Here is a 56,669-nt window from a genome sequence, read left to right as displayed (position 1 = left end):
CGACCTGGGCCGACGCATCGTCAAGCTGGTCGACATGCTCGAGGATCTGGACGATGTGCAGAATGTTTACACCAATGCCGGCTTCAATGATGCCATCCTCGACGAGCTGCACGATGCGTAGATCTCCCATGACGAAGGGGCTTGCATGCTGATCCTGGGCATCGATCCCGGATCGCGGATCACCGGCTATGGGGTGCTGGACGTGACCACGCCCAAGCCGCAGCACGTGGCCAGCGGTTGCATCCGCACCCGCGGCGACGACTTGGCCCAGCGCCTGGCCCAGGTCTACGCCGGCATCAGCGAGTTGATCGGCCTGCACGGTCCGGGCGAGTTCGCCATCGAGCAGGTGTTCATGTCGAAGAACGCCGACTCGGCACTCAAGCTCGGCCAGGCGCGCGGCACCGCCATCGTCTGCGCCGCCAATCACGGCCTGCCGGTCAGCGAGTACGGGCCGCGCCAGATCAAGCAGGCGGTGACCGGCGGCGGCGGCGCCGACAAGGCCCAGGTACAGCACATGGTGACGGCCATCCTGGGGCTGTCCGGCACGCCCCAGGCCGATGCCGCCGATGCCCTGGCCATCGCCCTGACGCATGCTCACGCGCGGCTCGGGCTGATACGCGAGGGCAGTTACGGCGGCGGCCGGCGGCGCGCCAAAGGGGCATCATGGCGGGATTTTCGCCCCGAGTGATGTCGCTTTTCGGCGACGCCGAAAAGGTTGTCGAACGCCGTTTCACGGGCTGGCATGGCGTCGGGGGGACCAGTATAGTGAGCCCAACGCGCCGCGGATTCATCTTCAAGGACAGTGACATACCATGATCGGACGCTTGCGAGGCACCCTGGTGGACAAGCAGCCCCCCTGGCTGATGGTGGACGTGGCTGGCGTCGGCTATGAGCTGGAGGCGTCCATGACCACCCTGGTGGCGTTGCCCGGGCTCGGAGAGGAGGTGTCGCTGCATACGCACCTCACCGTACGCGACGATGCCCACCTGCTCTACGGCTTCGCTCGCGAGCAGGAACGTGCGCTGTTCCGCGCCCTGATCAAGGTCAACGGCGTTGGCCCCAAGCTGGCCCTGGCCATTCTCTCGGGGATGGACGAGGACGCCTTCATCCGCTGCGTGATGGACGACGACGTCAAGTCGCTGACGCGCCTGCCCGGGGTGGGCAAGAAGACCGCAGAGCGTCTGATCGTCGAGATGCGTGATCGCTTCCCCCACTGGGAAGGCGAGGGCGTCACCCTGCCCGGCGAGGGGCAGTCGGCGGCCCCCGCGGCGCGCGAGGATCCGCTGGCCGAGGCCGAGGCGGCGCTGGTCAGTCTCGGCTACAAGCCCGCCGAGGCGGCGCGGATGCTCGGCGGCCTCGAGGAAGAGGGCAGCACCGAGGCGATCATCAAGGCGGCGCTCGCCCGCCGCATGGCGAGCTGACCCATGCGTGACTCGCAGCGTTTCATCCTGATGCCGGCGGAGGGGCCCCATGCTGGAGACTGATCGCCTGATCGGCGCCGACAGCCGCGACGGCGAAGGCCCACTGGACCACGCCATCCGGCCCAAGCACCTCGACGACTATATCGGCCAACCCCGCGTCCGCGAGCAGCTTGAGATCTTCATCCACGCCGCCCGCGGTCGCGAGGAGAGCCTCGATCACACCCTGGTGTTCGGCCCGCCGGGGCTGGGCAAGACGACGCTTGCCAACATCATCGCCACCGAAATGGGCGTAGGACTTAAGTCCACGTCGGGGCCGGTACTCGAGCGCGCCGGCGACCTCGCCGCGATGCTTACCAACCTGCAGCCCGGCGACGTGCTGTTCATCGACGAGATCCATCGCCTCTCGCCGGTGGTGGAAGAGATCCTCTATCCCGCCATGGAGGATTTCCAGCTCGACATCGTGATCGGCGAGGGTCCGGCGGCGCGCTCGATCAAGCTCGACCTGCCGCCGTTCACCCTGGTCGGCGCGACTACCCGGGCGGGTCTTCTGACCTCGCCGCTGCGCGATCGCTTCGGTATCGTCCAGCGCCTTGAGTTCTACTCGATCGAGGAACTCAGCGAGATCGTCGCCCGCTCGGCGCGGCTGCTGGGCGTGGCCGCCGACGACGGCGGCGCCCGCGAAGTCGCGCGGCGCTCCCGAGGCACCCCGAGGATCGCCAACCGCCTGCTGCGCCGGGTGCGTGACTACGCCGAGGTGCGAGGCAGTGGCGACATCGACGCCGAGATCGCCGACCGGGCGCTCAACATGCTCCACGTCGATCACCATGGCCTGGATCACATGGACCGCCGGCTGCTGCTGGCGATGATCGAGAAGTTCGACGGTGGGCCGGTGGGCGTCGACTCGCTGGCCGCGGCGATCGGCGAGGAGCGCGACACTATCGAGGACGTCATCGAGCCCTACCTGATCCAGCAGGGGCTGATGATGCGTACCGCCCGAGGGCGAGTGGTGACCCGCCAGGCCTGGCAGCATTTCGGCCTGGCGCCGGACGACCGCGCCCCGGCGCCTTCCCAAGACTGACTCCGACGAGACGACGAGGATTCCCGTGAACGACGCCATGTCCATTCCCCACCTGATCATGAACGCCAGCGGCGTGGTGCAGGCGGTGATGCTGCTGCTGCTGCTGGGCTCGCTGCTGTCCTGGGTGGTGATTTTCCAGCGCAGCTTCGTGATGCGCCGGGCGCGCAAGGCCCACCGCGACTTCGAGGACCGCTTCTGGTCAGGGGTCGACCTCAACGAGCTGTATCGCGAAACGCCCGCCGAGCAGGAGACCCAGGGCGCCGAGCATATCTTTCGTGCCGGCTTTCGCGAGTTCAATCGCCTGATGCCCAAGACGCGGAGCCCCCAGGCGATCCTCGACGGCGTGCAGCGCAGCATGCGCGTGGCCTGGTCCCGCGAGGAAGATCGCCTCAACCTGCACCTGGTGTTCCTGGCCACCGTGGCATCATCGAGCCCCTATATCGGGCTGTTCGGCACGGTCTGGGGCATCATGGGCTCCTTCCAGTCGCTGTCCATGGCCCAGCAGGCGACCCTGGCCACGGTGGCGCCGTGGATCGCAGAAGCGCTGATCGCCACCGCCATGGGCCTGTTCGCCGCTATTCCCGCGGTGATCTTCTACAACCGGCTGTCGGCCGAATCGTCGCGCATGCTCGGCAAGTACGAGGACTTCGCCGAGGAGTTCCACTCCATCCTGCACCGTAACCTGCAAGGGCGCGGCGACGCCGCTGCCGGCTGAGGAGGGCGACGCCATGCACGGACCCTTCAATCGCATGGGCCGGCGCAAGCCGATGAACGAGATCAACGTCGTGCCCTTCATCGACGTCATGCTGGTGCTGCTGGTGATCTTCATGATCACCGCGCCGATGCTGACCCAGGGCGTCAAGGTGGATCTCCCCCAGGTGACCTCCGAGCCCATCGAGGACTCGGAGGATCGCGATCCGATCGTCGTCTCGGTGGATCGTGACGGCCAGATCTTCGTCAGCCTGAGCGGCGACGAGACGGCCGTCGATCTCGACCAGCTCGGCGAGCGGGTGCGGATCCTGCTCGAGCGCGAGCCGGGCACCCGCGTACTGGTTCGCGGCGATCGCAACGTCGCCTACGGCCAGATCGTGACCCTGATGAGCACCCTGCAGACATCGGGCGTGGCCAACGTCGGGCTGATCTCCGAACCACCCCCCGGGGAGGCCTGAGGAGCGCGCATGGCCAGATACCATCGTCGCGTCGGCTATGGGCTGCCGCTGATCCTCGCCATTGGCCTGCACCTGGGGTTATTGGTGATCAGCGTCATCCGCTTTCCGACCGCCGAGCGCGAGCCGCCGAACCAGGCTATCGTCCAGGCCACGCTGGTGCGCGCCGAGACCGCCACCGATCAGGCGCAGCAGGCACAGCAGCAGCGGGCCAGGGCCGCGGCCGAAGCGGAGCGCCAACGCGAGGAGGCGCAGGCCGCCCAGGCGGAAGCCGAGCAACAAGCCGAGGCCGAACGCCAGCGTCAGGCCGAGGAGGCGGCCAAGGCCGAGGACCGTGAACAGGCTCGCCAGGCCGCCGAGCAGGCCGCGGCCGAGGCCCAGAGGCGCGAGGAAGAAGCGGCCCGCCAGCAAGCCGAACGCCAAGAGGCGGAGCGCCAGCGTCAGGAGGAAGCGGCTCGCCGCGAACGCGAGGCCGAGCAGCGACGCCAGCAGGAGGCCGAGGCCGAACGCCAGCGCCAGGCCGAGGAAGAGGCGCGCAAGCAGCGCGAAGCCGAGGCGCAGAAGCGTCGCGAGCAAGAGGCAGAAGCCGAACGCCAGCGCCAGGCCGAGGAAGAAGCCCGCAAGCAGCGCGAAGCCGAGGAGCAGAAGCGTCGCGAGCAAGAGGCAGAAGCCGAACGCCAGCGTCAGGCCGAGGAAGCGGCCCGCAAGCAGCGCGAGGCCGAAGAACAGCGGCGCAAGGAAGAAGCCGCTCGTCGCGCCGCCGAAGCCGCGCAGAATAGTCTCGACCAGGCGATCGCCGGCGAATCCGAGTCCGTGGCCAATGCTCGCCAGGCCGAGCAGGCGGCCAACGGCTTCATCAACCTGGTGCGCCAGGCCGTGGAGCAATCCTGGGTGATTCCGCCCAACGTCCCGGACGGCGCCGCCGCCGAGATCGCCGTCCGCCTGGGCCCCTCCGGGGAGCTATTCGCCGCGAGCGTGGGTCGTAGCAGTGGCAACAGCGCCTTCGACCGCTCGGCCCTGGAGGCCGTGGAAACCGCCGCACCCTTTGCCGAGCTGCGTGAGCTGCCCGCTGCGGTGCAACGCCAGTACCGTGAGTTCAACCTCAGATTCCGACCGGGGGACATTCGCTGATGAGAGCCTTGATGACCACCTGGCTGGCGACCGTGCTGCTGCTTTGCACGTCGCTTGCCCAGGCCGACCTGACCATCGACATCACGCGTGGCAACGAGCGCGCCACACCCATCGCCGTGGTGCCCTTCGCCGATGACGGCCAGTCGCTACCGCAGGACGTGGCACAGATCATTTCCGATGACCTGGAGCGTAGCGGCTATTTCGCGCCCCTGGATCGTGAGGCGATGTTCGCCAAGCCGAGCAGCGGCGACGACGTCAGCTTCGGCGACTGGCAAGCCCTCGACACCCGCTATCTGGTGGTCGGCCGCGTCAGCCGCACCGGCGGCGGCGTCGAGATCCAGTACGAGCTGATGAACGTCAGCGGCGAATCGCGGATGCTTGGTGAGGTGATCACCGCCGGTCAGGATCAGATGCGCGCCGCCGCTCATCGCATCAGCGACCAGATCTTCGAGGAGATCACCGGCATTCGCGGTGCCTTCTCCACTCGCATCGCCTACGTCACTTCCCAGGGCGTCGGCGATGCCACCGCCTACCAGCTGTTCATTGCCGATGCGGACGGCCGCAATAGCCAGCAGGTGCTGAGCTCCGACCAGCCGATCATGTCGCCGGCCTGGTCGCCGGACGGTGGCAAGCTTGCCTACGTTTCCTTCGAGTCCGGTCGACCGGGCATCTATGTCCAGGAAGTCGCGAGCGGTCGCCGGGCACGCCTCACCTCCTTCGAGGGGCTCAACAGTGCACCGGCCTGGTCGCCGGATGGTCGGCGCCTGGCCATGGCGCTGTCCAAGGATGGCCAGCCGGACATCTACGTCATGGATATCGGCTCGCAGAACCTGCAGCGCATCACCAACAGCCCCAGCATCGAGACCGAACCGGCCTGGGCGCCGGACGGCAACAGCCTGATCTACACCTCGGATCGCAGCGGCGGCCCGCAGGTCTATCGCCAGACGTTGGGTGGCTCGCCCGAGCGCATCACCTTCACCGGCAACTATAATGCCCGGGCACGCTTCGCCCCGGACGGCGAGTCCATCTTCCTGATCCATGGCGGGGCCAACGGCTACCGGGTGGCCAAGCAGGATCTGGAGAGCGGACGGCTGGTGGAGCTCGGCGATGCCGGCCAGGCCGAATCACCCAGTGTCGCGCCTAATGGCACCATGGTAATCTTCGCCACCCAACAGGGCGGTAATGGCGTACTGGGGGCCGTCTCCGCGGATGGACGGGCATCGTTCCGGCTGCCCGCCGCCCAGGGCGATGTGCGCGAGCCCGCCTGGTCCCCGTTTCTGAACTGAACGTATCCCGCAAGGAAAGGAGTCGAATGATGCAATTCAAGCCTTATGCCCGCACCCTGGCCGTCGCCATGTCTCTGGCCGTGATGGCCGGCTGTTCCAGCACCGGCGGCACCCAGGAGGGCAGCATGGACGGCACTGCCGGCAGCGGCGGCGTGGGTACCGGCACCGCCGGTAGCGGCCAGGTCAGCGGCAGCGGACTCGGCGAGGGCGCCGGCCAGATGGCCGGCTCGCGTATCCCCGAGGTCCGCACCATCTACTTCGCCTACGACAGCGATGCGATCCGCCCCGAGTTCCAGTCAGTACTCGAGTCCCATGCCAACTTCCTGCGCAGCAATCCCAGTGCCAGCGTGGTGCTCCAGGGCCACACCGACGAACGCGGTACCCGCGAGTACAACCTGGCGCTCGGCGAGCGTCGTGCCGGGGCCGTGGAGCGGTTCCTGAGCGTTGAGGGCGTTTCGCCTTCCCAGGTGGAAGTGGTCAGCTATGGCGAGGAACGTCCGGCGGCCCGTGGCAGCAACGAGGAAGCCTATGCCCAGAATCGCCGGGTGGTCTTCGCCTACTGAGCACGGGCCACGCACGGCAACACGATAGCGAAGGGAGGACGCGATGAGACCTCGTCTCAAAGCCTGGTACACCGCGGGGGCGCTTAGCCTGCTGGCGGCCCCGGTGCTGGCCCAGCAGCCTGTGGTGGAGGATCTCTCCCCCGGCTCGGGCCGCAGCAGTTTCTATGACCAGACCGCCACCCGCGAGGAGGCGGGGGGCAGCCTGGTGCTGTTCAACCAGGTGCAGCGCAATCAGGAAGAGATGCGCCAGCTGCGCGGGCAGGTCGAGGAACTGCGCTACCAGCTCGAGCAGCTGAAGCGCCAGACTCGGCAGCAGTACATGGACCTCGAGGACCGTTTGGCGGCGGGGCCTGCGCCTGGCGGGCAAGACAGCCAGCCGGCGCTTGACGAGGGGTCCTCCCCGAGTGACGAGGCCTCGTCGCCGAGCCAGGGCGGGGGAGCATCCGGCGCTTCGGATGCGGGTGCCCGCGCCGACTACCAGGCGGCGTTCGCCAAGGTGCAGGCCCGTGAGTTCGAGGCGGCGACCCAGGCCTTCGAAGCCTTCGTCTCGGAACACCCGAACACCCAGCTGACCGCCAACGCCTATTACTGGCTCGGCGAGCTGCATTCGGCGGGGTCCGACCTGGAGGCGGCCGAGGGCGCCTTCCGTCGTGTCCTGGATGACTTCCCCGACAGCAACAAGGTGCCCGACGCGCTCTACAAGCTGGGTCTGCTCAAGGCCCGCCAGGGTGAGCCGGATGCCAGTCGCGAGCTGCTCGAGCGGGTGCGCGAGGAGTATCCCGACAGCAGCGCCGCCAGCCTGGCCAGCGACTTCCTGCGCCAGGCGGGCAACTGACGCGGAGCTTTGCCATGACCATCTGCAAGATCGACTATCAGGCACCCGCCGACCTGCTGGCCGGTCGGGTGATACTGGTCACCGGTGCCGGCGACGGCATCGGTCGCGCCGCTGCCCTGAGCTACGCTCGCCACGGCGCGACGGTGATCCTGCTGGGGCGTACCATCGCCAAGTTGGAGGCCGTCTACGACGCCATCGAGGCCGAGGGACTGCCGCAGCCGGCGATATTCCCGCTCAACTTCGAGGGCGCGACGGTCAAGGACTTCCACGACATGGCCGAGACGCTCGACAAGGAGTTCGGCCGGCTCGACGGCATTCTGCACAACGCCGGGCTGCTGGGGCGCATCACGCCTTTCGCGCAGTACAACCCCGAGCTCTGGGAACAGGTGATGCAGGTCAACATCAACGGCCCGATCTGGATGACCCAGGCGCTGCTGCCGCTGCTGGAGGCCTCGCCGGATGCCTCGGTGATCTTCACGTCTTCCTCGGTGGGGCGCCGCGGGCGTGCCTACTGGGGCGCCTATTCGGTGTCGAAGTTCGCCACCGAGGGGTTCATGGAGGTGCTGGCCGATGAGGTGGAGCACCTCGGCACGCTGCGCATCAACAGCCTGAACCCGGGCGGCACCCGCACCGCCATGCGCAAGTCCGCCTATCCGGCGGAGGACCCCGAGGCGCTGCGCACGCCGGAGGAGATCATGCCCACCTACCTGTGGCTGATGGGCCCCGATAGCCAGGGGCACAGCGGCGAGCGGTTCGACGCCCAGCCGCCCAAACAGTGATCGCCGGCAGCCGGACGTAGCACGGGCCTCCCTCCGGGGAGGCCCGTTTTCTTGGGTGCTTCGCTCCCTGGCGTGAATCCCATTGTGGGAGCACATGCTCCGGCGCTGCGGCACCGCTGCACGATGGCTTGATGCCTCGCGGCACCGCTTTCGCCGATGCGTCGGAACGGATCTGAAGATCGTTCCCACGACAAGCGCCCCTCGGCGAGTCAGAGCCACCAGGCAGGTTTTCGTGGGAGCGCAGATTTTCTGCGCGAATGGCGCCGCAGGCGCCCGGGATATCTACGGCGGTGCCACTACCGCCGCCGATGCGCCGGGCTGGATCTGAAGATCGCTCCTGCGAAAAGTCCTGCTACCTTGCCAGGCAGAGCCGTGCAGTGGTGTCGCCGTGGCGGGACATCAACGCTTGGGATGAACCGGCGAGAGGGCATGGGTCAACGCCTCGGCGGTTTCGAACCACAGGTCCGCCGGCCAGTGGCGGAAGTCGTCTTCCTCGGCGATATACCCGTAGCCCACCGCTATCGCCGGCATGCCGGCGGCCCTGGCGGCTTGCATGTCGCGCAGGTGATCACCGACGTACCAGCAGTCGGCGGCAACCAACCCCAGACGTCTTGCCGCCTCGAACAACGGTGCCGGGTCGGGCTTCTTGACCGGCAGGTCGTCGGCGCACAGCAACACTCCCGGCGTCAGGCCCAACGCCTCCACCAGCGGGGCGGCATAGGCGCGGGGCTTGTTGGTGACGATGCCCCAGGGACGCCCGCTCCCATGCCAGTCGTCGAGCAGGCGGTCCAGCGGCGGGAAGACCCGGCTTTCCACGGCCACCGCCTCGCCGTACGCGGACAGCAGGAAGCTGCGGGCGTCGTCATGGTCGTGGTGGTCGCGTTCCAGGCCCAGCGCCAGGGTCACCAGGGCACTGCCGCCGTTGGAGACCTGGGCACGAATCATCGGGTAGGGCAGGGGAGTGAGACCGTGATGGGCGCGCAGGGCGTTGGTGGCCCGGGCCAGGTCCGGTGCAGTATCCACCAGGGTGCCGTCGAGATCGAAGAGCAGCGCCTCGGGGGGCGGCAGATCGCGACTCACGATGCCTCCCGCTGGCAGTGCATCAGGTAATTGACCGACACGTCGGTGGCGGATAGCCGATAGCGGCGGGTCAGCGGCTGGTAGGTCAGGCCGTTCTGCTCACGCACTTCCAGGCCGGCTTCGCGACACCAGGCGGCGAGCTCCGAGGGGCGGATGAACTTGGCGTAGTCGTGGGTGCCACGAGGCAGCATGCGCAACAGGTACTCGGCGCCGAGCACGGCCAGGGCATAGGCCTTGGGGTTGCGGTTGAGCGTCGAGAAGAACACCTGGCCGCCGGGTTTGACGAGCTGCGCGCAGGCGCGGATCACCGAGGCCGGATCGGGCACGTGCTCGAGCATCTCCAGGCAGGTGACGATATCGAACTCGCCGGGATGGGCCGCGGCCAGTTCCTCGACGCTGATCTGCCGATAGTCCACGCTGACGCCGCTTTCCTCGGCGTGAAGCCTGGCGACCGCCAGCGGCGCCTCGCCCAGATCGATGCCGGTGACGTCCGCGCCGCGATGGGCCATGGCTTCGGCGAGGATGCCGCCACCGCAGCCGACATCGAGTACGCGATGGCCGGCCAGGCCCGAGCGAGCATCGATGAAGTCGAGTCGCAGCGGATTGATCTCGTGCAGCGGCTTGAACTCGCCGTCGGGGTCCCACCAGCGATGCGCCAGGGCCTCGAACTTGGCGATCTCCGCTGGATCGACGTTGCCCGCCGGGGACTCGCTTGCCGTCATCTGTCCTCTCCCTAGGTGTCGCCGCCCTGCCACTGTGGCAGCTTGGGTCTGGTTCGGTATCATGCCATTCTACTCGTTCCCGGGGCGCCGGCCCATGCCCGCTCCCCGGGAATCAATACGACAGACAGGAACCGCATCATGATTCGCAAGGCCGTTCTTCCCGTCGCCGGTTTCGGCACTCGCTGCCTGCCTGCCTCCAAGGCGATTCCCAAGGAAATGATCACCATCGTCGATCGGCCGGTGATCCAGTATGTGGTGCAGGAAGCCGTTGCCGCCGGTATCCGCGATATCGTGCTGGTGACCCACGGCAGCAAGAGCGCGATCGAGAACCACTTCGACAAGCACTTCGAGCTCGAGGCCAGCCTCGAGGCAAAGGGCAAGCATGAGCTGCTCGAGGAGCTGCGTTCGATCGTCCCCGAGGACGTCAATATCATCAGCGTGCGCCAGTCTGAACCCCTGGGCCTCGGCCATGCGGTGCTCTGCGCCCGGCCGGTGATCGGCGACGACGAACCCTTTGCCGTGCTGCTTCCCGATGTGCTGGTCGACGACACCGGCCTCGAGCGCAATGACCTGGCCGGCATGATCGAGGCCTACGAGACCACCGGCCATAGCCAGCTGATGGTCGAGGAGGTGCCTCACGAACTGGTCTACAAGTACGGCATCGTCGCCCCCGAGGGTGAGCCGCCGGCCGCCGGCCAGGCCGGCCCCCTGGCCGGGCTGGTCGAGAAACCGGCGGTGGACGACGCGCCCTCCGACCTGGCGGTGATCGGTCGCTATGCGCTGCCCGGGCGTATTTTCCCGCTGCTCGCCGAGACGCCGCCCGGCGCCGGCAACGAGATCCAGCTCACCGACGCCATCGAGACCCTGCGCCGCGAGGCCGGCGTCGACGCCTGGCGGATGCGCGGGCGGACGTATGACTGCGGCCACCAGCTCGGCTACCTGGAGGCGATTCTCGCCTATGGCCGCCGCCATGCCCGCTATGGGCAAGGATTCCGCGAGCTGCTTGCCCGCTACGCCGGCGAGGAGTGACCGATGCGCGTACTGGTCCATGGCAGTGAGCTGGCCGCAGCCACCGCAGCGGCGGCCCTGGCCTGGGTGGGCCACCGAGTCGTGTGGTGGCCCCATGGCAGCGCCGACTGGCCGACGCTGGCCAAGAGCGGCTGGCTGACCAGCGAGCCGCAGCTGATGGCGCGGCTCGAGGAGGGCAGGGAGCACGGTCATCTGAGGATACTGGGCCCCGAGGAGCGTCCGGATGACGAACGCTTCGAGGTGCTGTGGCTGGCCCTGTCGCCGGAGCAGCGGGAAGCCGGACGGGCTACCGTGGCCGAGCTGTCGTCATTGCTGACGGCGGATGCCGTGCTGGTCAACAACTCGACCTTCCCGGTCGGCGAGACGGATCGCCTGGCGGCCTGCCTGGGAAACGGTCGATTCGCCGTGGCCCTGGCCGACCTGCTCGAGGAAGGTCGGGCCTGGGAGGCCTTCACCAGGCCCTCCCGTTGGCTGTTGGGCTGCGACGAGCGCGACGCCGAGCGACGAGTGCGCGAGCTGCTGCGGGCCTTCAACCGGCGCCGTGAGGTATTCCAGCGCATGCCGCGTCGCGCCGCCGAGCTGAGCAAGCTGGCCATCAATGGCATGCTGGCGACCCGCATCAGCTACATGAACGAGATCGCCGGCCTGGCCGATACGCTCGGCGTGGACGTGGAGCACGTTCGCGAGGGCATGGGCGCCGATACCCGCATCGGCTACGAATACCTCTATCCCGGCTGCGGCTTCGGGGGCCCCAGCTTCTCCCGCGACCTGATGCGGCTGGCCGATGTCCAGTCGGCCAGTGGCCGACATTCGGCGCTGCTCGATCAGGTGCTGGACATCAACGAGCACAAGAAGGAAACGCTGTTCCGCAAGCTATGGGCCCATTACCACGGTCGTCTCGAGGGCCTGACCGTGGCGATCTGGGGGGCGGCCTTCAAGCCGGGCACCGCGCGCATCGATCATGCGCCGGTACTGACCCTGCTGCGAGCCCTGTGGGCTCAGGGCGTTCGTGTTCGCTTGCATGATCCCGCTGCGGTGGGGGCGCTGCGCGAGCGTCTCGGCGAGCATCCGCTGCTCGAGCTGTTCGATGACGATCCCGAGGACGTCCTGGACGGCGCCGATGCGCTGATGCTGGTCACCGAGTGGAAGGCCTACTGGAATCCGGACTGGCCGACGCTGGTCGGGCGCCTGAAGGGCAAGCTGCTGCTGGACGGTCGCAATATCTATGATCCCGACCACGTCGCCGACATGGGGCTGCACTATCGGGGCATAGGGCGCCGCGCCGATCCTTGACGGAAAGTGGCTGCCGCCCTTCGTGGGAGCTCTGCTTGCAGAGCGATCCGCCGCGAAGCGGCGGCAGTCGTATTTACGATGGGATGATGCCCCGAGCTACCGCTTTCGCGATCTGAAGATCGCTCCCACGAAGGGCACCCCCAATCCATGCCGAGTGGTTTCACGCTGATCGGCGATGAATAAAACAAAACGGCCCCGCCATAAGGCGGGGCCGTTGTCGTTCGCGAGTCCGCTGGGGATCAGGCGAAGTTCTGGGCGACGAAGTCCCAGTTCAGCACCTTCCAGACGTTCTCGAGGTACTTCGGACGCGCGTTGCGGTAGTCGATGTAGTAGGCGTGCTCCCACACATCGATGGTCAGCAGCGGGGTCTGGCCGTGGGCGACCGGGGTGTCGGCGTTGCTGGTGTTGACGATGTCGACGCCGCCGTCATCGGTCTTGATCAGCCAGGTCCAGCCGGAGCCGAAGTTGCCTGCGGCCTGGGCGTTGAAGGTTTCCTTGAACTTGTCGAAGGAACCGAACTTGGCGTTGATGGCGTCGGCCAGGGCGCCGGTCGGCTCGCCGCCGCCGTTCGGCGACAGGCAGTGCCAGTAGAAAGTGTGGTTCCAGACCTGAGCCGCCTGGTTGAACAGGCCACCGGAGGAGGACTTGATGATCTCTTCCAGCGACTTGTTCGCGTCGTCGGTACCGTCGGTCAGCTCGTTGAGCTTGTTGACGTAGGTCTGGTGGTGCTTGCCGTAGTGATACTCCAGGGTCTCGGCGGAGATGTGCGGCTCCAGAGCGTTCTTCTCGTACGGCAGTGCAGGCAGTTCGAATGCCATTGTCGTTTCTCCTCGTCAGTCTCGGGTCGGCGACCCATGGTGTGCCAGTGCGCGAGGGATATGCAAGGTCCTTGGCGGCACGAATTGGCCGTGCCCGTTCGCTCCCTCGATAAAAAACCGTACACTATCAGTATGCTGTGCCAGTCAGGTCACGGCATCATATCACCCGGTTCGGGGTCCGCCAATTCCGATCGCCGGACTCGGATTTGGGTCGCAAGCCGGCATCAGCGCCGGCAGGACGCCGTCACCCACAGAGCAAGGAGACCTCCATGGCAGAGCGCCCGGAAGACAGCCGGCAGCCCCGACCGATCGTTCCGGACCCGGATGCCAGCCTGGCCGGCCATCACCGGTCGCATCCACCGTCTCGTGCCAGGACCTGGCCGCTGTGGCTGCTGATTCTGCTGCTCATGGCGGCGCTGCTCGCCCTGGCCGGGGCCGGCTGGCTGGAGCGCCAGCGCCTGGAACAGCGCCTGGCCCGCCTCGACGGCGAGATCTCCAACGTGCATGCCCGCTTCGATGCCTCTGAGGGCCGTGGTGAACTGTTGTCGCAGATACAGCGGCGTCTCGGCGAACTGTCGACCCTCGAGGACGATCTCGATGCCCGCCTCGAGGAACGCCTCGACGGCTGGCAGTCACAGCACCTGGCGCCGCTGGCCGATGCCCAGTCCGACCTCGACGCCCGGCTGGCGACCCTGGCCGAAGACGGACAGGTTCGGGCCGATACCCTGGCGGCGGTGCGCGACTCGATGGATGCGCTCGAGAAGGCGAGCCGCGAGAGTCATGCCGCCCTCGGTGAACGGCTGACAGGGCTGGAAAGCGCGCTCGACGCCGATGTCGAGCGGATCGCCGCCCTGACGCAGCGTGTCGAGCAGCGCCATGAGGCGCTCACCCAGCGGCTCGACGAGGCCCGGAATGCCCTGGATAGTCTCGACGATGACGTTGAAGCCCTGGGGGCATCGCGCGATGATGTCGGTGAGCGGGCGGCCTCGTTGGAGGAGCGCCTCACGGACGTGCAGTCCGAGCTGCGGGAACTGCGCCAGGCGCAGCTGGCCACGAGCGCCCGGCTCGAAGCGCTGCGGCAGTGACAGGACGTCAGCCAGGGAAGTCTCGATATCATGGATAAGTGTTTCATCAAGCGCCTCGCTGTCGTCTCTTTGTCGATCGGTCTCGCCAGCCCGGGTGTGGCCCTGGCCATGGACGCGCGCATCGAGGGCGTCGAGGGCGATCCCGCCGAGAATCTCGAGGTTTACCTCGACGGACTGGAGGCCGACCAGTACTCGCCGCAGCGGCTCGAAGCGGAGATACGACGCCTCGCCCGCGAGGCCCTGAAGGTCTACGGCTACTATGCGCCCACGCTGGAGGTGACCTTCGACGATCCCGAGGCCCCCAGTGAGGTGACGCTGCGCGTCGAGCTCGGCGAGCCGGTACGCATCGAACGCCTCCGTTTCCGGCTGGCCGGCGAGGCCGCCGAGGATCCGCCGTTTCGCTCGGCCATCGCCGGCTATCCGCAGCAGGAAGGCGACGTGCTGAAGCATGCGCCTTTCGACGCCTTGCGCAGCAAGCTTGCCGGCCTGGCCCTGGAACGCGGCTACTTCGACTGGCGCTTCACCGAACGGCGCATGGAAATCCGTCCCTGGGCGCACAGCGCCCGCCTGTCGCTGGCTCTCGACAGCGGCCCCCGCCATCGTTTCGGGCCAGTGAGCTTCCGCGGCCAGCATATCGAGACCGAACGGCTCGAGGCCCTCGCACCGTTCAGCGAGGGGAAGCCCTACCTGGCCAGCGACATCGCCACCTTCAACCAGCGTCTCGGCCAGACCGAGTGGTTCGCATCGGTCAGCGTGCGTCCACGGCTGGATGCCGGGGTGCGCGAACTGGCCCTGCCGCCGGCGCGCCTGGGGTTCCTCAACGCCCTTGACGTGGAGGGTCTGCCGCCCGGCGCGCCGCCAGCGCCCCGGCTGAGCGCCGATGCGCTGGCCTCGGCGGGGGACATCCAGGCCCCGGCCGTCCCCGAGGTGCCGATCGAGGTGACACTCACGCCGGCCGACCGCCACCAGTTCGAGGTCGGCCTCGGCTTTGCCACCGATGTCGGCCCTCGGGCCCGTTTCTCCTGGGACCAGCCCTGGGTCAATCGCTACGGGCACAGCTGGAACCACGATCTCTACGTATCCGGCCCCGAGCAGAAGTTCAGCGGCGTCTACGAGATGCCACTCGAGGATCCGCTGCGAGACAGTTATGAACTGCAGTACGGGTTGCGCAACAAGGACGACGAAGATACCCGCACCATGGAAGCCACCGTGGAGTTCGGCCGACGCTGGAAGTTCGACAATGGATGGGAACAGTATCTCTACCTGCGCAGTACCTACGAGGACTTCACCCAGGCCGACGAGGACAACGAGGTGCTGCTGCTGTATCCCGGGGTGCGCTGGACGCGGACCCGCGCCCGCAATCCGACGTTCCCCACCTGGGGAGACCGCCAGCAGATCACCCTGCAGTATTCCAGCGAGGCCTGGGGCTCGTCGGCCGAATTCCTGCGCATGAATGCCGACTCGCAGTGGATCCGCAGCCTCGGCGACAACTATCGTTTCGTTGGCCGCGTCGGGGCGGGCAGCGTCGTCACCGACGATTTCGCCGATATCCCACCGTCACTGCGCTTCTTCACCGGCGGCGACAACAGCGTACGCGGCTATGCCTACGAGTCGCTGGCCCCGGAAGACGACGAGGGGCAGCTGATCGGCGGCGAGCAGCGTCTGGTGGCCAGCGTCGAGGCGCAGCGCCGCCTGACCGGCAAGTGGTGGTTGGCCAGCTTCGTCGACGTCGGCGACGCCTTCACCGACTGGTGGCCACAGGAGCTGAACACCGGCGCCGGCCTGGGGGTACGCTGGATCTCGCCGGTGGGCCCGATCCGTTTCGATGTCGCCCACCCCTTCGACAACCAGGATGCCTACCGCATCCACTTCGCCATCGGACCGGAGTTCTGAGTATCGCCACCGTGAGCCTACACCGTTCGAGCCGGGCCGCGGCCCGCCCGTTGATCCTGCGAGGGGCATCATCGTGAGAGTGCGTCGCCTGAGCTGGGCAGTCGTCCGCCTGCTGGTCCTGCTGCCCTTGTGGTTGCTGGGCCTTGTTCTGCTGCTGCTGGGTCTGGCCCTGTCGCCCTGGGGCACCGGCCTGCTGATCGATCAGGGCCAGCGTCTCGGCCTGATCGACGTCGAGGACGTCGAGGGCGCGCCGTTGGATGCCCTGCGCATCGAGGGGCTGCGCCTCGAGGCCGGTCCGGCGAGCGTGGCGATCGCACACCTTGAGCTGGCCTGGGCCGACGACTGCCTTCTCGATGGGCGTCTGTGCCTGGATCGTCTGGTCGTGGAAGGCGCGCGGATTCGGCTCGGGGAGAGCGAGCCGACAGCTGCCGACGAGGCGCCCGAGGATAGCGCCGGGACGGCTCCGGGGCCGGTTCGCTTGCCGTTCCCGGTGGCCCTGCGCGAGCTGGTGCTGAACGATGTCGAGGTGCGTCTCGCCGACGGCACCCGCCTGGCCTGGAAGCACTTCTCCAGCGGCGCAGAGGCCGCGGACGATACCCTGACGCTTGACCCGACACGCCTCGCCGGGCTGCGACTGACCCTGCCGATCTCGCCGGGCAACCAGCTGGCCCTCAGCGAGTCGGAGCGTCCCGAGCCGGTCCTCACCGCGGCATCGATCGACGCCGCCGTGGCCGTGCGCTCGCCGCTGCCTGCCAGCGTTGCTCCGGCCGCGGCGGGGGTTCGCGACAAGCCGCTGGAGGAGCGTGAGCCGCTGACGCTGCCGGACATTACCCTGCCGCTGGCGGTCAACGTTCCCAGCCTGACCCTGGAAGATGCCGCTCTCGAAGGGCCCCAGGCCTACGTGATCGACCGGCTCGACCTCAGCGTCACCGCCCGCGGCCAGAAGGTGACCGTGCATCCGCTGGCGGTGGCGTCCCGAGAGGCCGATGCCACCCTCGAGGCCGAGGTCACGCTGAGCGGTGACTATCCCCTCGAGGCCCACCTGGGCGCAGACTTCTATCTGCCGGAGCGACTGCCGGCGCTGGCCGGGCAACGGCTCGAGCTGGCCGTGACCGGCGACCTGCGCGACCTCAGCGTCTCGCTCATCGCCAGCGGCCCCATGGCGGCCAGTCTTCAGGCGCATCTCGATGCCCTGGACCCGACGCTGCCGTTTTCCGCCCGCCTGGAGAGCGATGCGCTGCAATGGCCGCTGCCCGGTGCTACGCCGACCGCCGACAGCGAGACCGACGGCGCCGCAGCTGGAGCCGAAGAGGGCCCGGCCGAAGCGGCCGAACCATGGAAGGTCGAGGATCTGGCGCTCAACGTCGAAGGGTCGCTGACCGACTACCGGGTCAGTCTGGGGCTGACCGCCCAGGGGCCGTCGCTGCCACGCAGCGGGCTCGAGCTGAGCGGCCAGGGCAACCTGAAACGCTTCGACTGGGCGCCGCTGCGCCTGACGCCGCCCAAGGGCACACTGACTAGCCAGGGGCGTGTCGACTGGTCCGAGGCGCTTTCGGTCTCGGCACGGCTGAACGTCGATGGCTTCGACCCGGAGCCCTTCGTCGAGGGGCTGGCGGGTCGACTCGACGGCAACCTCGAACTGGCCTTCACCCAGAGCGCCGACGGCTGGCGACTCGGGGTACCGGCACTGGCGGTGGACGGCGAACTCGCCGACCAACCGTTCTCGCTGGAAGGGCAGCTTTCCGGTGACCATGACATGAACTGGGAGGTCGATACGCTGAGCCTGCGCCAGGGCGACAATCGCCTGCAGGCATCCGGCACGGTGGCCCCCAGCGATCTGAACCTGGATGCCCGCCTCGACATGCCTCGGCTGGACACTCTCTATCCCGGGCTCGCCGGAGCGCTCTCCGGCGATATCGAGGCCACCGGCAGCTTCGAGCAGCCGCAGCTATCGCTGACCCTCGACGGCGACCGACTGGCCTTTGCCGACAACCGGCTCGCCCGGCTGCGCCTCGCGGGGAACGTCGCCGGGCTGGAGGATCCGGCTCTGGACCTGAGCCTTGAAGCCGGAGAGGTCGCGGCCGCTGGCCAGACCTTCGATACGATCGACCTGGCCCTCGACGGCCGGCTCTCCGAGCACCGTCTGACGCTGGCCGTGGACGGCGATTCCGACGGGCCACTGGCGTCGCTGAACCTGGCCCTCGAGGGGGCCCTCGACAAGGCCCGTCAGCACTACACCGGCCGACTGACCCCGCTCGAAGCCGACACCGCCTATGGCCGGCTGGCCCTCGACCAGGCGCTGGCCTTCGATGCCGACCTGGGCGCGAGCGGCGTAGAGGTGCAGCCCTTCTGCCTGCGTCGCGAACAGGGCGGCGGCCTGTGCCTGACCGAGGCCTTGTCGGCCTCAGCGGACAGCGGACGCGCCGTGTTGGCCATCCGCGAGCTGCCCATGGACCTGATCAACGATGCCATGCCGCCGGGATGGCGCATCGATGGCGACAGCGAGGGCAACCTGGAGGCCGAATGGTCGCGCGGTGGCAGCGCCTGGCAGGCCACGGCCGACCTCGACAGCCAGGTCGAGGTCGCCGGCGAGGATGCCTACGGGCAGCCCTGGTCGGTTCCCGGTACGGGGCTCGCCCTCGACCTGGAGGCCAGTCAGGCCCGTGCCGATATCGGCCTGGCACTGACCCTCGGCGATAGTGGCGCGTTACGCCTGGACCTGGGAATCATCGATCCCATGGGGGCAGGGCAGCTGGACGGCCGACTGACGGTCGACGAGGTGCGGCTGAGTCCCTATCGCCCGCTGGTCGCCGACCTGGAGACCCTGGAAGGCACGCTCGGCGGTAACGTAGCGATCGGCGGTTCCCGCGACCAGCCCCAGTTGGACGGTCGCCTCGAACTCGGCGGCCTGCGCGCGGAGGGGCTCGGCCTGCCGCTGTCGGTGGCCGATGGTGCCCTGACGGTCGCCCTGAGCGGCGACCGCGCCGACATCGACGGTTACCTGGCCAGCGAGCAGGGAAGACTGAACATCACCGGCGATGCTCGCTGGCCATCGGCAGACGCCTGGCGAGCCTCCCTCGACCTGGAAGGGCGTGACGCGCCGCTCGAGGCTGCACTGCCGGGATTCGGTCGGCTGCGCCTGGCACCGGACCTGTCTATCCGGGCAACGCCGGAGCGGCTGCGAGTCCGCGGCGAGGTCGGAGTGCCGTGGGCACGGCTCGAGGTGGGCCAGGTGCCGGCATCGGCGGTGTCGCCGAGTCCGGATGAGGTGATCATCACCCGCGAGGAGGCCGAGGCGGCGGACCGTCGCGCCGCCGATGGCGAGGCGGGTGAGTCCACCGCCGAGGCGATGCAGAAGGCCGGCATGGCGTTGGACGTGCGCGTGACCCTGGCACTTGGCCCGGACATGCGGCTGGCGGCCTATGGCCTGAAGACCAAGCTGGCCGGAGGCCTCGAGGTTCGCCAGTCCAACGGCCCCGTCCAGCTGTTCGGTAACGTCAACCTGGAGGACGGGCGCTTCCGTGCCTTTGGCCAGGACCTGATCATTCGCGAAGGGATCCTCTACTTCAGCGGCCCGCCCGGCCAGCCGCTGCTCGATTTCGAAGCCGTGCGCAACCCGGACAACACCGAGGATGGCGTCGTCGCCGGCCTGCGCGTCACCGGCCCGGCGGCCAGCCCCAGCCTGGAGATCTTCTCCGAGCCGGCCATGGACGAATCCCGGGCGCTGTCCTACGTGCTGCGCGGACGCGCCCCGGATGATGGCGGCGGCGCCGACGGCGCCCTGACCTCTGCGCTGCTCGGCGTTACCCTTGGGCAGGCCGGCGGCGCCGTGGGCGCCATCGGCGAGGCCTTCGGCATCCAGGACCTGAGCCTCGACACCGCCGGTAGCGGCGAGGACAGCCAGGTGGTCGTCACCGGGAACCTGACGGATCGGCTGAGCGTCGGTTATGGTGTCGGCGTGTTCTCGCCGATCGCCGAGCTGAGCCTGCGCTACAAGCTATGGCGGAACCTCTACCTGGAGGCCATATCCGGTGCCTCCCAGGCGGTGGACTTGATCTACACCTTCAGCCTGCCGGGCGATCCCCCGGTGCTGAACCGATAACAGGAGCACTGTCATGCCTGCCTCTTCCCAGTCCGCCCCGGAGGGTCGCGATACGCCGATGTCGATCGACGGCCGGCACACGGTCAGCGGCCGCGCCATGATGCCCCCCTGGCCGGAGGGCCTGGAGGAGATCGTGCTGGGCCTGGGCTGCTTCTGGGGCGCCGAGCGCCTGTTCTGGGAGCTGCCCGGCGTGCATGTCACGGCCGTGGGCTATGCCGGCGGCGAGACGCCGAACCCGACCTATCGCGAGACCTGTACCGGTCGCACCGGCCACGCTGAAGTGGTGAGAGTGGTCTACGACCCCGAGGTGATCGACCTGGATACCCTGCTGCGCCACTTCTGGGAGGCCCATGACCCCACCCAGGGCGACCGGCAGGGCAACGATATCGGCCCCCAGTATCGCTCGATCATCCTCACCTCCGACGAGGCCCAGCGCGACGTTGCCGAGCGCAGCCGAGCCGCCTACGGCGAGGCGCTGGCACGCGTCGGGCGCGGTCCGGTCACCACCGAGATCGTTCCGCTCGAGACCTTCTACTACGCCGAGGACTACCATCAGCAGTACCTCGACAAGAACCCCGGCGGCTACTGCGGCCTCAAGGGCACCGGCGTCAGCTGCCCGATCGGCTGATCGCTTTCCGGGCCCGGCTCAGAGAGGTCGACCAGGCCGTCAACTGGTCGGCCACTCGCCGCGCCAGCCAACTGTCCAGGCGTCCGTCGCGCCACTCGACGAAGCCCACATGGCCGCCGTGGCGGGCGGTCTCCAGGCGAATACCGGGGCCGAGCTCGACGCCTGCGTAGAGGTCAACCGGCATAAAGGGATCGTCATCGGCATGCAGGATCAGGGTCGGCAGGCGAATGCCGCCGAGCAGGGGGCCGGCCGCGGCGCGTCGATAGTAATCGGCGGCGCCATCGAAGCCGTGCAGCGGCGCGGTGACCGCCTCGTCGTACTCGCGAAGGGTGGTGAAACCGGCGAGGTCTGCGGGCGTCAGCGACAGGGGCAGTTCCCCGGTGACCAGCCGGGACGCCACCTTGGCCTTTAGGGCGCCGAGCAGATGACGCTGGTAGAGGCGGGCGAAGCCGCGTTCCAGGGTGTCGGCACTGGCGGCCAGATTCACGGGCGGTGCAATGGCGATCGCTCCCCCCAGCCCCAGGACATTCGCCCTATCCTCTGCCACCAGCTTGAGCAGCATGTTGGCACCCAGCGACACCCCGCAGGCGAACAGCGCCGCTCGAGGATACCGGTGCCGCAATCGCGTCAGCAGCCAGTGAGCGTCGGCGGTGTCGCCGCTGTGATAGGCACGTGGGCGTCGGTTGGGCCGGCGCCCGCAGCCGCGAAAGTGCATCAGCAAGGCTCGATGGCCATTCCCGGCGGCGGTCAACAGCTGCCTGGCATAGGGCGAGTCCACCGAGCCCTCCAGGCCATGGAACAGCACCAACAGCGGCGCCGTCGCGTCCTCTGGCGATGGCGTCACCCACGCCAGCTCGACCACGTCGCCGTCAGGCAGCGGCAACTCTTCCCAGGCCAGCGTCGGTTCCCGGCACGGCAGCAGCCGGGGCAGCAGGGTCTGGACGTGGCGGTTGGCCAGCCCCGGCGGCGGCCGGAATCGTGCCGTATGGCGTCCGGGGGTCATGTGCCGTCGACCGGCGCGGTGGCGAGCCGCTGCCATAGGGCGTCCACCGCCGAGTGAGGATTGCCCCGGTGCCGGTAGAGGCGGACCTCCAGCGGCACCTCCCAGCGTATTCCGCCGGCAGGCACCAGGCTGCCGGCGCTGAGCGCCGCCTGGACGGTGCGTTTGGGCAGCCAGCCAAGGCCATAGCCGAGTCCGACCAGCTCACGGATATTGCCGCTCTGGATGCTCTCGTTGAGCACGCTGAAAGTGGGTATCTCGCCGAGGCCCTCGAGATGGGCGCGAATGCTCTGGTCGATCAGTCCTCGCGGGTGATAGGCGATCAGCGGCAGGGGGCGTCGCCCGGCGTCCTCGAGCGAGAAACGCGGACGCCCGTCGGCGTCGGGCTGCGAAACCGGCACCAGGCGCTCCTCGCCGAGCGTCACGACATCGAGTCCCTCGGTGTCGAAGCTCAGCGAACAGGCCCCGGCAGGCCAGTAGCAGAGTGCCAGATCACACTCGTTGCGCCTCAGCGCCTGAAAGTAGTCATCGACCAGCCAGCCGGTGGCACGCAGATAGGGCACCACCGGTGGCGCCGATGCGAAGCCGGCCAGCCATTCCGGCAGGAAATTGGCCAGCAGGCTCTGGGGCGCTGCCAGGCGAATGCGCCCGGCATCGGCCTGGGTCAGTTGTTCCAGTCGCTCACGGGTCGTGGCGACCCGGCGGGTAACGTCCTGGCACAGGGCCAGGAATTCCTCTCCGGCCGGTGTCAGCGATAGTGGCAGGGTCTGACGATTGATCAGGGTCGTGCCCATTTCCTCCTCGAGCAGCTTGATGCGTCGCGAGAAGGTTGGCTGAGTCACGTTCTGGGTCTCCGCCGCCCGAGAGAAATGGCGCGTGCGCGCCAGGGCGATGAAGTCTTCCAGCCAGCGTAATTCCATAGTGTTCCTTGTGCCGGATCACGGGGCCAGGGCGTCTACTCAGGTTAGTCGCCGTTGACCAGGCGGTCAGGTCAGCGTGCCACCGCCACTGCGTCGGACCGGATCTGAAGATCGCTCCCACGAAGGCTCAGTGCCACCGAGCAGGTTTTCGTGGGAGCGTACGGTCCGGCGCTCCGGCTTGCTGCGCGATCAGTGGCAAAGCCCAAGGCGCCTGGCGGTACCACCGCCGCTGCGCGGCGGATCGCGATCTGAAGATCGCTCCCACGAAGATCGCTGCCAAGAACCCGACGAAAGCGCCTAGATTCGGCCTTCCTCGACCCCATGACAGGCCACCTGCCCACCCTCGTCGGTGGCGATCAGCGCCGGCACCTCGTCGCGACAGCGCGCATTGGCGTGAGGGCAACGGCCGTGGAACACGCAGCCCGACGGCAGCTTGACCGGCGTGGGCACTTCGCCTTCCAGGCGAATATGCTGAGGACGATCATCCTCGAGCCGCGGGATCGCCGACATCAGCGCCTGGGTGTAGGGGTGGCGGGGCGTGGCGAACAGCGTCGCCGTGGGCGCCACCTCGCAGACCCTGCCCAGGTACATCACCGCCACGCGGGTGCCGAAGTGCTCGACCACCGCCAGGTCGTGGGTGATGAACAGATAGGTCAGATTGCGCTGCTGCTGGGCTTCCATCAGCAGGTTGAGCACCTGGGCCTGGATCGAGACGTCCAGCGCCGAGATCGGCTCGTCGGCGACGATGAACTCGGGGTCGACCGCCAGGGCGCGGGCGATGGCGATACGCTGCCGCTGGCCGCCGGAGAACTCGTGGCCGTAGCGCCCCCCCCAGTCCGACGCGATACCCACCGCGTTCATCACCTCGGCGACCTTGTCCTTGACCTGCGCCGGCGACCAGTCGGGATGGTGCAGCCGAATCGGCTCCTCCAGGGTCTGCTGGATGGTCATCCGCGGGTTCAGCGACGCGTAGGGATTCTGGAAGATCATCTGCATGCGACGGCGGAAGGGCAGCAGTTCCTTGGTCGAGCGGTCGTCGATGCGCTCGCCGTCGTAGCGGATCTCGCCGGCGCTGGGATGGATCAGGCCCATCACGGTGCGCGCCACGGTGGACTTGCCGCAGCCGGACTCGCCGACCACGCACAGCGCTTCGCCGCGCTGGATATCCAGGTCGACGCCGTTGATGGCGTGCACGTGCTTCTGCTCGCGTACCAGTTTGCCGCCCTTGAACTTGAGCTGCTCCAGGAAATCGCCGGAGAGCGAGAAACGCTTCTCCAGGCCGCGGATCGACAGCAGCGGCTCGGCCGCTTCCGGCACCGCGGCGCCTGAGTCCATCGAGGCGGTAGACGCGGCGGCGGAGGAGCCCTTGGATGAGCCAGCGGTGGAAAGAGAGGCAGTGGTCATGAGTCTTGCTCCTCGGCCGGAATGCGTTCGCGCTCGATCATCTCGGCGACCATGTGGCAGGCCGCCTGGCAGTTGCCGGAGGTGACGAAACCGGGCACTTCGTCGACGCAGGCCTGGCGGGTGGAGCCGTCGGGCCGGGTCACGAAGCCGCAGCGCGGATGGAAGGCGCAGCCGCTCGGCAGGTGGCTGAGCGACGGCATGCTGCCCGGGATCTGGTTGAGCCGCTCGCCGGGCGTGGCCATCTGGGGCAGGGCATTGATCAGCCCTTGGGTATAGGGGTGCTGCGGGTCGTTGATGATCTCCCGCGTCGGCCCCTGCTCGATGACCCTGCCTGCGTACATCACCAGCATGCGCTGGGTGACCTGGCTGACCACGCCCAGATCGTGGGTGATCAGCACCAGGCCGACGTTGTGCTCCTCGCACAGCTCCAGCAGCAGCGCCATGATCTCGGCCTGGATGGTCACGTCGAGCGCCGTGGTAGGCTCGTCGGCGATGATGATGTCCGGATCGAGCAGCAGGGCGATGGCGATGATCACCCGCTGACGCATGCCGCCGGACAGCTCGTGGGGGTACTGGTCCAGGCGTGCCTCGGGCGAGGGAATCTGTACCTGCTCGAGCTTGCGCAGCGAGATCGCACGGGCGTCGCGGGTCGAGATCCGACGGTGGGCCTTGAGGCATTCCACCATCTGCTCGCCGATGGTCAGCACCGGATTGAGCGTCATCATCGGATCCTGGAAGATCATCGAGATGCGATGCCCGCGGATGCGGCGCAGTGCACGGTCGGACAGGCCGATCAGTTCCTGGCCGTCGAAACGGATGCTGCCGCCGGCGATGTAGCCGGGCTTGGCGATCAGGTTGAGCAGGCTGAAGGCGGCCACGGACTTGCCGGCGCCGGACTCGCCGACGATGCCCAGGCGCTCGCCGCGGTCCAGGCTGAAGCAGACGTCGCGCAGGGCCTGGACGTCGCCGCGGCGCAGCGCGAAGCGCACGTCGAGGTGATTGACTTCGAGAAGTGACATGAGAACTCCTTGGCCTCAGCCCTTGTACAGGCGTGGGTTGAGGACGTCGCGCAGCCAGTCGCCGAGCAGGTTGATCACCAGCACCAGCACCACCAGCACCAGGCCCGGGATCAGCGTGATCCACCAGGAGCCGGACTGGATGTAGTCGAAGCCGGACTTGATCAGCGAGCCCAGCGAAGGCTGGGTCTCGGGCATGCCGAGGCCGAGGAACGACAGTGCCGCCTCGGAGATGATGGCGTTGGCCACCTGCACGGTGGAGATGACAAAGATCGGCGACAGGGTGTTGGGCAGAATGTGGCGGAACATGATGCGCCGACTGCGCAGCCCCATCACGCGGGCCGCGTCGACGTATTCCTTGCCCTTTTCGGCCAGCACCGAGGCACGCACGGTGCGCGCATACTGCGGCCACTCGGCAAGCCCGATGATCAGCACCAGCAGCGGCACCGCGTAGGCGCTGAAGGTGGCGCCGCCGAAGATCGCCTTGAACAGCGCGCCGACCACGATCGCCACCATCAGGGTAGAGAACGACAGCTGGATATCGGCCAGGCGCATCAGGAAGGCGTCGACGCGACCGCCCAGGTAACCGGCCAGCAGGCCGAAGCAGACCCCGAGGGTGGCCTGCATGGCCACCGCGCCGAAGCCGATGATCAGAGAGACCCGCAGGCCGTAGAGGATCGTCGAGAGCAGGTCGCGGCCCTGGGCGTCGGTACCCATCACGTAGGCCGGGTCGCTGCCGTCGACCCAGAAGGGCGGCAGCTCCGAGGCCAGGATGTCGATCTGCGCCAGGTCGTAGGGGTTCATCGGCGCCAGCCACGGCGCCAGCACGGCGCACGCCACCATGACGATGAACACCGCGAGGCTGAGCTGGGCGATCAGGTCGCGCTTGAAGCTGTAGAGCAGGTAGGAGTCGCGGAAGCGCTCCCAGCGGCTCGCCGTGGACGAGCTCGCAACGGTTGGAGTCGTGGTGGTCATGCGGGCTTTCCTGTCAGCTTGACGGTGGGGTTGACCAGGCCGTAGATCAGGTCGACCAGGGTGTTGGTGATCACGAAGATCAGCCCCACGATCATCAGGTAGGTGACGATCAGCGGAATGTCGGAGCGTTCGATGGCGTCGAGGAACATCAGTCCCATGCCGGGCCACTGGAACACCGTCTCGGTGAGGATGGTGTAGGCCACCAGGGTGCCGATCTGTACCCCGCCGACGGTGATCACCGGCAGCATGGTGTTCTTCAGCGCATGCAGGAAGTAGATACGGCGCGGCGAGATGCCCTTGGCGCGGGCGAACTTGACGTACTCGGACTGCAGCACCTCGAGCATCTCGGCGCGGATCAGGCGGATGAACAGCGGCAGCATGATCGAGGCCAGCGAGATGGCGGGCAGCACCAGGTAGGACAGCCCCTCGAGCGAGGCGAAGTTGGTCTCCCAGGTGCCGAACACCGGGACCGGGTTGCCGCGACCGTAGGCCGGCATGCCGCCCTCGGTGCTGACCAGGTCATTGAGCCAGGCGCCCCAGCCGGTATCGGCGGGGAAGGGCGAGAAGCTCACGCCGATGGCGAACAGCTGGATCAGCACGATGGCGGTGAGGAACACCGGGATGGAGATGCCGATGATCGACACGCCCATGAAGAAGCGCGACAGCCAGGCGCGCGGCTTGATGGCGCTGTAGACCCCGATGGGAATCGACAGAGCGATGATCAGGAAGGTCGAGGCGGCCACCAGCTCCAGCGTCGCCGGCAGGTGGCGCAGGATGACGTCGGTGGTCGGCTCATTGAAGACGTAGGAATAGCCGAAGTCGAAGTGCACCGCATTGGCGGCAAAGCGCAGGTACTGCACCGCGAAGGGGTCGTTGAGGCCGAGTTCCTCGCGTAGCGCGGCGCGCTCGCTCTCCGGCACCGACTGGCCGACCATCTGCTGGATGGGGTCGCCCAGGTTGTCCTGGATGGCGAAGGCGATCACGCTGATGACGAACATCACCAGCAGCGCATGGAAGAGGCGCTTGATCAGAAAGGCGATCATGAGTGGCGTCCCGTAGGTAATACGGGGTGGCGCGCTCGTCCCGAGCGCACCACCGGGTCAGGATGGGGAAGGCCTCGCCGGCGAGCCGGCGAGGTGGCGATCACTCTTCCTCGATGACCAGATCCCCGAGGTAGGGGAAGTTCATCACGTTGAGGACCGGTGCGATGTCGACGTTGTCGGCGGAGGCCCAGGCCAGATCCTGCCAGTGCAGCGGAATGAAGGCCGCCTCGTCATACAGGGTCTGCTCGACCTGCTGGAGCATCTCGGCACGCTTGTCGCGGTCGACCTCCAGGTTGGCTTCGGCGACGAGCTTGTCGAGTTCCGGGTTGCAGTAGTTGCCGGCGTTGTACTGGCCGGCCCCGGTGTCGGCGTCCGGGCAGGCGGTGAGGTACTCGTGGAAGTTGGCCGAGTCCTCGGTATCCGCGTGCCAGCCGATCATCATCATGTCGGCGGCGCGGTCGTCATACTCGCCCCAGTACTGGGCCTTGGGCAGGGTCTTGAGGTCCACGGTGACGTTGATGCGGGCCAGCATGGCGGCCACCGCCTGGGCGATCTTGGCGTCGTTCACGTAGCGGTTGTTGGGCGCCATCATGGTGATCTCGAAGCCGTCCTCGTAGCCGGCCTCGGCCATCAGCTGCTTGGCCTTCTCGACGTCGTAGCGCGGTTCCAGGCCGTCGACGTGGCCGGCATAGCCATCCGGCGAGAACTGCGCGGCCGGGGTGGCGAACCCTTTCATCAGCCGGTCGGCGATGCCTTCCTGGTTGATGGCATAGGCGAAGGCCTGGCGCACCCGCGGGTCCTGGAAGGCCTCGACGCGCTCCTCGTTCATGTGGAAGAGGATGATCCGGGTGCCGGACATGGTGACCAGCTGGTTGTCGTCGTCGTTGCGGATGCGCTCCAGGTCGTTGGGCGGCACCGGGGCGATGAAATCCACGTCGCCGGAGAGCAGGGCGGCCACGCGAGTGGCGTTCTCGCTGATCGGCGTCATGACGATCTTGTCGACGTTGCCCGGGGAGTCTTCGTCCCAGTAGTCGTCGTTGCGCTCGAAGGCAATGCGCACGCCCTGCTGGCGTTCGGTGACCTCATAGGGCCCGGTACCGGACAGATGACGCGAGGCGTAGGAATTGCCGTTCTTGACGATCTCGTCCTTGGGGTCGCCGTCTGCGTCGTCACCGCTGTAGAACTGGCTGTCCATGGGGAAGATATAGGTGGCCAGGTTGAGCAGCAGCGGATAGGGCTTCTCGGTGGTGAACTCCACGGTGTGATCGTCGACCGCGGTGACCGAGGCGATGGGCTCGAAGATCGCCTTGAAGTCGGGGCTGCGCTTGAGGCGCTCCACGGTCCACACCACGTCCTTGGCGGTGAAGGGGTTGCCGCTGTGGAACTCGACGCCTTCGCGCAGCGACATGCGCATGGTGGTGTCGTCGACCTGTTCCCAGTCGGTGGCCAGGCGTGGCTCGAAATCGAGGTCCTGGGTCCAGCGCACCAGCGGGTCGAAGGTCATGTGGGAGAGCTGCAGGATACCGCCGGAGAGCTGCTCGTGGATATCGAGCGACACCGGGTCGGCGTCGTAGGCCATGCGCAGGGTGTTTTCGGCCTGGGCGGCCGGGGCGATGGCAGCCGTGGTCATGGCAGCGCCGATGACGCTAGCCAGTATTGTCTTCTTGATTGTCATGTGTCGTTCCATGCCGGATGGATTGTTATGTGTTCCGCCTCATTCGAGGCGAACGACCGTTTGTTCCGGTCCGACCCTCAACATAGAGAGTTACGCGGCAGGAAGACAATCGAAATAATGACAGGCTTCATACGCCCGGCGAATGAGGACTCGCCGGGCGGCGAGGGATCAGTCCTCGCTGGAGGGCGTCACGCGGTCGATCCGATACAGGGTGGAGACCTGGTCGAGGCCGGTCACGCTGCAGTCCAGATCGGTGACTCGGCCGTCGCTCAGGCCGTAGACCCAGCCGTGCACGGCGAGCGGCTGTCCGCGCTGCCAGGCACGCTGGATGATCTTGGTGCGGCACAGGTTGTTGACCTGGGCCTGGACGTTGAGCTCGCACATGCGATCGACCTGCTCTTCCAGCGGCAGATGCTCGAGGTCGGGGCGATGCAGGCTGTAGAGCTCGCGCACCGAGTGCAGCCAGTAGTCGACGATGCCGCACTCGCCGCCGGTCACCGCGGCCTTCACGCCGCCGCAGCCGTAGTGGCCGACGATCATGATGTGCTTGACCTTGAGCACGTCCACGGCGAACTGCACCACCGACAGGGCGTTCATGTCATTGTGATGGAGCAGGTTCGCCACGTTGCGGTGCACGAACACCTCGCCCGGCGGCAGATCGATGATCTGGTTGGCCGGCACCCGGGAGTCGGAGCAGCCGATCCACAAGTAGTCGGGGTTCTGCTGCTGGGACAGGCGGGCGAAGAACTCGGGGTCCTGCTGGCTGACGCTTTCCGCCCACTCGCGGTTGCGCTCGAGCAGCTGCTTCATTTCGTTTTTCATGGGGAGGAGTCTCTTATGATCAGGATCACTGACGAGTCATATTTTTTATTACCTGCATAGCCATGGTCAATGGCTCGGGCCTCCCGGGGGCTGCCCCCGACTGGTATGATCCTCGCGAATTGAAGACGATCCGACCATCGGGAGATCACTGTGTCCAAGTACGATTACGACCTCTTCGTCATCGGGGCTGGGTCCGGCGGAGTGCGTGCCGCGCGCACCGCCGCCGCTACAGGGGCGCGCGTTGCCGTGGCCGAGGACCGCTACCTGGGCGGCACCTGCGTCAACGTCGGCTGCGTGCCCAAGAAGCTGTACTCGTATGCCGCCCACTTCCACGACAGCTTCGAGGATGCCGGCGGCTTCGGCTGGAGCCTGCCCGCGGCGCCGCAATTCGACTGGGCGACCCTGCGTGACAACAAGATCGGCGAGATCAAGCGCCTGAACGGCATCTACGGCCGACTGCTGGACAACGCCGGTGTGCGCCTGATCAACGGCCGCGCCAAGGTGCTCGATGCCCATCACGTCAGCGTGGCCGGCGAGACCGTCAGCGCCGAGAAGATCCTGGTCGCCGTGGGCGGCTGGCCCTGGGTGCCCGATTTCCCGGGCAAGGAACTGACCTTGGACTCCAACCGGGTCTTCGACCTCGACAGCTTCCCCGAGCGCTTCCTGGTGCTGGGCGGCGGCTACATCGCCGTCGAGTTCGCCAGCATCTTCAACGGCCTGGGCAGCGACACCCATCTGATCTACCGCGGCGAGCTGTTCCTGCGCGGCTTCGATCGCGAGGTGCGTGAATTCACCCGCGACGAGATGGCCAAGAAGGGCGTCAACCTGCACTTCGAGACCAACGTCGAGGCCATCGAAAAGGTCGAAGGGGGCCTCAAGGTGACCCTGACCAACGGCGAGAGCCTCGAGGTCGACGCGGTGCTGGCCGCCACCGGGCGCCGTCCGCACCTGGAAGGGCTGGGGCTGGACCAGTTCGACATCGCCACCCATGACGACGGCACGCTTGCCGTCAACGAGCGCTTCGAGACGTCGGTGCCCTCGATCCTGGCGCTGGGCGACGTGACCGGCGGCCCCGAGCTGACCCCGGTGGCGCTGGAGGAGGCCATGAAGCTGGTCGAGCACCACTTCGGCGATACCACCCCCGAGCCGCTGGACTACGAGCGCATCGCCACGGCGGTGTTCTGTCACCCCAACATCGGCACCGTGGGGCTCTCCGAGGAGGCCGCCCGCGAGCGCTACGAGGCCATTCGCGTCTACAGCGCCGACTTCCGGCCCATGAAGCACACCCTGTCCGGCAGCGACGAACGCTGCCTGATGAAGCTGATCGTCGATGACCAGAGCGACGTGGTGGTCGGGGCCCATATGGTCGGCGAGGAGGCTGGCGAGGTCATCCAGGGCATCGCCATTGCCGTTCGTGCCGGACTCACCAAGGCCCAGTTCGACCAGACGGTGGGCATCCATCCGACCGGTGCCGAGGAATTCGTGACCATGCGTACGCCAAGTCGTCGCTGATACGACAGGTGGCGACATCTCGTCGTCACGTTTTCGCCACACGAACGGGCCACCCTGAAGGGGTGGCCCGTTTGCGTTGGAGGCAACAGATACCCTTCGCTCAGGGACCGGCTACGCTGAGAAAAAAGCCCGCACCACCGACGCTTTTGCCTATACTATAATCTTGCATTATGGTTTTCCCGCAGCAGGATAATCTGGTTTTTGAAAAGCGGGTAAGCGGCTGTTATGATGCTTTCCAAATTCGCTACAGCGAACACGACAATGAACGCAACCACAGAGCCCTTCATTCCCTCCGCCGACCTCGCCCGGCCCAGCGTGGCCGATGCCGTGGTCGGCCATCAGGCCACCCCGCTGTTCATCCGCAAGCCCAACCCCGATGATGGGTGGGGCATCTACGAGCTGGTCAAGTCCTGCCCGCCGCTCGACGTCAATTCCGCCTACGCCTACCTGCTGCTGGCGACCCAGTTCCGCGACAGCTGCGCCGTGGCCACCAACGAGGAGGGCGAGATCGTCGGTTTCGTCTCCGGCTACGTGAAGAGCAATGCGCCCGACACCTATTTCCTGTGGCAGGTCGCCGTGGGCGAGAAGGCCCGCGGTACCGGCCTGGCACGTCGCCTGGTGGAAGCCGTGATGACGCGCTCGGAGTTGGCCGACGTGCATCACCTCGAGACCACCATCACCCCGGACAACCAGGCATCCTGGGGGCTGTTCCGTCGCCTCGCCGACCGCTGGCAGGCGCCGCTGAACAGCCGCGAATATTTCTCCACCGACCAGCTCGGCGGCGAGCACGACCCTGAAAACCTCGTGCGTATCGGCCCCTTCCAGACCGCCGACATCTGAGTGCCACATCGAATGCCGCGTCGGCCCCTGAGGGGCCGGCGACGTACCCTTACGTTCCCGCTTTCATCCGACAGGAGGTCGCAATGCAGACCCAGACCCTCGAACGCATGGAGTCCGACGTCCGGACCTATTCTCGCTCTTTCCCGGTCGTCTTCACCAAGGCACAGAATGCCCGCCTGACCGACGAGACCGGCCGCGAGTACATCGACTTCCTGGCCGGGGCCGGCACCCTGAACTACGGCCACAACAACCCGCACATCAAGCAGGCGCTGGTCGATTACCTGGCCACCGACGGCATCGTTCACGGCCTGGACTTCTGGACCGCCGCCAAGCGCGACTACCTGGAGACCCTGGAAGAGGTGATCTTCAAACCGCGTGGCCTGGACTACAAGGTGCACTTCCCGGGGCCGACCGGCACCAATGCCGTCGAGGCCGCCATTCGCCTGGCTCGCGTCGCCAAGGGTCGTCACAACATCGTCAGCTTCACCAATGGCTTCCACGGCGTGACCATGGGGGCACTGGCGACCACCGGTAACCGCAAGTTCCGCGAAGCCACCGGTGGCGTGCCGACCGTGGGGGCATCCTTCCTGCCGTTCGACGGCTACATGGGCGAAGCCACCGATACCCTGGATTACTTCGAGAAACTGCTCGGCGACAAGTCTGGCGGTCTCGACGTGCCGGCCGCGGTGATCGTGGAGACGGTGCAGGGGGAGGGCGGCATCAACGTTGCCGGCCTGGAGTGGCTCAAGCGCCTGGAAGGCATCTGCCGCGCCAACGACATCCTGCTGATCATCGACGACATCCAGGCCGGCTGCGGCCGTACCGGCAAGTTCTTCAGCTTCGAGCACGCCGGCGTGACCCCGGACATCGTGACCAACTCCAAGTCGCTGTCCGGCTTTGGCCTGCCGTTCGCCCACGTGCTGATGCGCCCGGAACTCGACAAGTGGAAGCCGGGGCAGTACAACGGGACGTTCCGTGGCTTCAACCTGGCCTTCACCACCGCTGCGGCAGCCCTGCGCAAGTACTGGAGCGATGACACCTTCGAGCGTGACGTCCAGCGCAAGGCCCGCATCGTCGAAGAGCGGTTCCAGAAGATCGCAGCCTGGCTCGGCGAGGAGAAGGGCATCGAGGCGTCCGAACGAGGCCGCGGCCTGATGCGCGGCATCGACGTGGGCAGCGGCGATATTGCCGACAAGATCACCGCCAAGGCCTTCGAGAACGGCTTGATCATCGAGACCAGCGGTCAGGACGGTGAAGTGGTCAAGTGCCTGTGTCCGCTGACCATTCCCGATGAGGATTTGATCGAAGGGCTGGACATCCTCGAGGCCAGCGCCAAGCAGGCCCTCTGAGCCGAGCCTTCGCATCATGACCGCAGGCGTCTTCGCGGCTCGCCTGCGGTCATCGTGCCGACCGGTGAGACCGGGCGGCTTTCAAACAGACAGGATATGGAGAACGCCATGATCGTTCGCAATCTCGAGGAAGCACGCAAGACCGACCGCCTGGTCACCGCCGAAAACGGCAACTGGGACAGCACTCGCCTGTCGCTGGCCGAGGACGGAGGCAACTGCTCCTTCCATATCACTCGTATCTTCGAGGGCACCGAGACCCACATTCACTACAAGCATCACTTCGAGGCGGTCTACTGCATCGAAGGTGAAGGCGAGGTCGAGACCCTGGCCGACGGCAAGATCTGGCCGATCAAGCCGGGCGACATCTACATCCTCGACCAGCACGATGACCATCTGCTGCGGGCCAGCAAGACCATGCACCTGGCGTGCGTGTTCACTCCCGGCCTGACCGGCAAGGAAGTGCATCGCGAGGATGGCTCCTACGCGCCCGCCGACGAGGAAGCCGACGACAGCAAGCCGCTGTAAGGCCCCGGCGAAACACGTCTCGGCCCCGGTTCCCGCCATGGGAACCGGGGCCATCTCGTTTGTGGGAGTGCCGAAGCGGGTCCGACGTGGTCGTCGGTACGACGCGCTATTGATGACGCCTATATCGACAATCCTGACAGGCCGACCCTGGGACTGGCCTTCAAGGATGAATTCGGCGCACTTGGCAGCCAAGGCCGCGATTCCCGAAAGGCTCGTTCTGGATACGGCCACGAGACTGTCACACGCTTCCACCAGCACTGTCAGGCCGAAAAGTACCATCTCCCGAACAAGGCAGGTTCGTGAAGCTATCGAGGCACATATCAAGAATCTTCCGATAGCGCGATAAGGGGACCGCATGGTGTGACCTTCCTTGACATCCGCGGTGGCAGGGCTTAGGCCTTAGGGCCAACGAGTGCCTCGGTGGAGCGGACGATCATGGCCAAGCAGAAGAAGGTTCCCGGCGTAAGGAAATATGGCGGCCCCGCCGGCGGATGGGGCGCCTTGAAGGCAACCGCCACCGCCGTGCGCGAGCAGATGGATACCGTCAAGGCGCCGCTCACCCTGCTGCGAACCAACCAGCCCGACGGCTTCGACTGTCCGGGCTGCGCCTGGCCCGACAAGGAACACCGCTCGACCTTCCAGTTCTGCGAGAATGGCGCCAAGGCAGTGACCTGGGAAGCCACCACCAAGCGGGTTCGTCCGGACTTCTTCACTGCGCATACGGTCTCCTCGCTGCTCGAGCGATCCGACTACGAGCTGGAGGGGTTGGGGCGCCTCACGCACCCGATGGTCTATGACCGTGACACCGATACGTTCCGCGCGGTGGAATGGGAGGAGGCGTTTTCCCGCATCGGCGCGCTCCTTCGGCAGCTGTCGCCGGAGCAGGTCGAGTTCTACACCTCGGGCCGAGCCTCCAACGAGGCGGCCTACCTCTATCAGCTGTTTGCCAGGGAGTACGGCTCGAACAACTTTCCCGACTGCTCCAACATGTGTCACGAACCCACCAGCGTGGGGCTTCCACGCTCGATCGGTATCGGCAAGGGGACGGTGTCGCTGGAAGATTTCGACAAGTGCGAGATGATCATCGCCATCGGCCACAACCCGGGCACCAACCATCCTCGCATGATGGGGACGCTGCACGAGGCCTCGCGGCGAAAAGTGCCCATCATGGTGTTCAATCCGCTGCGCGAGCGAGCCCTGGAGCGATTCGCCGATCCACAGGACATGGTCGAGATGGCGACCTACCGTTCCACGCCGATCGCTTCTTCCTACTTCCAGGTCAGAGCGGGGGGGGATGCCGCCGCCATCAAGGGCATCATGAAGGCGTTGCTGGAGCTGGAAGCCAGGCACGGCGATATTCTCGACCACGCCTTCATCACCGAGCATACCAACGGCTTCGAGGCGCTGGCCGTGGATCTTGCCGCGACCGAATGGTCGGACATCGAGGCCGTCAGCGGACTCGGGCGAACCGACCTCGAGATGGTCGCCGCCGCCTATGCCCGTTCCAATGCCACCATCGTCAGCTACGGCATGGGCATCACCCAGCACAACCAGGGGACGGCCAATGTCCGCCTGATCTGCGATTTACTGATGCTGCGCGGCAATATCGGCAAGCCGGGTGCCGGCATCTGCCCGCTGAGGGGGCACTCCAACGTTCAGGGCAACCGTACGGTCGGGATCACCGAAAAGCCGACGACCGAGTTCCTGGAGCGGCTCGAGGATACGTTCGGCTTCAAGCCGCCGACGAGGCAAGGGCACGACGCCGTGAAAGCCATGCAGGCGATCATCGACGGTACCGCCAAGGCGCTGATCTGTCTGGGAGGCAACTTTGCGGTGGCCTTGCCGGATTCCGAGCAGTGCTTCCCGGCCGTGGGCAAGCTGGATCTCAGCGTGCATGTGGGCACCAAGCTGAACCGCTCCCATCTGCTGGTCGCCAGGGAAACCTACGTGTTTCCGTGCCTTGGACGTACGGAGAAGGATATGCAGGAAGGCGGCCCCCAGTCGGTGACCGTCGAAGACTCGATGTCCATGGTGCATGCCTCGGCCGGCAAGCTTGACCCCGCATCGCCTCACCTGAAATCGGAGCCGGCCATTGTCGCCGGCATGGCGAAGGCGGCGCTGCCGAAGAGCAGGGTGCCCTGGTCAGAACTGGTGGCGGATTACGACCGGATCCGCGAGCTGATCGACAAGACGATCCCGGGGTTCGAGGATTTCAACCAACGCATTCGGGTGCCGGGTGGCTTCCGCCTGCCGCTGCCCGCGACCGAACGGGTCTGGAACACACCCTCCGGCAAGGCAGAGTTCCATGTGTTCGAGGGACTGCACGAGGATCGACACGTCCATGGTGAGGATGTACTGCGCTTGATTACCATCCGCAGCCACGACCAGTACAACACCACCATCTATGCCATGGATGATCGCTATCGGGGCGTCTTCGGCCGGCGCGACGTGCTGTTCATGAACGAGGCGGACCTGGCCGCCCGCGGACTCGAGCATGGGGACCGGGTCGACCTGGAGACGGTCATGGACGGCGAGGCACTGCGCTACGATGACCTGACCGCCGTCGAGTACGCGATCGCGCCGGGATCGGTCGCGGCCTACTACCCGGAGGCCAACCGGCTGGTACCGCTCGATCACATCGACCCCGACAGCGGAACACCTTCCTACAAGTCGGTTCCTGTTCGGGTGCTGCCGCATCGATGACATCGGTCTCCGGTTAACGCCTGCATCGCTACCAGTGGAGAGACGCCATGGATAGAGCAACGACAACCGATTCGGACACCGTCACGCTGCATTTCGGCCACGATGAGCTCATCATCCGCCAGCGCTACGAAGTCATCAGCATCGTCAACGATATCCTGATCGGCACCTGGTTCATCATCGGCAGCATTTTCTTCTTCTACGAGTCGTTGGCCTACGACGGCACCTGGCTGTTTTTGATCGGCAGTATCGAAATGATGATTCGACCGATCATTCGGCTCGCCCGGCGCGTGCACCTCAAGCGTTTTCATCCCGGCGCCCCCAAGGCCGTCGATGCCGGCCATGATTTCTGATCCCGGGGCGGATGCAGACCTAGGGCCTGCCACCGCGCACCGGGTCGCGCTCTTCGCCTCGACGATAGAAGAACGCACTGAACATGCCGGCCAGCGTCGATACGACGGTGATGGCGTACAGGTCCAGCAGCAGGCAGAGGGCTTGTCCCGCGGTGGTGACGGGATTGGCCATGGTCGAGGAAATGGTCAGCAGCTGCGAGGTCGTCCAGTAGAAGGCGTCCCAGAAGCCAGCGATGTTCGAGCCTGGCGCTGCTCCCTCGACCACGAGAATCGTCCCCGAGGCCGCGAGGTCGATCACCACGCTCAACAGGATGACGGTCAGCAGTCGATTGCGAAGATGCAGATGGGTAGGGCTCGCCGCGCGAGCGAGGTCCCACAGGTCGCCGAACAATCGGAACCGCAAGGCTCGCTTGTCGATGTCTTGACCCGGCTGTTTCAAGCGTCCTCCTCGATACTGTCGGTGATCAGGGCTGGAGCGCATCGGTGGCGGGGAACAGCAGGCGCGCTTTCGCGAAGCATTCCTCCGCCAGGGCGGAGCGGGGCTCGGCGCGGCGCATCACGAGCCCCATGGGAGCATAGGTGCTGGCGTCGGCAATGGGCACGATCTGCAGGTGCTCGCTCAAGGTGTCGATGCCGCTCTCCAGCGGCATGATGGCACAGCAGATACCGGCGCTGACGGCCTGGACCAGTTGGAAGGTCGAATCGCTCTCCACAACCGGGGCGGGATCCAGGCCGTGACGGCTGAAGCTCATGCCGATGGAATGGCGATAGTGCATGCCCTTGCTCAGCAAGCCCAGGGGCAGGTCGCCGAGACTGGTCCACTCCAGCCTTTGTCGGTCGAAGCTGAAGAAGCGCGTGTCGTGAAGGAGCCCCATATCGGTGGTGCCGAGCCGGATGACGTCGAAATCATCGGCGTCCGCCTGCTCCAGGTAACACAGGCCGATATCCAGCTGATTGCGGTTCAGATCGTCGATGATACGTTCCGAACTCCGCGAATGAAGTTCGAAGCGGAGTTCCGGATACGCCTGTGACAGCGGCTCGATGAGCCGCATCGGATTCAGCGCCGCCAGCGGCACCATGCCAAGCCGCAGCGTTCCGACCAGCTGGCCGCGACAGTTCGCCGCCTCGGACTGGAGGCCATCGTGTGCCGCCAGGAGTGTCCTGGCCCATGCCAGGATTCGCTCCCCGGCCTCGGTGAGTCCTTCGAAGCGCTGCCCCCGGTTCACCAGGGTCAACTCCAGCTCATCCTCGAGGGCGCGCAGTCGCATGGACAGCGTCGGTTGGGTCACGTGACAGCGCTCGGCCGCCTTGCCGAAATGCCGGGTTTCCTCGAGCGCGATCAGGAACTTGAGCTGCTTGATGTCCATGTTGATTCCAGGTGGCAGAAGTGAGACGCAGACAGGCGATCCCCGGACACGAGGCCCAATGCGGGTCAAGTCAGCACGCCGTCCGAGGGCTCTCTTGCCGGCGGGAGCTCGACGTGTCCCGCCGAATCCAGCATATCCCGCTCGATGTGTCGGACGATGGCGTCGGTGGGTAGATCGTTGTCATCGTAGCCGAAAGGGTTCTCGAGTTCGTCACCGATCGTATCCAAGCCGAAAAAGGTGTAGCTGACGATGGTCGTGAACAGGGGGGCCAGCCAGCCCAGCGGCTGGGCCAGCACGAAGGGCAGCAGCAGGCAGAAGATCAACGTCGTGCGGTGCAGCAGCAGCGTGTAAGGGAAGGGCAGTGGCGTATTCTGGATGCGCTCGCAGCTCGCCTGGGCTTCGGACAGGCCCAGCAGGCGCTGCTCCAGCGTGATGTAGCGCCATTCGCTGATCGCCTCGTCGCTGGCCAGCGCCGAACAACGGCCCCCGATGTCGCGCAGGATACCGTCGGTCACGTTATGACCGTAGCGCGTTCTTTCGGCGTCAAGCCAAGTCCTCGCGGCGTCGAATTCATCTTCGTTGCGCAGCCTGGCATTCAAGGCATGCGCATAGCCGCATAGCGCCTGAAGCAGCGTGGCACGTAGCTGTGCGTCCGCAATGACGTGGCTTTCGCGAGCAAAGGAGCGTACTTCCCACACCACTCGTCCCCACGCCTTGCGGCCCTCCCACCAGCGGGCATAGCAAGCATTGTTGCGAAAGCTCATGAAGATGGAGAGCGACAGGCCGAGTAGCGTAAACGGCGTGGCACTGACTCGGTGAAAGCCGCCCGGATACATCCCTTCGATGAACACGATCAATGCCGCCAGCACAGTGATGAGGAGACAGCGTATGGCAATACGCTTGGCGATGGAGCCTTTAAGGGTGATCAGAAGTTCGATCCATCCAGGACTGGGATTGGAATGAACGATCATGATGTTTTCCAGTGGTCAGGAGCCAGGACTGATAGTGCTTTTCTCGACATCCTGAACATCATCTCCAGGTCACTTTGCAACGTCAAATAGTCAGTTCTGAACAGATCATAAGCCCCCTCTATGACCGGCTTTATTCGGCGGACTTCTGGATGGTGGCATCATATCGTGATGTCAAAAACGATGGCCGATAGAGCAAAATGATCATGTCTTAAAGACGTTCGATTAGACGCTCTCCCGAGCCGTTCATACGATATGGGAAGAATGCCAGGCTCCACTCGGAACGACACAGTGGCCGCGAGTCACCAGGCCATGCTTCACCCCCAGACATACCGCATTCATCTGCTGCTTGATGATCTAGCGCAGACTTATCTCCGCTGCATTTCGGGTTTCCTGGCACATCCATGATGTCGATACACGACATTTCTTCACAACCCGGGAGGCAAAATGAGCAACGACGAACATATCAAGGGCTACAGTGGGGCCGCCGCCGGGTGGGGGGCTCTGAAGAGCGTGACCAGGAGCTGGCTGGGTAGCGACAACGCGGTGAAGAACATTCGCGCCATGCTCAAGACCAACCAGGATCATGGCTTTGATTGCCCCGGCTGCGCCTGGGGAGAGTCGCCGGAAAGTGGACTGGTGAAATTCTGCGAGAATGGCGCCAAGGCCGTCAACTGGGAGTCTAGCGGACGCTCCGTCGATCCGGATTTCTTCGCCAGGCACCCTGTGGCAGAACTCCTGAAACAGACCGACTACTGGCTGGAGTATCAGGGGCGTCTCTCTCACCCCATGCGCTACGACGCCAGTACGGACCACTATGTGGAGACGACATGGGCCGACGCATTCGCGCTGGTAGCGCGACATCTACAGGATCTCGAATCTCCGGATCAGGCGGAATTCTATACGTCCGGCCGGGCCAGCAATGAGGCGGCCTATCTGTATCAGCTCTTTGTACGGGCCTTTGGTACCAATAACTTTCCCGATTGCTCGAACATGTGCCATGAGGCCAGCGGCATCGGAATGGCGGACAGCATTGGTGTCAGCAAGGGAACCGTCGTGTTCGATGACCTGGAACACGCCGATGCCATTTTCGTGATCGGCCAGAATCCCGGCACCAATCATCCGCGCATGCTCGAGCCACTGCGTGAGGCCGTACAGCGCGGCGCGCAAGTGATATGCATCAATCCGCTCAAGGAACGCGGCCTGGAGCGCTTTCAGCATCCTCAGCATCCGCTGGAAATGCTCAGCAATGGCTCGAAACCCACCAACACCGCCTATTTTCGACCCGCGCTCGGCGGTGACATGGCGCTGATGCGTGGCATCGCCAAGTACCTGCTGGCCTGGGAGCGCGAGGCGGCGGCGAAAGGGGAGCCGCCGGTCTTCGATCACGCGTTCATCGCGGCGCATACCACAGGGCTGGATACCTACCTGGTGAGCCTCGATGCCACCTCCTGGGAGCATATCGTCGAGCAGTCGGGTCTTGGCCTTGAGGATATCGAGCTGGCGGCTCGCATGTATCGCCGTGCCGAGAGGGTCGTCATGTGCTGGGCGATGGGCATCACCCAGCATCGCCATTCGGTGGCCACGGTACAGGAGATCATCAATCTCCAGCTGCTGCGTGGCAACGTCGGCAAACCGGGCGCAGGCCTGTCGCCGGTACGCGGGCACAGCAATGTCCAGGGCGACCGCTCCATGGGCATCGACGAGAGGCCTCCGGCCGAGCTGCTGGATGCACTGGCGCGGCGCTTCTGTTTCGAGGTGCCGCGTGGCCACGGTCACAATACGGTGCAGGCGATCCAGGCGATGGAAGCAGGGCGCTCGAGGGTCTTTCTCGGCCTCGGGGGTAACTTCGCCCAGGCGACGCCGGATACCGAGCGTACACATGCGGCGCTGCGACGCTGCGAGCTGACCGTGCACATCGCCACCAAGCTGAATCGCTCGCACCTGGTGACCGGCCGGGACGCCTTGATCCTGCCATGCCTGGGGCGTACGGAAATCGACAGGCAGGCCGAGGGCCCGCAAGGCGTCACCGTCGAGGACACCTTCAGCATGGTGCATATTTCCCATGGCCAGCTGAAGCCGCATTCTTCACACCTGCGTTCCGAACCGGCGATCATCGCCGGCATCGCCGAGGCGACCCTGGGCGATCGTCCGGTCGACTGGTCGTGGCTGATCGCCGACTATGGCCGCATCCGCGAGCTGATCGCGGACACCATTCCCGGATTCGAGAACTTCAACGCGCGGCTCGAGCAGCCCGGCGGCTTTCACCTTGGCAATGCCGCCGCCGAGCGGGTCTGGCACACCGACAGCGGCAAGGCACGGTTCCGGGCCCATGAGCTGCCCGACGAGCTGGTCAACGCCAGCGTGCTGGCACGCGGTGAAACGCCGGACCTGATCCTGCAGACGATGCGCTCCCACGACCAGTACAACACCACGCTTTATGGGCTGGATGACCGCTATCGCGGCGTCTTCGGGCTGCGCCAGGTGCTGTTCGTCAATGAAGCCGATATTCGTCGCCTGGGCTTCGAACCCGGGGACAGGGTGGATATCGTCTCGCTCTGGGATGACGAGCGTCGGCGCCGCGTCACGAACTTCGTGCTGGTCGCCTATGACCTGCCACCGGGCCAGGCCGCCGCCTACTATCCGGAAACCAATCCGCTGGTGCCGCTCGACAGCTACGGCGATCAGACCTTCACGCCGACCTCGAAATTCATCGCGATCGTGCTGGAAAAGGCAAAGAAAACCAATATCTTGCCTGCAAAACAAGCCTGAATCCCCCGTCGGACCGACGAGGCGACGAGATCCGTAAGTCAGGGCGAGTTATCACGCTCGAAGGCGATCGTGATCTCGGCCAGGGTCAGGCCGAACTTGCGCATGGCCGTGCGATTGATCAACTTTCCATCTGGCTGCAGGTACATCCAGTCATCCATGCTGAAGGTGATGTCGCGGCCGTCGACCGTCACCTCGAGCGGGTAGCTCATGTGGAAGGCGTGGCCGGCCTGGCGTGCCTCCACAGGCCCCTCGACGTCGCTGGCATGGCCTAGCCAGCGGCCGTCGTCGCGCCGCTCGAAGGTCCAGACGCGGCGGTCGGTCTCGCCGTCGGCATAGGTGAACCGCTCATCGAGGGTCAGGGTGTCGCCGTCGATCCGTCCCTCGATATCGACGGTGAAGCGTCGCTGCACCTCGCCGCTGTAGTCCTGGACCATTCCCCAGGCTCTCGTCTGGCCTTCGAAGTACTCGGCGATATCCAGCCGCGGCGTGGTGCCGGCATACTGCTCGACGTCGACGCCGGCACAGCCCGACAGCAACAGCAGGGAGAGCCAACAGGCGGCGACACGCATTTTTCTATACATCGATATTTTCCGTGTAGACGTTTGGTATAGAAAATGTAGAGCGTATCGCGCAGGAATGCCATCCGGGCGGGTCCGACCACCTTCATGCCGGAATGTTCGCATAATATATATTATGTTAAATACGAGATGTGCCGTGAGAGGAACGACGTCGACCATCAATTGCCGGCTGTTCCAAACCGGCCGGCAATTGATGATCACTCCAACCGCTGTGCCATCCGATGGCGATACTGACGTGTTCGGTGGATGTCGCATACTTGTTGCTGCAGTAAGGCACGGACGGGCGAGACATAAGGGATGGGCACCCTGCCCCGGCTAATCCGGCGTAGCTGGTGTTTAACCACGGCCATGTTCGCCAGGGAAGCAATCGCTTTGTTCTTCCATTGAATCGGTGGCAACGTCGGCGCTGGGTCCCTGCCGGCCAGCCAAGCATTGGGCAGTGTCGGATTGATCGCCAAGGCCGTGCCGATGCCTACCATGTCCACGCCAGCTTCGACCACCTGTTCAGCCACCTCGCGCCGGCGTATTCCACCGGTGACCATGACGGGCATATTTGCCACCTTGCGGATGTCGCGGGCAAATTCCAGGAAATAGGCTTCCCGAGCGAGTGTCCGTCCGTCGCGGGCCTTCCCTTGCATAGCTGGGGCTTCGTAGCTGCCCCCTGAGAGCTCAACCAGATCCACGTCCTCCTCATTCAGCATCTCGACGACTCGTTGTGCGTCTTCAGCACTGAAACCACCGCGCTGGAAGTCCGCAGAGTTGAGCTTGACGGCTACCGCAAAACCGGGCGATACGGCTGCACGCACGGCTCTGACGATCTCCAGTAGCAGGCGCGCACGGTTGACCAGAGAACCGCCCCACTCGTCCTCGCGCCGATTGCTCAGCGGCGACAGGAACTGGCTAAGCAGGTAACCGTGCGCGGCATGAATCTCGACACCGGTGAAACCGGCTCGCTCTCCGAGCTGCGCCGTACGGGCAAAGCGTGCTATTACCTCGTCGATATTGGACTGCGTCATCGCTTTCGGAGTGTCAAACAGCTTCGAGGACGAACCCAGATCGAGTGATACCGCCGAGGGCGCCCAAGTCTGCTGACCGAGGTTGGCGCGCATCTGTCGACCGGGATGATTGATCTGTAGCCAGAACTGCGTGCCGCTGGTGCGTCCGATCGCTGCCCAGCGCTCGAATTTGTCGAGTTGGCCATCATCCTCCAGTACTACCCCGCCCGGGCCTGTCATTGCCCGGCTATCGACCATCACGTTACCGGTGATCAGCAGACCGGCACCACCGTCGGCCCAAGCTTGGTACAGGCGCATCAATCGTTCAGATGGCGCCTGTGAACCGTCAGCCATGTTCTCTTCCATCGCCGCCTTGGCGATACGGTTAGGCATACGTGAGCCATTGGGCAGGACCAGGTCATCAAAAACACTCATTAGCGGCTCCTCAGTGGTTATGCGAGGAGCTTATCGTTGAAGTTAACTTCAAGGTCAATGGTGGGGTTCGCCATGACGGTTCGAACAAGCCACGGGTAAAGGATGGATGGTGCATCGCCATCTCATGATGCGGCAGGCTTGAATTGAATAAAGGGGCACCACGTGGCGATGCCTCGCGGTGCCCATACAGGATCAGTCACGAATGAAGGCCAAAAGATCGGCGTTGATCGTATCGGCGTGCGTCGTGGGCATACCGTGCGGAAAGCCCGGGTAGGTCTTCAGCATCGCGTTGGGAGCCAACTCGGCGGATTTCTTGCCGGAGAGCTCGAACGGCACGATCTGATCGTCCTCCCCGTGCATGACCAGCACCGGTAGGCTGGCGTTTTTCAGGTCTTCGGTAAAATCGGTCTGGGAAAACGCCACGATGCCATCATAGTGCGCTTTGGCGCTGCCCATCATGCCCTGACGCCACCAGTTGCGGATGATGCCCTCCGATGGCGTAGCCCCATCACGGTTATAACCATAGAAAGGCCCCGCCGGTACATCCTGATAGAACTGTGCACGATTGCTCGCCACCTGAGACTGGAAATCGTCGAACACGGACTTGTCCAGCCCGTCGGGGTTGTCATTGGTCTTGACCATCAAAGGAGGGACTGCACTGATCAGTACGGCCTTCGCCACCTTGTCCTCGCCGTGACGGGCCACGTAGTGGATCACCTCGCCGCCACCGGTGGAATGACCAACATGTACCGCCCCCTGCACGCCAAGGTGGTTGACCACCGCGGCCACATCATCGGCGTAATGATCCATGTCGTGGCCATCCCAGACTTGGCTGGAACGTCCATGCCCGCGCCGGTCGTGCGCTACGACTCGGTAGCCCTCCGCCAGGAAGAACAGCATCTGGGCATCCCAGTCATCGGCGCTCAGCGGCCAGCCGTGGTGAAAGAAGATGACCGGCGCATCGCGGGGCCCCCAGTCCTTGTAGAATATCTCGACGCCATCGGTTGTGGTTGCGTACCCCATATCGGTATCTCCTGTGCCGTTGGTCGATGTTGTGCCGTGCTGCGCGCTTCTTGCGAAGCCAGGCACCATACCGCCCCTCCAATCTAGGGTTGAAGCCGGGTTCAAGGTCAACGCTGATCATGTGAATGGGCCCTCTAGAAAGGTAGAACGCCCGACTTCGCTTGACCTTAAAGTTTGGTTTCACCTTAGAGTCATGGCAGGTAGTCGGATCGAGCCATGCCATCGCCAAGGGGGAGTCATGAAAGAAGGGGTCGCCGAGATCGAGTTCGGGTCGCAGAGGGTCGCCATTCTCAGAGGGGGGTACTATGATCGCTTCCGAATGAATCCCGATCTGGACGAGGTCGAGAAAGATTCTGCGGTAAGCGACGTGGACTGGTTTCGTCGGATTCCTAAACAGCAGGTCGCGTCACGTGTTGGCCCCATCTGGGCGCCGAACTTCTACTATCACGCTCGCAGCCTACAGCTCCTGCTCGCTACCCCTATCGCACGTCTTCGTGCCATGCTCCCGGAGCCCCTCGAACCGTTGCGGGCAACCCCAGGGCGCGGTCTCGTGGCGCTGACGTTCTTTACTTACGATGTATGCGATAACGACCCCTACCAGGAAGTCTCCATCGCGGCGGTTGTGCGCCGACCAGGCGCGCGCGGCTCACACGCGCTGGAACTGTCAGATTCCGTGCGACGACGCAGCTTTTTCGCCCATGTGTTGGCGCTCCCGGTCGACACCGAAATTGCATGGGTACGCGGCGTGCAGGGTTATCAATTGCCTAAATGGCGCACGGCTATTGATGTCAGCATCGGTGACGAGAAAGAGATGCGGGCAGGTATCCAGACAACGGGCGGTGCGACCGATCTGGTGCTGAGCGCGCCGACACCCGCTTTCACCGATGTCACGTCGCAGTCACGCATGGCCACAAGCACCATGCTCCATCAGGTAGACGGCCGCTGGCATCGCACCGTCGTCCGCACGAATACGTTGTCATACGCTCAACGCATGTTCCCGCGCGATGTGACGCTGTCCCGCCAGGGCGGACCAATGAGTCAGCTGCTCGATGGTCTGGGGGCCAGCACGGCCCTTCGCATGGATGTGGTGCGACACGCCCAGATTGTATTGGATCTACCCGTACCACTCCCTGCCTTCGACCGCTAGCCCGCCACGTGCCGGACACATTTCAGCCGCGCGCCCACAACACTCACCGAGAGAGACACCGCATGGCCAAGCGTATCCTGCATGTCGTTAGCAATGTCGCGCACTACGCTGACTCGGTCCATCCGACCGGGCTTTGGCTATCGGAGCTGACCCACGCGTGGGACATCTTCGCTGCCGAGGGGCATGACCAGCATCTGGTCAGCCCCTGCGGCGGTGCCATACCGCTCGAACCACGGGCACTCAAGTGGCCCTTGCTCGACACGTCGGCCCGTGCCTGGCTCGCCGATGCCGATCGCCGATCGCTGCTCTCCGCTACTGCTTCCCCAAATGACATCGACGCCGCCGACTTCGATGCCATCTATTTCACCGGCGGACATGCTGTGATGTGGGACTTTCCGGATAACAAAGGGTTACAGCGGATCGCTCGCGAGATCTTCGAGGGCGGCGGCATCGTCTCGGCCGTCTGCCACGGCTATTGCGGGCTACTGAACGTCGATCTGTCGGACGGCTCACTGCTGGTCACCCATCGACGCGTGACCGGATTCTCCTGGACAGAGGAAGTGCTCGCTGGTGTGGCCAAGAAGATGCCCTATAACGCGGAGCAGACAATGAGAGAACGCGGTGCGCGGTACGAGAAGGCTTGGCTACCGTTCGTCAGCAAGGTCAGCGTCGACGAGCGGCTGGTGACCGGTCAGAACCCGCAGTCGGCGAAAGCGACGGCGAAACACGTCGTTGCACTTTTGTAGATATTCAGTGCAAGGTGCAATGTTCCCTGATTCAGGCAACGAAAGCCCTATGTCGATGATTCCGTGCTGGTGTCATGGGCGGCCTCGGTCGTATCGCCTAGTCCAAACCGTGACAATACACGCTTTGCATTAGCCTTACAGTCAATGTCGTCCGGCTTGGTTTCGATGTCGGCGATGACGGCGCGAACCTGTTCTTTGCTTCTGGCGAGCTGCTTTTCGAGCGATTCGATGTCGGCCACCTTGCGGTACAGTGCCTCGAGCAGCGAGTCATGATCCCAATGCGTCAAGTCTTTCGGGATTAGCTTGTGCAGCTCATCAAGGCTAAAGCCGGCCGCCTGCCCCTTCAGAATCAGGTTAAGTACGGTTTCGGCCTCTGGCGGATAGGTTCGGTAACCGTTGGCAGTGCGCTCGACTGTCGTCAGCAGCCCGATGCGTTCGTAATAGCGGATACGCGATGTAGCAAGGCCAGTGCGTTCCGCGAGTTCGCCTATCTTCATCTGCATGTCGGCTCCCTATGTAAGACTGTCACCCTCGTCCTTCAAGTTTACTTTAACTTAAGGCTATTTGAAGCGCTGTGTATTCACGACCGGCTTTGATGAGGGTTCGCGCAAGCATTCCGACATTGCACAATAATAGTGTTACCTGAGATTTCTTATCGCTAACCCTAAGAATAGGTAGGCCGAAATAGCGCTACCTGGCTGGATGCATGCCAACACAGCAAAATCCATAGCTGACACTATAGAAAATATAACATGTTGATTTTGCTAGATAAATACATATTTGGTGTGCATGCATGTTAAATTGGCATTGTGAAGAAGTCGTGCAAGGCTTGATGGCATGGGCTGCCGCTCCCCACCCATCGTGGACAGGCCGTGTCCTGCTCCTTATCATCTTTGCGGCCATTCGCGTGGCCCATGCCGTTCCACTCGCCCCAGCCAAGGATGTCCTCGACATGCCGATTCGCCCCTCGCTGATTCTGCCGCTCGCCGTCCTGCTGTCGCTCGGAGGCTGTGGTCTGGTGCCCATGCACCGCGAGGAGCCGCCCGAGCCGCTGACGCCCCAGGCCTTCGAGACACGCATCGACCGCCTCGAGACACAGCTCGAGGCCCGCTGCGATGCGCGAGACCAGGCGCTGATGCGTCAGCGTGACGAACAGCTAGGCCTGCGTGCCGACGTGCGCGAGGTGGGCCACCTGCTGCGCGAGGTGCGACGCGACCTGTCCGGCCTGCGAGACGACACGCCACAGGAGCCGGTGACCCGCGAGTGTCCGGCCGCGGACGAGCGCCTGGACAACAAGACCCTGGTGGGCCGCAACGAGTGGATCGGCCTGCCCAAGGTCGGGACCTACCTGGAGGCCCGCGTGGATTCCGGTGCCAACACGTCCTCGCTGTCGGCGACGGAGATCACCTCGTTCGAACGCGACGGCGAGGATTGGGTGCGCTTCAAGCTGGGCCTCAACGATGAAGATGCCGTGGTCGAGGCCGTGCGTGACGACTGGATCGAGGCGCCGGTGGAACGCCGGGTCAAGGTCGTCCAGGCCGCCGGCGAGGAATCGCGCCCGGTGATCCGTCTGCTGATGACGCTGGGGCCGCTTCGCGAGGCCGTGGAGTTCACCCTCAACGATCGCACGCATCTCGACTATCCCGTCCTGCTCGGGCGCCGCTTCCTCATGGACATTGCCATCGTCGATGTTGCGCGCCGGCACGTGTATGACCGCCCCGAATATCCCTCTTCGTCGGCAGCGGAGGCCGACGCCGCTCCCGAAACACAAGATGACGCGACGGCCCCCTGAGTGGTGAGTCACGCCCCGCATCCAAGGAAGCCGACATGACCCGACTGCCCTTCTATCTCATCGTCGCCCTGCTGCTGGTCGCCGGCATTGCCATGAGCGTGCATCGCCACGTCCAGTTCGAGGTCCCCTGGACGCCGGGCGAGCAGCGCCAGGTCTGGGAGATCGAAGCGCAGGTGAATTTCCGCGCCGACGGCGGTCCCGCCAAGGTGGAAATGGCCTTGCCTTCCACCCAGCGCGGCTTCCGGGTGCTCACCGAACATACCGCTTCCCCTGGCTATGGCCTGAACTACCTGGAAGAAGACGGTGCCCGGCGTGCCCTGTGGTCGGTACGCGACGCCCAGGGCAACCAGCAGCTCTATTACAGCGCCCAGATCCTGGTCGCCCCCCAGGCCCGGGCCAACGACGTCCCGCCCCCGACGCCGGATCCCAACGTGGTCTGGGAGCCACCCTACGATACCGCCGCCCAGGAAGTCATCGATCATGCCTGGTCGCGCAGCGCCAATCCCTTCACCTTCGCCCGTCAGCTGATCAACGACTTCAGTGATGAGCGCCAGGGTGAGAACGCCCGCCTGCTGCTGACCCAGTTCGATCGGGGGCCGCTGCTTCTGCGCCTGCTGGACCAGGCGGGAGTGCCGGCCCGCGAGGTCAGCGGGCTGCTGCTGGAAAATGGCCGGCGCCGCCAGACCCTGACCTCATGGATCCAGGTCTACGATGGTAATGACAGCGCCCTGTTCGACCCGGCCACCGGCGACCAGGGGCGTCCGGACAACCTGCTGATGTGGGAAAATGCCGGCCGCTCGGTGCTCGAGGTCCAGGGCGGGACCAACTCGCGGGTCAGCTTCTCGATGATCTCGCGTAGCCAGCCGGCCGCCGCCGCGGTTCGCAGCCAGCTGGCAGAGGACGCCGGTACCCTGCTCAACTTCTCCATCCATAGCCTGCCGCTCGAAGAGCAGGCGCTGTTCCAGACCATCCTGCTGATTCCCATCGGCGCCCTGGTCGTGGTGCTGCTGCGTGTGCTGATCGGTATCAAGACGTCGGGCACCTTCATGCCGGTGCTGATCGCCCTGGCCTTCATACAGACTACCCTGCTCACCGGCCTGGTCGGCTTCCTGCTGGTGGTCGCCGTGGGGCTGGTGATTCGTAACTACCTGTCCTACTTGAATCTATTGCTGGTGGCGAGGGTGACGGCGGTCATCATTACGGTGATCGCCATCATTTCGCTGTTCTCCGTGCTGTCGTTCCGGCTCGGCCTCAACGCCGGGCTGCAGATCACCTTCTTCCCGATGATCATCCTGTCGTGGACCATCGAGCGCATGTCGATCCTGTGGGAAGAGGAAGGGCCCAAGGAAGTGCTGATACAAGGCGGGGGCAGCCTGCTCACCGCGGTGCTTGCCTATCTGGCCATGAACAACCCGTGGATCCGGCACATCACTTTCAATTTCCTCGGCGTCCAGCTGATCCTGATGGCGCTGATCCTGATGCTCGGCAACTACACCGGTTACCGGCTGCTCGAGCTGCGCCGCTTCAAGCCGGTCACGGAGGACGACTGACGCATGTGGACCTCCCCGGCACGGCTGCGCGCCAAGGGCATCATCGGCATGAATCGGCGTAACATTCGCTATATCGGCCGCTACAACGACCGACGGCTGTACCCGCTCGTCGACGACAAGCTCAAGACCAAGCTGCTCGCTCAGCAGCATGCAATCACCACGCCGGCGCTGATCGGCACGGTGACCACCCAGTTCGGCGTCAAGCACATCCACGAGATGCTGGCCGCCCACTCCGGCTTCGTGATCAAGCCGGCCAAGGGCAGCGGCGGCAAGGGGATCCTGGTCATCGAGCGCCGCGACGGCGTGCACTTCGTCAAGCCCAGCGGCGCGCACCTCAGCCTCGAGGACGTCGAACGTCACGTTTCCAACATCCTGTCCGGGCTCTACTCGCTGGGCGGTTCGCCAGACGTGGCGCTGATCGAGGCGCTGATCGATTTCGACGAGACCTTCGCCGAGTACAGCTACGAAGGGGTCCCCGACATTCGAGTCATCGTCTTCAAGGGCTACCCGGTGATGGCCATGATGAGGCTGTCGACCGCCGCCTCCGACGGCAAGGCCAACCTGCACCAGGGCGCCGTGGGGGTGGGCATCGACATCGCCAGCGGCACGGCGATCCGCGGCGTGCAGTTCGACCGTGCCCGCCACGACCACCCGGATACCGGCCACGAGCTGGCCAGCCTGCAGATCCCCGGCTGGAAGACGCTGCTGGAGTTGGCGGCCAGCTGCTACGAGATGACGGCGCTCGGGTATCTCGGCACCGACATGGTGCTGGACCGCCAGCATGGCCCGATGCTGCTGGAGCTGAACGCTCGCCCCGGCCTGGCCATCCAGATGGCCAACGGCGAAGGGCTGCGGCCCCGGCTCGACCTCATCGAGCAGCAGCCCGATGGCATCGCCCCCGATGAGCGCGTCGCCTTCGCCCAGCACCACTTTGCCCGGCGCAGCGAACTCGAACGGGTGGCCCGGGAAACGGCCGAGGCCTGAGGCCGCCCTGCCCCGGTCGGCTGGCTCGGAACATGCCGGGCGCGTAGAATATGACCCTCAATCCAACACCGCATGGCCCGCATGACCGATTCCAGCGCCCTGATGCAACAGGCTGAGCGACAGTGCCGTCAGCGTGGCGTGCGCTTCACGCCGATCCGCCAGCGCGTGCTGCAACTGATTGCCGACACCCGTGGCGGACTGAAGGCCTACGAGCTGCTCGATCGCCTCGCCACCGAGCATGCGTCCGCCCGCCCCCCGACCGTGTATCGTGCCCTGGAGTTTCTGATCGACCAGGGCCTGGTGCACCGAATCGAGTCGCTCAATGCTTACGTGGCCTGCCCCTGCCCGGAGCATGCCCATGGCTTCCAGCTGCTGATCTGCCGGGACTGCGGGCGGGTAGAAGAGCTGCATCTCGACGACATCAACGCCCAGCTCGGCCGCCGCGCCCGTGAACTAGGCTTCGCCGTGCAGCGTCAGACCATCGAGCTGCTTGGCCAATGCGAGGCCTGCCGATCGACCTCTGCGACACCTCGAGCATCGGAGAGCTCATGACCGATACCTTCAAGCGCCTGGAAGGCGCCGAGCGCGACAGCCGGCGCCCGCTCGGCGAGATCCTGGATGCCATCCGCTTCAATGACGACGGCCTGATTCCCGCCATCGCCCAGCAGCATGACAGCGGGGAGGTGCTGATGATGGCATGGATGAATCGCGAGTCCCTGGAAGAAACGCTCGCCACCAGCCAGGTCTGCTACTGGTCGCGTTCGCGAGGCAAGCTGTGGCGCAAGGGAGAGTCATCGGGCCAGCAGCAGCGCCTGAAGAGCGCCGCTCTCGACTGCGACGGCGATACCCTGCTGCTGCAGGTCGAGCAGACAGGGCCCGCCTGTCACACCGGGCGTCGCAGCTGCTTCTACGTGGTTCTTGAAGGCGAGCAGGCACGGATCGCCTCCGCGCCGCTGATCGACCCCGCGGCGCTCTACGGCCAGTCGTGATGCCATGACCGCCCTTCTCCACCGCATCCGGCATCACGCCGGACGCCTGCTGGTGCTACCTCTGCTGGGGGCGGTCAAGGCCTATCAACTGATCCTGAGCCCTCTGCTCGGCCCGCGCTGTCGCTACTGGCCGAGCTGCTCCCACTACACGTCAGAAGCCCTGAAGGTTCATGGCCCACTCAAGGGCGGCTGGCTTGCCATCAGGCGCATTGCGCGCTGCCATCCGGGCGCCGATGGCGGCATCGATCCGGTTCCCGGGGGCCCCAGCGAGCGGCTGTGCCGGGAAGACCCCGAGCTCGACGAGCATTTCCGCTGTCGCGATCCTGACGAGGCATCGCCAAACGACAAGGCAGCGCGGTAGCCGCAGTACGTGGCGTATCGGTACCCGAACGCAAACCGCCCGCAGGAAATCCCCCGATCACCTGCGGGCGGTTTCTCGATGCCGAAAAAACTCAGGCGGCTTCCTGTTCGGCGACCCGATAGATGCGCTCCAGCATGGCATTCAGGCCATTGCTGCGCGTCGGCGACAGGTGCTTGTCGAGGCCCAGGTCCTTGAGGAAGTGCGGGCTGGTGTCGCGAATGTCTTGCGGCCGACGATCGTTGTAGATGCGCATCAGCACGGCGATCAGGCCGGAGACGATGGCGGCATCGGAGATCGCCTGGAAATGCAGGCGCTCGCCGTCGCGCGCGTGGTGCATCCAGACGTTGGACTGGCAGCCCTGGATCTTGCGCTCGTCGGTCTTCCACTCCTCTGGGAAGGCCGGCAGCTGCTTGCCAAGGTCGATGATGTACTGGTAGCGATCCATCCAGTTGTCGAACATCTCGAACTCGTCGACGAGTTCCTGCTGGGCCTGCTCGGCGGTCATGGTGGTCATGCAAACTCCTCACTGCTGTTGGTGCCATTATACCGCTTGAGCACCCTCGTCGTCCGCCCCCGGCGACAGGCCGTGGCGCGACTGCTGGCGATGCCATTCGGCATCCTCGGCGTGCAGGTAGCGGGCGGTGGTATCGAGCCGCGAGTGGCGAGCCGTCTCGGCCAGATAGCGTAGCTCGACGCCGGCCTGGGCCTGGTGGGTGAGCGCCGTGTGGCGCAGCCAGTGCGGCGTGGCGCGCCGCAGCAGCGCGGCCTCGCGGGCGCTTTCCTCGCCCTGGCGCGCCTCCAGATCATCCGCCGCCCGGGCGAAGGTCTCGCGCATCAACCGATAGAGCCGGTTCTCGCCGAGCCCGCGCCGGCCGTCGAGTCCTCGCAGCATCGGCGTGACCTCGTCCGGCCCCGGCTCGGGCGCAAGGCCGAGCGCGCTTCGCCACCGGGCGAGCAGGCGCATCATGTCCGGCGGCACGGGGATGCTCGCCGCCTTGCCGCCCTTGCCCACCGTGTGCCACCACCAGCGCCCCTCCCGGCGATGCACGTCCTGCATGCTCGCCGCCGCCATCTCACCGATCCTGGGTGCGAGCAGGTAGGCGAAGCCGAACGCGAAGCGGCGGCGCTCGTGCTCGAAGCGCGCCCGCGGAGCGGCATCTTCGCCCGGCGCCTCATTCAGCCACTGCCACAGCCAGTCCCACAGCGGCTTCTCCAGGTAGCGTTCCACCCTGCCCTGGCGATTGTCCAGGCGGCGGCGCTTGTCGCGCATCAGCCGGAACGGGTTATGCCCGACCCAGCCCGCCTCCACCAGCCAGGCGAAGAGCCCCTGCAGGATGACCAGGCACTGCCGGCGGCTGGCCGGCGACAGCGGACCACGGAACGGCCGCCAGCGCGGGTCATGGCGCGGCCGGGTTGTCCCGACCCAGCGCTCGCGGGGCTGCGGATCGCTCAGGAAGGCCTCGAAGGCGTCCAGTTGGTTGCGGCGCACCTCGGCAAGCGCGAGGTGCTGCTCGCCCAGCCACAGCAGCAGCCGCTCCGCCTCGCGCCGATAGGCCCGTTGGGTATTCGGGCTGGCGCGATACTCGCCGAGCCACTGCGCGACCGCCTCGGCATCGCTGTTCGCCGCGATATGTGCACGACCGGCCTGCGGCGCCTGGTGCGCCGACAGCTCGCTGCGATCCAGCACCTCGCCCATCCGCTCATTCAGCGCCGCCGCCCGAGCCGTCAGCGCTTCCCGCTGTCCCTTTTTCTCACTGCCCTGAGCCATTCCTTTAACCCCCCTTCCTTTAACCTCCTTCCTGGGCACTTACACCACCCCCATTGGCGGCTGAGCCGTCACCGACAGTCGACAACAGGCCACCTGCTGCCCTTCTGTCGCCATTTTGCCCTTTGAATTCAATCATCTGCTCTACCCGAACGCAGTATCGGCGTTACGCCACAAATAATCAAGATAAGCCGCGTAATCTTGATTTTCTCTTCAATTTCATAATGTAAATTACGTTTTACGTTTAATGTAATTATCTTTATCGCACGCCCCGAGACGGGTATAGTGCGATCCATGAGGCCCCTCAGGGCCGACATCAGAGCGAGGAGAACGGTATGGCACGCAGCGGCGTACGCTTTGAAGACGTGCAGCGGGCGATCGACGAACTGATGGCCGCCGGCCAGGCGCCTAGCGTGCAGCGGATCCGCGAGACGCTGGGCACCGGCAGCTTCACCACCATCAGCGAGCATCTGCGCGAATGGCGCAAGCGCCGCGAGGAGAACCGCGACGTGCCACCGCCGCGCGGCATGCCGGCGCCGCTACAGGAGCTCGCCGAGTCGCTATGGCAGCAGGCGCAGGAGGCCGCCAACGAAGCGCTGGTCCACTATCGCCGCGAGGCCGACGACAAGGTGGACGAGGCGCAGGAGAGCGTTACCGCCGCCGAGCGACGAGCCGAGGATGCCGAGCAGCGAGAAGCCGCCCTGTCCGCACACCTGACGCGCACCGATGAGCGACTGACTGAGCAAACCGCCGAGCTGGCACGCCTGCAGGCCGACCACGACAGCCTGCAGGCCGCCGAGGCTCGCCAGCGAGACGCCCGCGGCCGCCTGGAGGCGCGGCTCGATGAGCTGCAGGGCGAGCTGGAACGCCAGGCGCAGGCCCACCGCCAGGCCCTGGAGGACCAGGAGGCCGCCCAGCAGCGGCGCCTGGCCCAGGAGGAGCAGCGTCATGAGGCCGCCGAGGCGCGCCTCATGGGACTGGTGGACGAGGCGCGGCAGGAGCGTCAAAGCGCCGAAAAAGCGCATGCGACGCGAATCGAACGGCTGGAAAAGCGGCTCGAGGCGGCGCGCTCGGAGCAGCAGTCACTGCGTGAGGCGCTGCAGGAGGAAGAGAAGCGACGGCGCAGCGAAGAACAGGCAAGGCGCGATGTCGAAACCTCTCGAGACAGCCTGGATCAGGAGAGGGCCCGCCTCGAGGCACGGCTGGCGGATAGCCAGGCGGCCCTGGCCGCTCGCCAGGCTCGCGTGGAGGGATTGGAGAAACAGCTCGAGGCGCGACTGTGGTCATCGCTGGAGATGATGCAGGAGAGTCAGGCCCGGCTCGAAGCCGCGGCCGAAAACGCCTCGGGCCCCGACGATGCGGGGCCCGAGCAGCGGGAAGACGAATAGCACCTGGCGGGCACGCCTCCCGCGCGCCGACTGTCAGTGCTTATTGATAGTAGGCGTTGGTGGTGTCCGTGTGGTCGGTCACGTCGCGTATGCCGGCAAGCTCGGGGATCCGCTCCAGCAGGGTCTTCTCGACGCCCTCCTTGAGGGTCAGGTCGACGGCGGCACAGCCCTGGCAGCCGCCACCGAAAGCCAGTACCGCGACCTGCTCGTCGGTCAACTCGACCAGCTTGATCTCGCCGCCGTGGGCCGCAAGCCCCGGGTTGATCTCGCTGTAGAGCACGTAGTTGACGCGATCGGCCAAGGGGCTATCCGCGTTGACCTTGGGCATCTTGGCGTTGGGCGCCTTGATGGTCAGCTGACCGCCCATGCGATCGGCGTTGAAGTCGACTACGGCCTCTTCCAGGAAGGGGATGCTGTTGGTGTCCAGATAGACGGCGATCTTGTCGAGCTCCAGGCGCTCATCGCTGGGCTCCTCCTCGCCGGGCCGGCAGTAGGCCAGGCAGGTCTCGGCGTAGGGCGTGCCGGGCTGAGTGATGAAGATACGCACGGCAATACCCTCGACGTTCTGCTTGGCCAGCAGTTCGGCAAGGTAGTCCTGGGCGCTGTCGGTGATCTGGATGCTCTCGCTCATTGCTCTCTCGCTGGTCGAGCCGTACCGGGAACGGCCTTGGCACGGGCCGGTATGAGGTGTTGCCTTTCATGGTAAGCGACTCCCCGCGCCCTGACAATCCCGACCACCGCACTCGGTTTTAGCCACTCACCACTT

At 65.5% G+C, this 56,669-nt stretch carries 54 protein-coding genes (1 of these 54 cut by a window edge); 33 read left to right on the top strand and 21 right to left on the bottom strand.

The window, feature by feature from the left end:
* The 11 genes from FHR96_RS09035 to FHR96_RS08985 all read left to right on the top strand — a co-directional run.
* Positions 1-121: the 3' portion of a YebC/PmpR family DNA-binding transcriptional regulator gene (locus tag FHR96_RS09035; protein WP_183387336.1), read on the top strand. It extends 635 nt beyond the left edge of the window; 121 of the gene's 756 nt are visible here — the last part of the coding sequence; its start codon lies beyond the left edge, outside the window; its stop codon occupies positions 119-121.
* Positions 122-145: 24 nt separating this feature from the next.
* A complete protein-coding gene (gene ruvC / locus FHR96_RS09030; protein ID WP_183387335.1) occupies positions 146-688 on the top strand; it encodes a crossover junction endodeoxyribonuclease RuvC in 543 nt (180 codons plus the stop codon).
* A gap of 124 nt (positions 689-812) precedes the next feature.
* Entirely contained in the window at positions 813-1,421 is a 609-nt protein-coding gene (ruvA, locus tag FHR96_RS09025; protein WP_183387334.1) for a Holliday junction branch migration protein RuvA, read from the top strand.
* 49 nt (positions 1,422-1,470) lie between these two features.
* Complete coding sequence (ruvB, locus tag FHR96_RS09020) at positions 1,471-2,499, top strand: Holliday junction branch migration DNA helicase RuvB (RefSeq protein ID WP_183387333.1); 1,029 nt, start codon at positions 1,471-1,473, stop codon at positions 2,497-2,499.
* 37 nt (positions 2,500-2,536) lie between these two features.
* A complete protein-coding gene (gene tolQ, locus FHR96_RS09015; protein WP_183387368.1) occupies positions 2,537-3,214 on the top strand; it encodes a protein TolQ in 678 nt (225 codons plus the stop codon).
* Positions 3,215-3,227: 13 nt separating this feature from the next.
* Positions 3,228-3,668, top strand: a complete 441-nt coding sequence (gene tolR, locus FHR96_RS09010) for a protein TolR (RefSeq protein ID WP_183387332.1) — start codon at positions 3,228-3,230, stop codon at positions 3,666-3,668.
* Positions 3,669-3,677: 9 nt separating this feature from the next.
* Complete coding sequence (tolA, locus tag FHR96_RS09005; protein WP_183387331.1) at positions 3,678-4,796, top strand: cell envelope integrity protein TolA; 1,119 nt, start codon at positions 3,678-3,680, stop codon at positions 4,794-4,796.
* Complete coding sequence (gene tolB, locus FHR96_RS09000) at positions 4,796-6,082, top strand: Tol-Pal system beta propeller repeat protein TolB (RefSeq protein WP_183387330.1); 1,287 nt, start codon at positions 4,796-4,798, stop codon at positions 6,080-6,082. Before tolA ends, tolB begins: the two co-directional genes overlap by 1 nt.
* Positions 6,083-6,111: 29 nt before the next feature.
* A complete protein-coding gene (gene pal, locus FHR96_RS08995; RefSeq protein WP_183387329.1) occupies positions 6,112-6,645 on the top strand; it encodes a peptidoglycan-associated lipoprotein Pal in 534 nt (177 codons plus the stop codon).
* Between the two features lie 43 nt (positions 6,646-6,688).
* Positions 6,689-7,480, top strand: a complete 792-nt coding sequence (ybgF, locus tag FHR96_RS08990) for a tol-pal system protein YbgF (protein ID WP_183387328.1) — start codon at positions 6,689-6,691, stop codon at positions 7,478-7,480.
* 14 nt (positions 7,481-7,494) lie between these two features.
* Positions 7,495-8,259 (top strand): YciK family oxidoreductase, encoded by a 765-nt coding sequence (locus FHR96_RS08985; RefSeq protein WP_183387327.1) that lies wholly within the window; start codon positions 7,495-7,497, stop codon positions 8,257-8,259.
* A gap of 399 nt (positions 8,260-8,658) precedes the next feature.
* Here FHR96_RS08985 and FHR96_RS08980 read toward each other — a convergent pair whose 3' ends face one another.
* Both FHR96_RS08980 and ubiG read right to left on the bottom strand, forming a co-directional pair.
* Positions 8,659-9,339 carry an HAD-IA family hydrolase gene (locus tag FHR96_RS08980; RefSeq protein WP_183387326.1) on the bottom strand — a complete coding sequence of 227 codons (681 nt, stop codon included), beginning with the start codon at positions 9,337-9,339 and terminating at the stop codon, positions 8,659-8,661.
* A complete protein-coding gene (gene ubiG, locus FHR96_RS08975; protein WP_183387325.1) occupies positions 9,336-10,061 on the bottom strand; it encodes a bifunctional 2-polyprenyl-6-hydroxyphenol methylase/3-demethylubiquinol 3-O-methyltransferase UbiG in 726 nt (241 codons plus the stop codon). The genes FHR96_RS08980 and ubiG overlap by 4 nt, the downstream gene beginning before the upstream one ends.
* A 138-nt stretch (positions 10,062-10,199) precedes the next feature.
* Between ubiG and galU the strand changes: the two genes are divergently transcribed.
* Positions 10,200-11,090 carry a UTP--glucose-1-phosphate uridylyltransferase GalU gene (gene galU / locus FHR96_RS08970; protein WP_183387324.1) on the top strand — a complete coding sequence of 297 codons (891 nt, stop codon included), beginning with the start codon at positions 10,200-10,202 and terminating at the stop codon, positions 11,088-11,090.
* 3 nt (positions 11,091-11,093) lie between these two features.
* Positions 11,094-12,383, top strand: coding sequence for a UDP-glucose/GDP-mannose dehydrogenase family protein (locus FHR96_RS08965; RefSeq protein WP_183387323.1), 1,290 nt, complete (start codon positions 11,094-11,096; stop codon positions 12,381-12,383).
* 239 nt (positions 12,384-12,622) lie between these two features.
* On the opposite strand, the gene FHR96_RS08960 is transcribed toward FHR96_RS08965, so the two are convergent.
* Positions 12,623-13,201, bottom strand: a complete 579-nt coding sequence (locus tag FHR96_RS08960; RefSeq protein ID WP_183387322.1) for a superoxide dismutase — start codon at positions 13,199-13,201, stop codon at positions 12,623-12,625.
* A 269-nt stretch (positions 13,202-13,470) separates the two neighbouring features.
* Between FHR96_RS08960 and FHR96_RS08955 the strand changes: the two genes are divergently transcribed.
* The 4 genes from FHR96_RS08955 (at position 13,471) to msrA (ending at position 20,909) form a co-directional block, all read left to right on the top strand.
* Positions 13,471-14,286, top strand: a complete 816-nt coding sequence (locus FHR96_RS08955; RefSeq protein ID WP_183387321.1) for a hypothetical protein — start codon at positions 13,471-13,473, stop codon at positions 14,284-14,286.
* A gap of 30 nt (positions 14,287-14,316) precedes the next feature.
* A complete protein-coding gene (gene tamA / locus FHR96_RS08950; RefSeq protein WP_183387320.1) occupies positions 14,317-16,179 on the top strand; it encodes an autotransporter assembly complex protein TamA in 1,863 nt (620 codons plus the stop codon).
* 73 nt (positions 16,180-16,252) lie between these two features.
* Entirely contained in the window at positions 16,253-20,281 is a 4,029-nt protein-coding gene (gene tamB / locus FHR96_RS08945) for an autotransporter assembly complex protein TamB (RefSeq protein WP_343066355.1), read from the top strand.
* 13 nt (positions 20,282-20,294) lie between these two features.
* The gene (gene msrA / locus FHR96_RS08940; RefSeq protein ID WP_183387319.1) at positions 20,295-20,909 is read left to right on the top strand and encodes a peptide-methionine (S)-S-oxide reductase MsrA; all 615 of its coding nucleotides are present in this window, start codon (positions 20,295-20,297) and stop codon (positions 20,907-20,909) included.
* Here msrA and FHR96_RS08935 read toward each other — a convergent pair.
* The 8 genes from FHR96_RS08935 to can all read right to left on the bottom strand — a co-directional run bounded on the left by FHR96_RS08935 (position 20,890) and on the right by can (position 29,764).
* Positions 20,890-21,912, bottom strand: coding sequence for a hydrolase (locus FHR96_RS08935; protein WP_183387318.1), 1,023 nt, complete (start codon positions 21,910-21,912; stop codon positions 20,890-20,892). The two genes, msrA and FHR96_RS08935, sit on opposite strands and share 20 nt — an antisense overlap.
* Positions 21,909-22,829, bottom strand: coding sequence for a LysR family transcriptional regulator (locus tag FHR96_RS08930; RefSeq protein ID WP_183387317.1), 921 nt, complete (start codon positions 22,827-22,829; stop codon positions 21,909-21,911). Before FHR96_RS08930 ends, FHR96_RS08935 begins: the two co-directional genes overlap by 4 nt.
* Positions 22,830-23,126: 297 nt before the next feature.
* A complete protein-coding gene (locus tag FHR96_RS08925; protein WP_183387366.1) occupies positions 23,127-24,164 on the bottom strand; it encodes an ABC transporter ATP-binding protein in 1,038 nt (345 codons plus the stop codon).
* Between the two features lie 65 nt (positions 24,165-24,229).
* On the bottom strand, positions 24,230-25,252 hold the full coding sequence (locus FHR96_RS08920) for an ABC transporter ATP-binding protein (RefSeq protein WP_183387316.1): 1,023 nt from the start codon (positions 25,250-25,252) through the stop codon (positions 24,230-24,232).
* Positions 25,253-25,267: 15 nt separating this feature from the next.
* Entirely contained in the window at positions 25,268-26,224 is a 957-nt protein-coding gene (locus tag FHR96_RS08915; protein WP_183387315.1) for an ABC transporter permease, read from the bottom strand.
* Positions 26,221-27,267 carry an ABC transporter permease gene (locus tag FHR96_RS08910; protein ID WP_183387314.1) on the bottom strand — a complete coding sequence of 349 codons (1,047 nt, stop codon included), beginning with the start codon at positions 27,265-27,267 and terminating at the stop codon, positions 26,221-26,223. Before FHR96_RS08910 ends, FHR96_RS08915 begins: the two co-directional genes overlap by 4 nt.
* A gap of 100 nt (positions 27,268-27,367) precedes the next feature.
* The gene (locus FHR96_RS08905; protein ID WP_183387313.1) at positions 27,368-28,942 is read right to left on the bottom strand and encodes an ABC transporter substrate-binding protein; all 1,575 of its coding nucleotides are present in this window, start codon (positions 28,940-28,942) and stop codon (positions 27,368-27,370) included.
* A gap of 168 nt (positions 28,943-29,110) precedes the next feature.
* The gene (gene can, locus FHR96_RS08900; RefSeq protein ID WP_183387312.1) at positions 29,111-29,764 is read right to left on the bottom strand and encodes a carbonate dehydratase; all 654 of its coding nucleotides are present in this window, start codon (positions 29,762-29,764) and stop codon (positions 29,111-29,113) included.
* Between the two features lie 150 nt (positions 29,765-29,914).
* On the opposite strand from can, the gene gorA reads away from it, so the two are divergent.
* The 6 genes from gorA (at position 29,915) to FHR96_RS08865 (ending at position 37,043) form a co-directional block, all read left to right on the top strand.
* Positions 29,915-31,276: a glutathione-disulfide reductase gene (gene gorA, locus FHR96_RS08890; protein WP_183387311.1), complete on the top strand. Its 1,362-nt coding sequence runs from the start codon at positions 29,915-29,917 to the stop codon at positions 31,274-31,276.
* A gap of 261 nt (positions 31,277-31,537) precedes the next feature.
* Positions 31,538-32,116 carry a diaminobutyrate acetyltransferase gene (gene ectA / locus FHR96_RS08885; protein ID WP_183387310.1) on the top strand — a complete coding sequence of 193 codons (579 nt, stop codon included), beginning with the start codon at positions 31,538-31,540 and terminating at the stop codon, positions 32,114-32,116.
* 83 nt (positions 32,117-32,199) lie between these two features.
* A complete protein-coding gene (ectB, locus tag FHR96_RS08880; RefSeq protein WP_183387309.1) occupies positions 32,200-33,465 on the top strand; it encodes a diaminobutyrate--2-oxoglutarate transaminase in 1,266 nt (421 codons plus the stop codon).
* Between the two features lie 108 nt (positions 33,466-33,573).
* On the top strand, positions 33,574-33,990 hold the full coding sequence (locus FHR96_RS08875) for an ectoine synthase (protein ID WP_183387308.1): 417 nt from the start codon (positions 33,574-33,576) through the stop codon (positions 33,988-33,990).
* Between the two features lie 435 nt (positions 33,991-34,425).
* Complete coding sequence (locus FHR96_RS08870) at positions 34,426-36,693, top strand: FdhF/YdeP family oxidoreductase (protein ID WP_183387307.1); 2,268 nt, start codon at positions 34,426-34,428, stop codon at positions 36,691-36,693.
* Positions 36,694-36,740: 47 nt separating this feature from the next.
* Positions 36,741-37,043, top strand: coding sequence for a YrhK family protein (locus FHR96_RS08865; RefSeq protein WP_183387306.1), 303 nt, complete (start codon positions 36,741-36,743; stop codon positions 37,041-37,043).
* Positions 37,044-37,062: 19 nt separating this feature from the next.
* Here FHR96_RS08865 and FHR96_RS08860 read toward each other — a convergent pair whose 3' ends face one another.
* From FHR96_RS08860 to FHR96_RS08850, 3 genes are all read right to left on the bottom strand, one after another.
* Positions 37,063-37,482: a hypothetical protein gene (locus tag FHR96_RS08860; protein WP_183387305.1), complete on the bottom strand. Its 420-nt coding sequence runs from the start codon at positions 37,480-37,482 to the stop codon at positions 37,063-37,065.
* A 25-nt stretch (positions 37,483-37,507) separates the two neighbouring features.
* On the bottom strand, positions 37,508-38,410 hold the full coding sequence (locus tag FHR96_RS08855) for a LysR family transcriptional regulator (RefSeq protein ID WP_183387304.1): 903 nt from the start codon (positions 38,408-38,410) through the stop codon (positions 37,508-37,510).
* A 65-nt stretch (positions 38,411-38,475) separates the two neighbouring features.
* Positions 38,476-39,381: a bestrophin family protein gene (locus FHR96_RS08850; RefSeq protein ID WP_183387303.1), complete on the bottom strand. Its 906-nt coding sequence runs from the start codon at positions 39,379-39,381 to the stop codon at positions 38,476-38,478.
* Between the two features lie 444 nt (positions 39,382-39,825).
* Between FHR96_RS08850 and FHR96_RS08845 the strand changes: the two genes are divergently transcribed.
* Positions 39,826-42,150 carry an FdhF/YdeP family oxidoreductase gene (locus FHR96_RS08845; protein ID WP_183387302.1) on the top strand — a complete coding sequence of 775 codons (2,325 nt, stop codon included), beginning with the start codon at positions 39,826-39,828 and terminating at the stop codon, positions 42,148-42,150.
* A gap of 38 nt (positions 42,151-42,188) precedes the next feature.
* On the opposite strand, the gene FHR96_RS08840 is transcribed toward FHR96_RS08845, so the two are convergent.
* From FHR96_RS08840 to FHR96_RS08830, 3 genes are all read right to left on the bottom strand, one after another.
* On the bottom strand, positions 42,189-42,731 hold the full coding sequence (locus FHR96_RS08840) for a DUF3833 domain-containing protein (RefSeq protein ID WP_183387301.1): 543 nt from the start codon (positions 42,729-42,731) through the stop codon (positions 42,189-42,191).
* 194 nt (positions 42,732-42,925) lie between these two features.
* On the bottom strand, positions 42,926-44,158 hold the full coding sequence (locus FHR96_RS08835) for an NADH:flavin oxidoreductase/NADH oxidase family protein (protein ID WP_183387300.1): 1,233 nt from the start codon (positions 44,156-44,158) through the stop codon (positions 42,926-42,928).
* A gap of 192 nt (positions 44,159-44,350) precedes the next feature.
* On the bottom strand, positions 44,351-45,250 hold the full coding sequence (locus tag FHR96_RS08830; protein WP_246392867.1) for an alpha/beta fold hydrolase: 900 nt from the start codon (positions 45,248-45,250) through the stop codon (positions 44,351-44,353).
* A gap of 169 nt (positions 45,251-45,419) precedes the next feature.
* Here FHR96_RS08830 and FHR96_RS08825 point away from each other — a divergent pair, with 169 nt between their 5' ends.
* A complete protein-coding gene (locus FHR96_RS08825; RefSeq protein ID WP_183387299.1) occupies positions 45,420-46,328 on the top strand; it encodes an acetoacetate decarboxylase family protein in 909 nt (302 codons plus the stop codon).
* A gap of 62 nt (positions 46,329-46,390) precedes the next feature.
* Positions 46,391-47,074 carry a type 1 glutamine amidotransferase domain-containing protein gene (locus FHR96_RS08820; protein WP_183387298.1) on the top strand — a complete coding sequence of 228 codons (684 nt, stop codon included), beginning with the start codon at positions 46,391-46,393 and terminating at the stop codon, positions 47,072-47,074.
* A gap of 47 nt (positions 47,075-47,121) precedes the next feature.
* Here FHR96_RS08820 and FHR96_RS08815 read toward each other — a convergent pair whose 3' ends face one another.
* Positions 47,122-47,577 (bottom strand): MerR family transcriptional regulator, encoded by a 456-nt coding sequence (locus FHR96_RS08815; RefSeq protein WP_221195751.1) that lies wholly within the window; start codon positions 47,575-47,577, stop codon positions 47,122-47,124.
* Positions 47,578-48,026: 449 nt separating this feature from the next.
* On the opposite strand from FHR96_RS08815, the gene FHR96_RS08810 reads away from it, so the two are divergent.
* From FHR96_RS08810 to yidD, 6 genes are all read left to right on the top strand, one after another.
* Positions 48,027-48,866 carry an ATP-dependent zinc protease family protein gene (locus FHR96_RS08810; protein ID WP_183387297.1) on the top strand — a complete coding sequence of 280 codons (840 nt, stop codon included), beginning with the start codon at positions 48,027-48,029 and terminating at the stop codon, positions 48,864-48,866.
* Positions 48,867-48,901: 35 nt separating this feature from the next.
* Complete coding sequence (locus FHR96_RS08805; RefSeq protein ID WP_183387296.1) at positions 48,902-50,416, top strand: inactive transglutaminase family protein; 1,515 nt, start codon at positions 48,902-48,904, stop codon at positions 50,414-50,416.
* Between the two features lie 3 nt (positions 50,417-50,419).
* Entirely contained in the window at positions 50,420-51,400 is a 981-nt protein-coding gene (locus FHR96_RS08800) for an alpha-L-glutamate ligase-like protein (RefSeq protein WP_183387295.1), read from the top strand.
* Positions 51,401-51,481: 81 nt separating this feature from the next.
* Positions 51,482-51,952, top strand: a complete 471-nt coding sequence (locus tag FHR96_RS08795) for a Fur family transcriptional regulator (RefSeq protein WP_183387294.1) — start codon at positions 51,482-51,484, stop codon at positions 51,950-51,952.
* Positions 51,949-52,389: a phosphoribosyl-AMP cyclohydrolase gene (gene hisI / locus FHR96_RS08790; RefSeq protein ID WP_183387293.1), complete on the top strand. Its 441-nt coding sequence runs from the start codon at positions 51,949-51,951 to the stop codon at positions 52,387-52,389. The genes FHR96_RS08795 and hisI overlap by 4 nt, the downstream gene beginning before the upstream one ends.
* Before the next feature lie 4 nt (positions 52,390-52,393).
* Positions 52,394-52,750, top strand: a complete 357-nt coding sequence (yidD, locus tag FHR96_RS08785; protein ID WP_183387292.1) for a membrane protein insertion efficiency factor YidD — start codon at positions 52,394-52,396, stop codon at positions 52,748-52,750.
* Positions 52,751-52,841: 91 nt separating this feature from the next.
* Here yidD and FHR96_RS08780 read toward each other — a convergent pair whose 3' ends face one another.
* Both FHR96_RS08780 and FHR96_RS08775 read right to left on the bottom strand, forming a co-directional pair.
* Positions 52,842-53,264, bottom strand: coding sequence for a SufE family protein (locus tag FHR96_RS08780; RefSeq protein ID WP_183387291.1), 423 nt, complete (start codon positions 53,262-53,264; stop codon positions 52,842-52,844).
* Between the two features lie 27 nt (positions 53,265-53,291).
* Complete coding sequence (locus FHR96_RS08775) at positions 53,292-54,446, bottom strand: tyrosine-type recombinase/integrase (RefSeq protein WP_183387362.1); 1,155 nt, start codon at positions 54,444-54,446, stop codon at positions 53,292-53,294.
* 404 nt (positions 54,447-54,850) lie between these two features.
* Here FHR96_RS08775 and FHR96_RS08770 point away from each other — a divergent pair, with 404 nt between their 5' ends.
* Positions 54,851-55,903, top strand: a complete 1,053-nt coding sequence (locus FHR96_RS08770) for a DNA-binding protein (RefSeq protein ID WP_183387290.1) — start codon at positions 54,851-54,853, stop codon at positions 55,901-55,903.
* A 40-nt stretch (positions 55,904-55,943) separates the two neighbouring features.
* On the opposite strand, the gene nfuA is transcribed toward FHR96_RS08770, so the two are convergent.
* Positions 55,944-56,534 (bottom strand): Fe-S biogenesis protein NfuA, encoded by a 591-nt coding sequence (gene nfuA, locus FHR96_RS08765; protein WP_183387289.1) that lies wholly within the window; start codon positions 56,532-56,534, stop codon positions 55,944-55,946.
* Positions 56,535-56,669 lie beyond the last annotated feature (135 nt).

This window comes from Halomonas organivorans (assembly GCF_014192055.1).
GTDB classification, from domain to species: domain Bacteria; phylum Pseudomonadota; class Gammaproteobacteria; order Pseudomonadales; family Halomonadaceae; genus Halomonas; species Halomonas organivorans.
The sequence above is the reverse complement of the archived record's forward strand: the minus strand, read 5'-3'. Positions and strand labels throughout refer to the sequence as shown.

Bases quoted from the DNA above. Each gene is read 5' to 3' on its own strand.
- FHR96_RS08830 (WP_246392867.1), bottom strand. From the start codon at position 45,250: ATGGTGCCTGGCTTCGCAAGAAGCGCGCAGCACGGCACAACATCGACC.
- FHR96_RS08850 (WP_183387303.1), bottom strand. From the start codon at position 39,381: ATGATCGTTCATTCCAATCCCAGTCCTGGATGGATCGAACTTCTGATC.
- FHR96_RS08810 (WP_183387297.1), top strand. From the start codon at position 48,027: ATGCCGATTCGCCCCTCGCTGATTCTGCCGCTCGCCGTCCTGCTGTCG.
- FHR96_RS08775 (WP_183387362.1), bottom strand. From the start codon at position 54,446: ATGGGCGAGGTGCTGGATCGCAGCGAGCTGTCGGCGCACCAGGCGCCG.
- tolQ (WP_183387368.1), top strand. From the start codon at position 2,537: ATGTCCATTCCCCACCTGATCATGAACGCCAGCGGCGTGGTGCAGGCG.
- FHR96_RS08805 (WP_183387296.1), top strand. From the start codon at position 48,902: ATGACCCGACTGCCCTTCTATCTCATCGTCGCCCTGCTGCTGGTCGCC.
- hisI (WP_183387293.1), top strand. From the start codon at position 51,949: ATGACCGATACCTTCAAGCGCCTGGAAGGCGCCGAGCGCGACAGCCGG.
- FHR96_RS08875 (WP_183387308.1), top strand. From the start codon at position 33,574: ATGATCGTTCGCAATCTCGAGGAAGCACGCAAGACCGACCGCCTGGTC.
- FHR96_RS08855 (WP_183387304.1), bottom strand. From the start codon at position 38,410: ATGGACATCAAGCAGCTCAAGTTCCTGATCGCGCTCGAGGAAACCCGG.
- FHR96_RS08820 (WP_183387298.1), top strand. From the start codon at position 46,391: ATGGCCAAGCGTATCCTGCATGTCGTTAGCAATGTCGCGCACTACGCT.
- tolR (WP_183387332.1), top strand. From the start codon at position 3,228: ATGCACGGACCCTTCAATCGCATGGGCCGGCGCAAGCCGATGAACGAG.
- FHR96_RS08795 (WP_183387294.1), top strand. From the start codon at position 51,482: ATGACCGATTCCAGCGCCCTGATGCAACAGGCTGAGCGACAGTGCCGT.
- FHR96_RS08835 (WP_183387300.1), bottom strand. From the start codon at position 44,158: ATGAGTGTTTTTGATGACCTGGTCCTGCCCAATGGCTCACGTATGCCT.
- FHR96_RS08770 (WP_183387290.1), top strand. From the start codon at position 54,851: ATGGCACGCAGCGGCGTACGCTTTGAAGACGTGCAGCGGGCGATCGAC.
- FHR96_RS08960 (WP_183387322.1), bottom strand. From the start codon at position 13,201: ATGGCATTCGAACTGCCTGCACTGCCGTACGAGAAGAACGCTCTGGAG.
- tolA (WP_183387331.1), top strand. From the start codon at position 3,678: ATGGCCAGATACCATCGTCGCGTCGGCTATGGGCTGCCGCTGATCCTC.
- FHR96_RS08985 (WP_183387327.1), top strand. From the start codon at position 7,495: ATGACCATCTGCAAGATCGACTATCAGGCACCCGCCGACCTGCTGGCC.
- FHR96_RS08815 (WP_221195751.1), bottom strand. From the start codon at position 47,577: ATGCAGATGAAGATAGGCGAACTCGCGGAACGCACTGGCCTTGCTACA.
- FHR96_RS08780 (WP_183387291.1), bottom strand. From the start codon at position 53,264: ATGACCACCATGACCGCCGAGCAGGCCCAGCAGGAACTCGTCGACGAG.
- tamA (WP_183387320.1), top strand. From the start codon at position 14,317: ATGGATAAGTGTTTCATCAAGCGCCTCGCTGTCGTCTCTTTGTCGATC.
- FHR96_RS08825 (WP_183387299.1), top strand. From the start codon at position 45,420: ATGAAAGAAGGGGTCGCCGAGATCGAGTTCGGGTCGCAGAGGGTCGCC.
- msrA (WP_183387319.1), top strand. From the start codon at position 20,295: ATGCCTGCCTCTTCCCAGTCCGCCCCGGAGGGTCGCGATACGCCGATG.
- can (WP_183387312.1), bottom strand. From the start codon at position 29,764: ATGAAAAACGAAATGAAGCAGCTGCTCGAGCGCAACCGCGAGTGGGCG.
- FHR96_RS08910 (WP_183387314.1), bottom strand. From the start codon at position 27,267: ATGATCGCCTTTCTGATCAAGCGCCTCTTCCATGCGCTGCTGGTGATG.
- tolB (WP_183387330.1), top strand. From the start codon at position 4,796: ATGAGAGCCTTGATGACCACCTGGCTGGCGACCGTGCTGCTGCTTTGC.
- FHR96_RS08915 (WP_183387315.1), bottom strand. From the start codon at position 26,224: ATGACCACCACGACTCCAACCGTTGCGAGCTCGTCCACGGCGAGCCGC.
- ruvB (WP_183387333.1), top strand. From the start codon at position 1,471: ATGCTGGAGACTGATCGCCTGATCGGCGCCGACAGCCGCGACGGCGAA.
- FHR96_RS08800 (WP_183387295.1), top strand. From the start codon at position 50,420: ATGTGGACCTCCCCGGCACGGCTGCGCGCCAAGGGCATCATCGGCATG.
- ectA (WP_183387310.1), top strand. From the start codon at position 31,538: ATGAACGCAACCACAGAGCCCTTCATTCCCTCCGCCGACCTCGCCCGG.
- FHR96_RS08925 (WP_183387366.1), bottom strand. From the start codon at position 24,164: ATGGACTCAGGCGCCGCGGTGCCGGAAGCGGCCGAGCCGCTGCTGTCG.
- FHR96_RS08935 (WP_183387318.1), bottom strand. From the start codon at position 21,912: ATGACCCCCGGACGCCATACGGCACGATTCCGGCCGCCGCCGGGGCTG.
- nfuA (WP_183387289.1), bottom strand. From the start codon at position 56,534: ATGAGCGAGAGCATCCAGATCACCGACAGCGCCCAGGACTACCTTGCC.
- FHR96_RS08930 (WP_183387317.1), bottom strand. From the start codon at position 22,829: ATGGAATTACGCTGGCTGGAAGACTTCATCGCCCTGGCGCGCACGCGC.
- FHR96_RS08965 (WP_183387323.1), top strand. From the start codon at position 11,094: ATGCGCGTACTGGTCCATGGCAGTGAGCTGGCCGCAGCCACCGCAGCG.
- FHR96_RS08865 (WP_183387306.1), top strand. From the start codon at position 36,741: ATGGATAGAGCAACGACAACCGATTCGGACACCGTCACGCTGCATTTC.
- pal (WP_183387329.1), top strand. From the start codon at position 6,112: ATGCAATTCAAGCCTTATGCCCGCACCCTGGCCGTCGCCATGTCTCTG.
- galU (WP_183387324.1), top strand. From the start codon at position 10,200: ATGATTCGCAAGGCCGTTCTTCCCGTCGCCGGTTTCGGCACTCGCTGC.
- ruvC (WP_183387335.1), top strand. From the start codon at position 146: ATGCTGATCCTGGGCATCGATCCCGGATCGCGGATCACCGGCTATGGG.
- FHR96_RS08905 (WP_183387313.1), bottom strand. From the start codon at position 28,942: ATGACAATCAAGAAGACAATACTGGCTAGCGTCATCGGCGCTGCCATG.
- FHR96_RS08840 (WP_183387301.1), bottom strand. From the start codon at position 42,731: ATGTATAGAAAAATGCGTGTCGCCGCCTGTTGGCTCTCCCTGCTGTTG.
- ectB (WP_183387309.1), top strand. From the start codon at position 32,200: ATGCAGACCCAGACCCTCGAACGCATGGAGTCCGACGTCCGGACCTAT.
- yidD (WP_183387292.1), top strand. From the start codon at position 52,394: ATGACCGCCCTTCTCCACCGCATCCGGCATCACGCCGGACGCCTGCTG.
- ruvA (WP_183387334.1), top strand. From the start codon at position 813: ATGATCGGACGCTTGCGAGGCACCCTGGTGGACAAGCAGCCCCCCTGG.
- ubiG (WP_183387325.1), bottom strand. From the start codon at position 10,061: ATGACGGCAAGCGAGTCCCCGGCGGGCAACGTCGATCCAGCGGAGATC.
- FHR96_RS08955 (WP_183387321.1), top strand. From the start codon at position 13,471: ATGGCAGAGCGCCCGGAAGACAGCCGGCAGCCCCGACCGATCGTTCCG.
- FHR96_RS08920 (WP_183387316.1), bottom strand. From the start codon at position 25,252: ATGTCACTTCTCGAAGTCAATCACCTCGACGTGCGCTTCGCGCTGCGC.
- FHR96_RS08845 (WP_183387302.1), top strand. From the start codon at position 39,826: ATGAGCAACGACGAACATATCAAGGGCTACAGTGGGGCCGCCGCCGGG.
- FHR96_RS08870 (WP_183387307.1), top strand. From the start codon at position 34,426: ATGGCCAAGCAGAAGAAGGTTCCCGGCGTAAGGAAATATGGCGGCCCC.
- ybgF (WP_183387328.1), top strand. From the start codon at position 6,689: ATGAGACCTCGTCTCAAAGCCTGGTACACCGCGGGGGCGCTTAGCCTG.